Source organism: Limosilactobacillus reuteri subsp. porcinus, from assembly GCF_036621895.1.
GTDB lineage: Bacteria > Bacillota > Bacilli > Lactobacillales > Lactobacillaceae > Limosilactobacillus > Limosilactobacillus reuteri_J.
This window is the reverse complement of record NZ_LN887457.1, coordinates 1-43,596: the sequence shown is the minus strand read 5'-3', so window position 1 is coordinate 43,596 and position 43,596 is coordinate 1. Positions and strand designations below refer to the sequence as shown.

The following is a 43,596-nucleotide window of genomic DNA, read 5'->3' as shown; positions in this document are numbered from 1 at the left end:
GAGACGCCGGCTTTTATTATCGACTTATAGCCGATGTGCAAACCACCCGTTTGACGGGTGGTTATGATTAAAAAAATCTAAGAAAAAGCGAAAAATAAATAAATTATACTTAATAAAATTAACTTATTGTTGGTTGTTATCTTTAAAAATCATTGTTTAAAACGCTGACAGCTTGGATAAACACAAACTTTGATGAAGAATATTTATTTTGTTTTCTGGCGATGATAAAGTAGTATCAACGTTAAAATTTAATTAAAAAGGAGTCGGTGCAGATGCATAGCAGCAAGATAAAAAATATGATCATCATCATTGTTGCAGTTCTTGGAATTGTAGTGGGGTGGCAAATGGTCGAACCTCAGCAGGTATCTGCTGCCGAACCGACTTATACGTTTGCAACTAATAACACCTTTGAACCTTTTGAAATTCAAGATAGTAAAGGTGGGTACTCAGGAAAGAATCCTGGGATTGAAATTGAAATGCTTAAGAAAATTGCCAAGCATGAGCATTTTAAGTATGAACTGAAGCCAATGAGCTTTAATGGTGACTTACAAGCTCTTGAATCAGGACAAGTTGATGCAGTAATTGCCGGCATGAGTGTTACTGATGAACGAAAAGAAAAGTATGATTTTTCAACACCTTACTATACTAGTGGGGTTGTTATGGCTGTTGCAAAAGATAGCAATATTAAGTCGATGAGCCAATTAAAAGGCAAAACAGTTTCGGCAAAGTCAGGAACGAGTGCGGCATTATTTTTGAAGAACAACCAAAAGAAATATGGTTACAAAATTCGCTACTTTGATTCCTCAAATACGATGTGGAATGATGTGAAGACTGGGAACACAGCAGCTACTTTTGATGATGGCCCTGTTCTTGAATACGGAATTAAAGAAGGTGTTCCACTTAAGGTTGTGACAAAGAAGCAAATTGATACACAACCAGTTGCCGTTGGATACCAAAAGGGCAAGAACTTAGAATTACAGAAAAAGATGAATGATGGGATTAAGTGGCTAAAAGATACTGGCCAAATGGATCAAATCATTGATAAATATACTAAGAGTGACAAAACAACGAAGGACAGCGCGACTGATCGGACAATTTTGGGATTAATCCGCGCCAATTATCCAGCCTTGCTTCGTGGATTATGGATGACAATTGAATTAACCGTTGTCGGCATTATTTTTGCGATGATTTTTGGAGTAATTCTAGGTGTATTAGGTATTGCACAAAACAAATTTGCCAATGCTGTTTCTAGTACCCTGATTTATATCTTCCGTGGTATTCCAATGATTGTTTTGGCCTTCTTTATTTACATGGGGATTCCCAATGTTATTGGTCATAAAGTTCCATTATTCTTGGCAGGAATCTTAACCTTGACTTTTAACGAAGGGGCCTATATTGGAGCCATTGTTAAAGGTGGATTTGAATCCGTTAATATTGGACAGTGGGAAGCAGCGCGGAGCTTAGGGTTGCCATATAGCAAAGCCTTGATTAAGGTTATTGCTCCCCAAGGATTTAAGTTAATGATTCCTTCGTTAGTTAACCAGTTTATTATTACCTTGAAAGATACTTCAATTCTTTCCGCAATCGGTGTAATGGAACTTACACAAACGGGGACTGTTATCATTTCCCAGAACATGGAAGGATTTAAGATGTGGTTAATCATTGGGACGATGTATATCATCATCATTACCCTGTTGACTTGGTTATCAAACTACGTACAAAAGAGGATGGGTTAATATGGATAAAAACTATAAAGTACAAGTAAAGAATCTGCACAAAAGTTATGGAAGTAATGAGGTGCTGAAGGGTATTAGCTTGGACGTAAAACCCAATGAGGTGGTTTGTATGATTGGACCATCAGGATCGGGTAAAAGTACCTTCCTTCGTTGCATTAATAAGCTTGAGGAACCAAATAGCGGTCATATTTATATTGATGGCTACGATATTGCTGATCCACAAGTAAATATTAATAAGGTTCGGGAAAATATCGGAATGGTTTTTCAGCACTTTAATCTCTTTCCAAATATGAATGTTTTGGAGAATATCACTTTGGCGCCTGTTCAACTTGGCAAGATGACCAAGGAAGAGGCAGAAAAGGGCGCAATGCATTATCTTGATTTAGTTGGACTAGCTGATAAAGCAGGAGCGGATCCAACCAAGCTCTCTGGAGGTCAAAAGCAAAGGGTAGCGATTGCCCGTGCCCTTGCAATGAAACCAGATGTAATGCTCTTTGATGAACCAACGAGTGCTCTTGACCCTGAAATGGTAGGGGATGTTTTGGAAGTAATGAAACGGTTAGCGCAAGAGGGAATGACCATGATCGTGGTAACTCACGAAATGGGATTTGCTAAGCAAGTTGCTGATCGGGTGTTGTTCTTCCATAATGGTGATATTCGGGAACAAGGCACCCCAGAAGAGATTTTTGATAATCCACAATATCCAGATACGAAGAATTTCTTGGATAAAGTGCTAAATGTTTAATTATCGACTGACTTTTAGCAATTTAAATTTGACAAAGTTAGGATAATCATTATAATAATGAGTAACTTCTAATAATTGGTTGACAGAGAATCTAGCATTTGCTGAAAGCTGGATCCAATTAAATGGCATGAGCGTTTGAAATGGAGTGGTTTCCTTATCAACTGAGAGGTAGTTCGCAAATGTGAACTATAAAGATGGGTGGAACCGCGTTAAAAAACGTCCCTGGTAGATGATTACCAGGGACGTTTTTATTTGTTTAAGAAAACGTTTTTGTTATTAACTAAATTTTTAAGGAGGCATATTATGGACGAAAAACAACAACAGAAGTTAGAACGATCGCTTAAAAGTCGTCACGTGACGATGATTGCTATTGGTGGAGCTATTGGGACCGGTCTTTTTCTTGGATCAGGAACAGCCATTCACCAAGCAGGTCCTTCAATCATTCTTTCATACCTGATCGTCGGTATCTTTTGCTTCTTTATGATGCGGGCGTTAGGGGAACTTATTTTAGCTGATACTTCAAAACATTCATTTATTGATTCGGTTAAGGAATATCTTGGTGACCGAATGGAATTTGTTGCTGGATGGATGTACTGGGCATGTTGGCTAACATTAGCAATGGCAGACCTTACTGCTACTGGTATTTACTTGAAATATTGGTTCCCTAATTTACCACAATGGGTTGGTCCATTAATTATTGTTATTTTATTGATGTTAGTAAACATGGTAAACGTTGGGGTGTTTGGTGAACTAGAAAGTTGGTTCTCCATGATTAAGGTGATTGCAATTTTAGCCTTAATAGCAGTTGGCGCGGTTTTACTTGTGATGCATGGTCATGTCGAAGGGCGGCCAGTAACTCTTTCAAACCTAGTTAACCAGGGTGGCTTTTTCCCTACTGGTCCGATGGGCTTTTTAATGTCTTTCCAAATGGTAGTTTTTGCCTTTGTGGGAATTGAAATGGTCGGTTTGACAGCTGGAGAAACTAAGGATCCAGATAAAGATATTCCGAAGGCGATTAATACCTTACCAGTCCGTATTGGTTTATTCTATATCGGATCAATGATTGCGATGATGTCAATTTATCCATGGTTCCATATTAAGACTACTTCTAGCCCGTTTGTTCAAGTGTTTACGGCAATCGGTGTTCCAGGAGCAGCTGCGATTTTAAACTTTGTGGTTTTAACGGCTGCAATGTCTGCAACTAACAGTGCGATCTTTAGTACTAGTCGTTCCCTCTACTCATTAGCTCGAAGCGGGAACGCACCAAAACGTTTTGGTGAATTAAGCGCGAAGGCAGTTCCTAATCATGCATTAACTTTCTCTTCATTGATTCTTTTTATCACAGTTATCTTGAATTATATTATGCCAGCTGGAATATTTGATGTGATTGCTGGAATTTCAACAATTACCTTTATTTTTACGTGGATTATTATTTTGGTTGCACATATTAAGTTCCGGCGGCAGAATCCAAAGGGAGTTACGAATTTCAGAATGCCAGGATATCCGATTACTAGTTGGTTAACAATTATTTTCTTCTTGGCAGTTCTAGTGATTTTGCTCTTTATTGATTCAACACGAATTCCATTAATCCTTTCAATTATCATTTTTGCATTGCTTACTTATGGTTATGGATTTTTGAAGAAGAAAAATTAAAAACTTGGCAGAGGCTCGAAAATTTTGAGTCTCTTTTCTTTTGCATTTGATAATTATTAGTTTAAGAGAGTGATAAAAAGTAATAGAAAAGAAGGTTTTGTTTAATAGTTGGAGGAGATCTAAATCCCGGTGAGACGCAGTTTAATTGTCTTTTTGTTGGGGGAGGGATTATACTGAAAGTGTGGAAAGATAGAAGGCCGAATTTAACAAACATCTTCTCATAATAAAACTACTTTGAAGTACGTTAATTAGACTTTTTGCATGAAAATACCAACACCCCACTCTACATGAAACGCTTTAGTTTCCGTAAAAAGTATGTTAGCTAAAAGTAATTAGTGGCTATATCTACAACGAACCTATAATGATAAGCTTAAGTTCCCCTACCAAAAATTAAAAATAATAATACTCGGCCTTTCTTCCCACTTCTTCATGGTTGAGAAGCCCGGAATGTTATTTTGATAAACGTCCCGGGCTTCTGCCAGTTTAAACCCTAAATATTTTATGTTATTTCCTGGGAAATACTAAAGTTAGTGAAACTGTAAATTACTTCTCTAAATATTTGAACATTTGCTCAATTGATTTTAATTGAGTATAATAGAAAACCTTGGCAGGGGCGACGGAAAGACACATAGCAAAGACGATTTGCTACGTGTAACTTTCCGTTTCTTTTTGTTAACATATGACAGCGTTTTCATAAGTTCTAAAAATTTTTGTGAAATTTCCGGAAGTTGAAAAGTTAATAAAATGAGCGAATTGTAAAATTATAATTTAAAAAATGATAAAAATTCACAAATTGTCTACAAAATAGCGCTTTACAGGAAGCAAATTTAAAGATATTCTTAAATAGTTAACTCGCCACAATTGCAATTATAGTATCTTAATTTGGAACGGCTGTTAACGAATATTCTATTTAAGGAGGGTACACAGCCATGTCTATGTATCTTATTATCAACATTATTGGGTTGATTGTCTTTCTTGGAATTGGATGGCTTTTCTCCAAGAATCGAAAGGAAATCAACTGGAAGACTGTAGGAATCATGGTAGTATTGAACTTACTTTTAGCATGGTTCCTTGTAAGTTCAGCAGCTGGTCGTGCTGGGGTTAAAGCGGCCGCTGATGGTTTTGCTTGGATTGTTAACGTCTCTGCAAAAGGAACTGTGTTTGCATTAGGTGATTGGTACACACCAAAGAACCTTAACTTCATTTGTTCTGCATTGATGCCAATCCTTATGATTGTTCCATTGTTCGATATCTTAAACTACATTGGTGTATTACCATGGATTATTAAGTGGATCGGACGTGGACTTTCATTCATTACTGGTGAACCTAAGTTTGAATCATTCTTTGCTGTAGAAATGATGTTCTTAGGTAACACTGAAGTTTTGGCTGTTTCTGGTATGCAATTACGTGCCATGAACAAGGAACGTAATTTGACGATTGCCATGATGTCAATGTCTTGTGTTACTGCTTCAATTCTTGGTGCATATATTGAAATGATGCCAGGACAATATATTCTGACTGCTGTTCCAATTAACATTATTAACTCATTGATTGCTGTAAGTATGTTAAACCCTGTTAAGGTTCCAGCTGAAGATGACACCATCGAAAAGGTTGGTGCTGAAGTTGACTCTGATAAGCGTGAACCATTCTTCAGTTTCTTGGGAGACTCAATTCTAGGTGCTGGTAAGTTAATCCTTATCATCATTGCTAACGTTGTTGCCTTCGTTGCTTTGGCAGCCTTGATCGATGCTATCTTAGCATTGTTCTGGAAGGACCTTTCACTTGAAAGTATCTTAGGTGTTATCATGTTCCCATTCTCATGGTTACTTGGTTTACCTGTTCACCAAGCATGGATGCTTTCCCAAGATATGGGTATGAAATTGATTACTAACGAATTCGTTGTTATGGGTAAAGTTACTGGTGAAATCAACAGTTACGCACCTCACTTGCGGGCTGTCTTGACTGTCTTCTTAACTTCATTTGCCAACTTCGGTACTTTAGGTATGATTATTGGTGCCTTCAAAGGATTAGTTGACAAGGAAAACAACGATTACATTGCTTCAAACATTGGTTACTTAATGCTTTCTGGTATTTTGGTTTCATTATTATCAGCCGCATTTGTTGGTCTCTTTGTTTGGTAGAAATAAAAAAGCAGCTGGCAAGGCTGCTTTTTTCAACATTAAATCCGAAAACGCTTGCATGATAAAAAGGAGATAAAATTATGACTACAAAGATTATTATGGATACTGACCCAGGTATTGATGACGCAGCTGCTTTAACGATGGCTATTAATGCCCCATCATTAGATTTAAAATTAGTTACAACAGTTGCCGGTAACGTTACTGCTGATAAAACCACTGCTAACGCTTTGAAGATTATTCACTTCTTCGGTAAGGATATTCCAGTTGCCGCGGGTGCCAAGCAACCATTGATTAAGCCTTTTGAAGATGCTGCCCGAATTCATGGTGAATCAGGAATGCCTGGTTATGACTTTGGTGACGATTATGGTAAGCCACTTGATAAGACTGCTGTTGAAGCACTTCATGACGCAATCATGGCTGAAGATGAAGTCATCCTGGTTCCAACTGGTTCATACACTAACATTGCACTACTCTTTAGCGAATACCCAGAAGTAAAGAGCCACATTAAGCAAATCGTTGCGATGGGTGGTTCGTTCTCTGGCGGTAACATGACCAGTGCTGCCGAATTTAACGTCTTCACCGACCCAGACGCTGCTAAAATTATGTACAATGCAGGTGTTCCAATTGTAACTGTTGGATTGGATGTTACCTTAAAGGCGCTCTTGACTGCTGATACAATTGAAAAACTCGGTAGCCTTAATAAGACTGGTGAAATGTTGCATGGATTAATTACGCACTATAATGATGGTAATGATCAAGGTCGTCCAATGCACGATGTTAATACTATCTTCTACCTTCTTCATCCAGAAGCATTTACTACAAAGGATATGTGGGTTGATATTCAAACGGATGGTCCGGCCATCGGTGCTACTGTTGGTGACATTCGTGCTGCTTATCATGATGGTAAGACCAACGCAAAAGTTTGCTTAGACATTGATGCTGAATACTTCAATAAGTGGTTCTTAGAAGAAGTAAGCAAAATGAAATAAGATACTGGGAGCTGAGAGCTTGCTTTCGGCTCTTTTTATTACTTTCTCGTGTAAGCGCTTTACGATATAATAACAGTAGTTAAAGTAAGGAGGAAATGTAAAATGAAGAATATTATGATTGCTGGCGCTGGTGTATTGGGTAGTCAGATTGCATATCAAACGGCTTTATCCGGCTTTAATGTCAGCGTATATAATCACCATATTGATACCGCTGAACGACGGATTAAGGCACTGAAAAGTGATTATGAACGTGACTTGCATTTGACTGATAAGGAATTTCAACAGGGTTTTGATAATATTAAAGTAATTACTGATGATGTTGCGACCGCGGTTAAAGATGCTGATTTAATGATTGAAGCATTACCAGAATCGTTAGAATTAAAGGAGCAGTTTTACGAAGAGGTTTCAGGATTAGCCCCTGAAAAAACAATCTTTGCTAGCAACTCCTCTACATTTATCCCTAGCCAACTAGCTCCTTATACTGATCGGCCAGAAAAATTTCTTAATATGCACTTTGCTAACCAAATTTGGAAATTTAATGTGGTCGAAATTATGGGTACCTCCCAAACAAGTCCAGAGGTGATTGAAGAAGCTACAAAGTTTGCTCGGGAAATAAAGATGGTTCCTGTTATCCTTAATAAAGAACAACACGGCTATATTCTGAATTCGCTTTTGATTCCGTTACTTGCATCTGGTCTTAGCTTATGGGCTAAAGGAGTTGCTGATCCAGCGATGATTGATAAGGATTGGATGATTTCGACAGGTGCACCAATGGGACCATTTGGTATTTTAGATATGGTTGGTTTACGGACGGCAGCGCAAATTGAACGGAATGCCTATGCCCAGACTAAGGATGAAAGTCATAAAGAAATTGCCGATAAGATGGAACAAATGATTCAAGAAGGGCACGAAGGAAAAGAATCGGGACAAGGATTTTATAATTATCCCCATCCGGCCTTCATGGATCCAGATTTTCTGAAGCATTAAGATTAAGTATTGAAGACTTAGAAAAGGGAGCAAGATAAAAGTCGTTCGTGACTGATATCTTGCTCCCTTATTTTGCGCTCCAATTTTCACGTAATCCGGTTGCAACAATGGCAAAATTACGGTACAGTAGTAGAGAACGTGAAACAAAAAATGTTTCACGAAAGGAGACCTAATAAATGAATCCTGAACAATTTCAACAAGCATTAGCTGATCATGGTATCACCTTATTAGCAGAACAAATGCAACAATTTGCTGACTATTATCAATTATTAGTTGAAACTAATGAACATGTAAATTTGACACGAATTACTGAAAAGGATGAAGTGTATTTAAAGCATTTTTATGACTCAATTACAGGAGCGTTTGCTGAACCACGCTTAGAAAGCGAAGAACTGACATTATGTGATATCGGTGCTGGTGCCGGCTTTCCTTCCTTACCGTTGAAGATCGCTTTTCCGCAATTAAAGTTAACGATTGTCGATTCGTTAAATAAGCGGATTGCTTTTCTTGAAGACTTAGTTGCCAAGCTCGGTTTAACCGACGTTACATTGATCCATGATCGGGCAGAAACTTTTAGTGCCAAGAACAGTCCATATCGTGAGAAATTTGATATCGTTACCGCCCGCGCAGTTGCCCGCCTATCAGTTTTAAGCGAATTATGCTTGCCAGCTGTTAAAGTTGGTGGCGAATTTATTGCTTATAAGGCAAGTGCGGCTCCTGAAGAACTTCAACAGGGCGGGACAGCAATTAAACAACTTGGTGGAAAAGTGCAAAAAACGGTGACATTGACTTTACCGGGAACTGATGAAGAACGTAATATTATTATGATTGATAAGATAAAGGCGACCCCTAAGAAATACCCACGTCGTCCAGGCTTACCAAGCAAAAAACCAATTCAGTAAGATAAGGAGTTGAAAGTATGGCTTTTTCATTATTTGGTATTGGAAAAAATAATTCCGATAATACAAAAAATAAGGTCGTAGAAGTAAAAATTGATCAAATTATTCCTAATCGTTACCAGCCACGGAAGGTATTTGATCAAGACGGTATCCGTGAATTAGCACAAACAATTGACGAACATGGGTTGTTACAACCAATTGTTTTACGTGAATACGAACCAGCAAAATATGAGATTATTGCTGGGGAACGTCGATACCGGGCGATGAAGCTCTTGAAGTGGGAAAAAGCGCCAGCGATCATTGAAAAGATGAGTGATCAAGAGACGGCTTCACTTGCCCTCATTGAAAATCTGCAACGGTCGCAATTGAGTTCAGTCGAAGAAGCGCAGGCCTACCGACAATTAATGGATCTGAACCATCTTACCCAATCGCAATTAGCAAAGGGAATGGGGAAGAGTCAGTCCTTTGTTGCCAATAAATTACGGTTGCTTCGCCTGATAACCCCTGTTCAAACAGCTATTTTAGACCACCGGATTACGGAACGTCATGGTCGAGCATTATTAGATTTAGATGAAAAACAACAACGTGATATGTTAATGCGGATTGTTAATGAACGGTTAACAGTTCGGCAGACAGAAGATGAAGTTGCTCGCTTATTAGGGCGTCCGTTACCTTCAGGAATTGCAGAATTAAAAGCAGCCGCTAAGCGCAAAGAATTAGCTTCTATTGAGGATCATGCTGAAGAAACAGCAGACGTTGAAGAGGTACCAGTAGAAAAGCCTGCAGAAAAGAGGCGCTCTCCTAAACGAAAGACAGCTAAGAAGGCCCGAAGCAAAAAAACTCAGCAGGCTAATGATGCGCGTTTAGCTTTAAATACGATTAAAAAGTCAATTAAGTTGGCGACAAATGAAGGCTTTGAAATTAAAATGCATGAGAAGGAAAACGGCGATACTTATCAATTAACAATTGAGATTCCGAAGAAACAGTAGGGAGGCCAAAAAATGGGTTCTGTAATTGCCCTTGCAAATCAAAAAGGCGGTGTTGGTAAAACAACAACGAGTGTTAATTTGGGTGCATGCTTAGCTGAGACTGGCCAGCGCGTCTTATTAATTGATCTTGATCCTCAAGGAAATGCAACGAGTGGTTTGGGCGTTGAAAAACAGAATATTAAGCAAAGTATTTATGATGTTTTAATTAATGAAGTGCCATTAGAGGATGTTATTCAAAAGACAAGTCACGAGGGAGTTGACATTGCTCCAACGACGATTGCCTTATCTGGGGCTGAAGTAGAATTAACTAATTTAATGGCCCGAGAAACACGGCTTAAGGATTCTTTTGGGGAAATTCGTCAAGAATATGATTTTATTTTAATCGATTGTCCACCATCCCTGGGGCTCCTGACGATTAATGCATTTACTGCTTGTGACTCAATTCTGATTCCTGTCCAAAGTGAATACTATGCATTGGAAGGTTTAAGTCAGCTTTTAAATACCATCAAGCTTGTTCGTAAACACTTCAATCCGCAACTTAAGATTGAAGGGGTTCTTTTGACAATGTTTGACCGGCGCACAAATCTTGGACAACAGGTAAATTCTGAGGTCAAAAAGTTTTTTGGTGACCAGGTTTATGATACGATTATCCCTCGTAATGTCCGTTTATCAGAGGCACCAAGTCACGGCTTAGCAATTATTGATTATGATAAAAATTCAACGGGGGCACACGTCTACCAACAATTAGCAAAGGAAGTGTTGGCTAACCATGGCAAAGAATAAAAAAGGTGGGCTTGGTCGAGGTATTGAGGCCCTCTTTGCGGAAAATGAAGTAACTGAGCTTGCGGATGAAACGGTTCAAGATATCAAGTTATCGTTAATTCATCCTAATCCCTATCAACCGCGGCGAACGTTTGATAAAGAGGCGTTGGCAGAGTTAGCTTCATCGATTGAAAAATCAGGGGTGTTTCAACCAATTATTCTGCGGCAAATGGATCCAAAAATTAACCGTTATGAGCTAATCGCTGGGGAGCGACGGTTTAGAGCTTCTAAGATCGCCAAACAGAAAACTATCCCAGCAATTGTGCGTAAGATGAGCGATGACCAGATGATGGAAATCGCGGTTCTCGAAAATCTTCAACGTGAAGACCTTACACCACTTGAAGAAGCGCAAGCCTATCAGATGTTAATGGATAAATTATCATTAACGCAGGCACAGGTGGCAAGCAGATTAGGAAAGAGTCGGCCTTATATTGCCAATTACTTGCGATTACTAGGGTTACCAAAAATGATCAAAGAGTTTCTTAATACTGGCAAACTATCGATGGGTCAAGCACGGACAATTCTCGGTTTAAAAGATAAGACAAAACTTGTTCCGCTTGCCCAACGAGCTGTCGAACAAAATCTTACAGTGCGACAATTGGAAGAGATTGTAACGCAGACTAATGGAACGGCCAAAAAGAAAGAAGAACGGCGGACACAACGAAAACCAATCTATATTCGAGAAGCTGAATCACAGTTGCAGAGTAAATTTGGTACAAAAGTTGCTGTCGCGCAAAGTCGGAAAAAAGGCGCAGGAAAGATCGAAATACCTTATACGTCAAATGAAGACTTTACTCGAATTCTTGAATTATTAAATATAACCTTAGATTAAGGAGGAATAACTCATGACAGCATATGATAAAGGTGACATTGTAATGATGAAAAAGGCTCACCCGTGTGGAACTAACCGCTGGAAGATTACACGAGTGGGTGCAGATATTAAAATTGAATGCCAAGGATGTGGTCATATTGTCATGATGACCCGTCAAAAATTTGATAAGGGATTAAAAAAGGTTATCGAAAAAGCGGATCAAGATGATTAATATTTTTAATGATTGATGATCACAAATAACTAATTGTAGATTAAAATAATAAATGATTAATTGAAAAGGAAAGTGAACAATTTATGTCATTAACTGCAGGAATCGTTGGCTTGCCAAACGTTGGTAAGTCAACACTTTTTAACGCAATTACTAAAGCTGGTGCCGAAATGGCTAACTACCCATTCGCAACAATCGATCCCAATGTGGGGATGGTTGAAGTTCCAGATAGTCGCCTTGACCGGATCCAGGAATTAATTCCAGCGAAGAAGATCGTCCCAACTACCTTTGAATTTACCGATATTGCCGGAATTGTTAAGGGTGCTAGTAAAGGTGAAGGACTAGGAAACAAGTTCTTGGAAAATATTCGGCAAACTGATGCAATTGTTCATGTTGTGCGGGCATTTGATGATAATGATATTACTAGTGTTTCTGGTAAAGTGGATCCAATTGAAGATATCGATACTATCAACTTGGAATTAGTAATGGCTGACTTAGATGCTGTTAATAAGCGCTTGGCAAAAGTACAGCGGGCTGCTAAGGGTCGTGATAAGGATGCTTTAGCGGAATTAGAAGTACTCAATAAGATTAAGCCAGTTCTTGAAGATGGCAAGGGTGTTCGCTCAATTGACTTTAGCGATGATGAACAAAAGATTGTCAAAGGGCTTTTCTTGTTAACAAGTAAGCCAGTCTTATACGTTGCTAACATTGCTGAAGAAGATATGGCAGATCCAGATAGCAACAAATACATGGATGCAATTAAAGAACACGTAAAAGATGACGGAGAAGTTATTGGCGTTGCAGCAGCTGCTGAAGAACAAATTGCCGAAATGGATGAAGCAGATAAAGCGGATTTCCTTGAAATGGAAGGCGTTACTGAACCAGGGTTGAACCGGTTGATTCGGGCAGCCTACAAGCTCTTGGGTCTTGAAACATTCTTTACTGCCGGTGGTCCTGAAACGCGGGCCTGGACTTATAAGAAGGGCACAAAGGCTCCACAAGCAGCAGGAATTATTCACTCTGATTTCGAACGAGGATTTATCCGAGCAGAAGTAATGAGCTTTGAAGATCTTGATGAATTAGGTTCTGAATCAGCAGTAAAGGAAGCGGGGAAGCTCCGTCTTGAAGGAAAAGATTATGTAATGCAAGATGGTGATATTGTTGAATTCCGGTTCAACGTTTAAACTTCTGAAGCTAAGAGAGGAGTAGTTTTATAGTGAGTGAAGAACAACCACGGAATGCACAAGCTGGTCAACGTCAAAAACAATTAGAAAAAGAACGGCGGCAAGCGAATGGGAATGCCTTTAGCAACTATGATCTAACACGAAAAAATGAAGATTTTATGTATCAATTAAATAAACAGTTGGATCGTCTCGGTGTTCCTTCAGATAAGAAAGACTCGATGCTAAAGGAAACTATTGATAAATTGCTAGCAGGACAAAAGAAGGGGCAAACTGCGCGGGCATTATTTGGTACGCCAACTGAATATGCTAAAGAATTGAAGAACCCCAAGCCAACCCCTGCTGAAGCAAGTAAGCAATCAATTAAGTTGTTAGCAATTGATAATATGCTGATTTTCTTGAGTATCTTTACTTTTATGTTTGGCTTAATGTTCTGGTTATCACCAGCTGCAATGCAAACAAAGAATGCTGGAAGCAGTGGTATTACTGCAATCTTAATCGTGGCGATCACTGGAGGATTGATTTTTGGTTATGTGGCTACCCAAGTTCAACCGCAAATTGATAAGAACGGTAAGCGGGTAAGTAAGAAGCCATTATGGCAACGAATCCTTTTGATAGTTGCTGGATTAGCAGCTTGGTTGATTATTTACATGCTTGTAAGTATGTTGCCAAATGTAATCAACCCACGACTTAATCCATGGGTCTACATTGGCATTGGGGTTATTACTTTCATTGGGGATATGTACTTCAGGTCCAAATTTCATGTTACAGGTTCCCTTTATGGTAATCGTGCGCCAAGACGTTAACCAGCAAATAATTTTAGCAACGGAACTATTTGCCAGGTTATCTTATTAAAATAAATAAGGGTGAGAAAAAGGTGAAAATTTTTTCTCGCCCTTTTATTTTGCTCTTTTTTGAAATAAATTTCTGGAAATCTATGGACAAATGTTCAATAGATTGTTAAGATATAAACATAATCTTATGAAAACGCATTCAAAGTTGAGAGGAGATCATATTATTATGAAGTTAACGCAAGCACAATTAGCAAAATACATGGATCACACAATGCTTAAACCAGAAGCTACTCCAGAGATGATTGATAAGACAGTTGAAGAAGCTCGTAAATACAATACAGCTTCAGTTTGTATTAATCCTTACTGGGTTAAGCGAGTTCATGAAGGATTAGAAGGTACTGACATTAACACTTGTACAGTTATTGGCTTCCCTCTTGGGGCAACTTCAACAGAAAGCAAAGTTTTTGAAACTAAGCAAGCAATTGAAGATGGCGCCGATGAAATTGATATGGTTATTAATATCGGTGAATTAAAAGCGGGAAATGATGATGCGGTTGTTGCTGATATTAAGGCGGTTGCTGATGCTACTCACGAAAAGGGTAAACTTCTTAAAGTTATTATTGAAAATGCTCTTCTTACTGACGAAGAAAAAGCACGTGCAAGTAAGCTTACTGTAAAAGGCGATGCTGACTTTGTTAAGACTTCAACTGGTTTTTCAACTTCAGGAGCCAAGGTAGACGACGTAAAGATTATGCGTGAAGCTGTTGGACCAGACTTTAAGATTAAGGCTGCTGGTGGAATTCATAGCCTTCAAGAAGCTTACGATATGATTGAAGCTGGTGCTAACCGTTTAGGTGTTTCCGCTTCTGTTCAAATCTTAGAAGAAGCCGCAAAACAATAAGAATAAAGTTTAATTACTAATCTTAATTTACAGAAATAGGAGGAGTCAGAAAATGTCATATAAACGTGTTTTTGTTATTGTAATGGACTCAGTTGGTACAGGTGCCGCTCATGACGCCGCAAAGTTTGATGATGTTGGATCAGATACGCTTGGCCACGTTGGTGAGTATTACAAAGGTGCCTTGAAGTTACCAAACCTTGGTAAATTAGGGATTAGTAATTTACGTGATACTCCGATTGAAGGTGTTCTAGTTGCTGATCCAGCTATTGGTGATTACGGTAAGATGGAAGAAATTTCTGCCGGAAAAGATAGTATGGATGGTCACTGGGAAATGATGGGTTTACCAGTAATGAAGCCATTGTCAACGTTCCCTAATGGTTTTCCACAAGAAATTGTTGATAAGCTTGAAAAATTCTCAGGACGAAAGGTTATTGTTAACAAGCCATACTCAGGGACAGAAGTAATTCATGACTATGGTGAACGTCAAATGGAGACCGGAGAATTAATTCTCTACACGTCTGGTGATTCAGTAATGCAGATTGCTGCTCATGAAGATGTTATTCCTGTTGAGGAACTCTACAAGATTTGTGAATATGCCCGGACACTTGTTAATGGTCCAGAATATACTGTTGGTCGGATTATTGCCCGTCCATATGTTGGTCCCGATAAAGATCACTTTACCCGGACTGCTAATCGACATGACTTTAGTTTGAAGCCAATTGGTGAGACTGATATGGATCGTCTTCGTGCAGCAGGGTACGATGTAATTGGTGTTGGTAAGATTAATGATATCTTCTCTGGTGAAGGGATCGATAAAGGATACCATAACGAAAGTAACATGGACGGAATGGATCATGTTGATGAAGTAATGAAGCAAGACTTTACCGGTTTCTGCTTTACAAACTTGGTTGATTTTGATGCAATGTACGGTCACCGTCGTAATCCAAAGGGCTTTGGTCAAGCATTAATGGACTTTGATAAGCGTCTAGGCAAAGTTCTTGATGAAATGAAGCCAGATGATCTTTTAATGGTAACTGCTGATCACGGTAATGACCCTGGCTTTAAGGGAACTGATCATACTCGTGAAAATGTTCCATTGCTGGTTTACTCTCCTTCAATGAACAAGCCAAATCAATCCCTTGGGTTGCGGAAGACATTCTCAGACCTTGGTGCAACTATCTTAGAGAACTTTAACGTTGAACCAGTAAAAGGTACCAGCTTCTACAAGGAAATTAGTAACGATTAATTAAGGAAAGGGGCGAAACACGATGCGAATGGTTGATATCATTGACACCAAAAGAAATGGCGGAGTCCTAAGCGATGAGCAATTACAATTCTTTGTTGATGGCGTCGTTAATGGAACGATTCCTGACTATCAAATCAGTGCTCTCCTTATGGCAATCTGTTTCCAGGATATGACCAAAGAAGAACAGACGAGCCTAACAATGAAGATGATGGAGTCTGGTGAACGATTAGACTTGAGCCGAATCCCTGGAATTAAGGTTGATAAACATTCAACAGGTGGTGTTGGTGATAAAGTGAGTTTGCCACTTGCAGCAATGGTCGCCGCTACAGGAATTCCGGTTCCGATGATTTCAGGTCGTGGCCTTGGTCATACAGGAGGCACGCTTGACAAGTTAGAAGCAATTCCGGGATTTCGAGTAGAACTTTCTGAAGATGAATTCATTAATCAAGTTGCTAAAGAAAAATTAGCAATTGTAGGTGCGACTGGTGAGGTTGCGCCAGCAGATAAGAAAATTTATGGATTGCGGGACGTTACTGATACTGTTGACTCGATTCCTTTAATTGCTAGTTCAATTATGAGTAAGAAGATTGCTTCTGGAACAGATGCGCTTGTAATTGATGTTAAAACTGGTACTGGTGCCTTTATGAAGACGCTTGATCAATCAAGACTACTAGCTAAAGCGTTAGTTGAGATTGGTAAACAAGCAGGATTAAAGTGTATGGCAGTAATCTCAGATATGAATCAGCCGCTTGGGAATAAAATTGGTAATGCCCTTGAAATTGAAGAATCAATTGATGTCTTAAAAGGAAAGGGACCAAAAGATCTTACTGAATTAGTCTTGGCGCTTGGTAGTTATATGGTTGTAATGGGTGAAAAAGCACAAAATACTACTGAGGCACGAAAGATGTTAGAACAAACTATTCAGGAGGGATCAGCCCTGGAAAGGTTTGCGGCAATGATAGAAGCACAAGGTGGAGATCCTGCTGTTGTTGATAACTACCAATTAATGCCGCAAGCTAAATACAAGATTCCTTTCAAGGCTGATCGGGATGGCGTATTGACAAAGCTTTCAGCAGATGAAGTTGGAACTGCTAGCATGTTATTAGGTGGAGGTCGTCAAAAGGCAGATGACACCCTTGACTATAGTGTAGGAATCGAATTGCACCATAAACTGGGTGACCATGTTAAAGATGGCGAACCAATTTTAACTATCTATAGTAACCGCCAAGAAATTCCAGACGTAGAACAGTTATTAAGAGAAAGTATTAAAATTAGCGATGATGGCAAAGTACCGACGCTAATTCATGAAATTATTGAATAAAAAGACAGGAGGATATTTCAATGAGTACACATATTAATGCAAAAATGGGTGATTACGCAGACACTGTATTACTTCCAGGGGATCCGCTACGTGCAAAATATATTGCAGAAAACTTCCTGAAAAATGTTAAACAAGTAAATTCAGTCCGGAATGCCTTTGGTTATACTGGTGAATATAAGGGTCACCGTATTTCAGTACAAGGATCTGGGATGGGAATTCCTTCGATGTCAATTTATATTAATGAGTTAGTACGCGAATTTGGTGTTAAAACCATTATCCGGGTTGGTTCTTGTGGCGGAATTGCTCCAGATGTTCATGTTCGCGATGTTCTTCTTGCCCAAGGGTCTTCAACTGATTCAGCGGTAACGGTAAATACATTTGGACCAGGATTCCATTACGCACCATTAGCTGATTTCAAGTTGCTAGATACTGCCTATCATGTAGCTGGTAAATTAGGTATTGAAACAAAAGTTGGGGATATCTTTGCTGCCGATCGTTTCTACAATGATGAGCTTGATATGGAAAAGCTTCGTGACTATGGAATTTTAGGAACAGAAATGGAATCTGCCGGACTTTACTTGTTAGCGGCTAAGCTTCATTTCCGGGCACTTTCAGTTTTGACTGTTAGTGACTTAATCTTTGGTGACGAAAAAGCAACCGCTGAAGAACGTGAACGAACATTTAATGATATGATTAATATTTCGCTTGAAACGGCAATTGCTGGAAAGTAACTTCTTGCATAAGTTAGAGAGTGCATTTTATAATAAAATGTGGTTTAGATAATGAAAGTGAGTGGGAATTAACCTTCTCGACAAGGCGGTGGGCTAAGGATAGAACGGTGATTAGCACGGCACGGGTTGATTATCGTTCGAACTTAGCCTCGAGCCTTGTGGTTAATTTCCACGATATCGTAACAATATTAGTATAAAAAACGAGGCTGTTGAAAAAACAAAAGTTTTTTCTCAGCCTCTTTAATATGGGGAAAGGAGGGAAATTAGATGAATGATAAAAATAAGATTGAATTAGCGCTAAAAGTAGCAACCTTATATTATCGTGATGGATGGAACCAAAGCGATATTGCAACTGAACTAAATATTTCCCGGGCAACAGTGTCACGATTATTACAATTTGGTCGAGATCGAGGATTAGTAACCATTAAAATTCATAATCCGGTTGCTCCGCTTCACCAGTTGGAAGTAGACTTACTCGCTAAATATCCATCATTGCATAAAATTATTATTGTTCCAGGCACGGATGATCCACTTGAAGAAGTTGGCGCAGCGGGTGCTAAATATATCGAACAAGTCGTAGAAGATAAAGACATTATTGGCTTAGGCTGGGGAAAAACCGTCTATCAAGTAGGATTGCATTTGAAACCTAAAGACGTTACTGGTATTACTGTTGTTCAAATGAAAGGCAGTATGGCAAATACTAATACGCGAAATTATGCGTTTGAAACGGTTAATATCTTTGCCAATGCTTTTAATACCGTTCCACAGTATTTGCCGTTACCAGTTATCTTTGATCATGCAAAGACACGTGAATTAGTTGCTAATGATACCCACATCAAACATATTTTGAAATTAGGGGAGCAGTCTAATATCGCTGTTTTCACAGTGGGGACAGTACGTGACTCAGCATTGTTATTTAAATTAGGTTATTTCACCAAGCAGGAGCAATTAACGTTGCAACATGAGGCGGTAGGGGATGTTTTCTCTCATTTCATTGATAGCAAGGGCCAGATAGTAAATGAAGATATTAATCAACGAACAATTGGGATTGCGCTCCCAGAGTTGCGAAAGAAAAAACACAGTATTTTAGTAGCAGCAAATGTTGCTAAGGTACCAGCAGTGCATGGTGTTTTAACTGCTGGTTATGCAAATACATTGGTTATTGATCAGGAGAGTGCGAATAGCCTAGTTAATTTTTTAAATTAATTTAAATATTTAGATTGACCTCAGTGCGAAATCCTAGTAGAGTATACCTAATTAAAAATCAAAGGAGTTGCACTACAGATGTCAAATTGGGACACGAAATTTGCCAAGAAGGGCTTAACCTTCGATGATGTATTACTTATTCCAGCTGAAAGTCATGTATTACCAAATGAAGTTGACTTGAGTACACAGTTAGCTGATAATTTGAAGCTTCATATTCCGTTGATTAGTGCCGGAATGGATACTGTTACTGAAGGACCAATGGCGATTGCAATGGCCTTACAAGGTGGCTTAGGGGTTGTTCACAAAAACATGTCAATCCAAGCCCAAGCAGGAGAAGTAGCTAATGTAAAGAGCGTAGTCGTACCTGCAGGAGCAACTAAGGCTGCAGTTGATGATAATAATCGTTTATTAGTTGCTGCAGCAGTTGGGGTTACTAGTGATACTTTTGAACGTGCTGAAGCCCTTTTGAAGGCGGGTGCAGATGCTATCGTTATTGATACAGCTCATGGACATTCAGCAGGTGTTCTTCGTAAGATCGCAGAAATTCGCGAACACTTCCCAGACGCAACTTTAATTGCCGGTAATGTTGCTACTGGTGAAGCTACTCGCGCTTTGTTTGATGCTGGTGTTGATGTTGTAAAAGTTGGTATCGGTCCTGGTTCAATTTGTACTACTCGGGTGGTCGCTGGAGTTGGTGTTCCGCAAATTACTGCTATTTATGACGCTGCTAGTGTTGCTCGTGAATATAACAAGCCAATTATTGCTGATGGAGGTATTAAGTACTCTGGTGACGTTGTAAAAGCTCTTGCTGCTGGTGGTAATGCAGTAATGCTTGGTAGTATGCTTTCTGGTACTACGGAAGCACCTGGCGAAGTTTTTGAAGACAATGGCAAGAAGTACAAGGCTTATCGTGGAATGGGTTCTGTTGGTGCAATGGCTCAAGCACATGGTTCCTCCGACCGTTACTTCCAAGGTGGGGTAAATGAAGCTAATAAGCTTGTTCCGGAAGGTATTGAAGCTCGGGTAGAATACAAGGGCGATGTTTCTGATATTGTTTTCCAAATTGATGGTGGCCTTCGTTCAGGAATGGGTTATGTTGGTGCTGGTGATATTCCAACATTGATCGAAAAAGCCCAATTTGTCCAAATTACTAATGCAGGACTTATTGAGTCACATCCTCATGATGTCCAAATTACTCGTAGTGCACCTAACTATAAATAATTAATTTAATAAGGAACTGCTATGGCTTTATTCATGAAGATATAGTCACAGCAGTTTTTATTTCCCGAGAAATAATGGAGGGTAAACTTTTTGTTAAGGCTATCCTAGAATGATCGCTTTTTTCGCATAGTTAGTTATAATATTCAATAGGATATTATGCTGCAAAAAGGAGTACCTCTTATGAAAATTCTAGTTGTTGATGATGATAAAGAAATTGTTCAATTACTTGAAATTTACATCCGAAATGAAGGATATGAGCCAATTTCTGCTTACGACGGAAAAGAAGCGTTGACAAAGCTAAATACTAATCCTGATATCGGTCTGATTATTCTTGACTTAATGATGCCAGAAATCGATGGAATGGATGTAATTAAGCGGGTGCGGAAAGATTCTGATATTCCAATTTTAGTGCTTTCAGCTAAGACGGCAGATATGGATAAGATACAAGGTTTAATCACTGGTGCGGACGATTATGTTACTAAGCCATTTAATCCGCTTGAAGTAATGGCACGAGTTAAATCATTACTTCGTCGGAGCCAAGGAGAAGTGACAAATGATCAACCAGATATTCTTAATGTTGGTCCATTATTAATCAATAAAGATTCTCACGAGGTTAAGACGATTAAAGGGGATGTAATTCAATTAACAGCCCTTGAATTTGGTATCTTATACTTACTTGCCAGTCACCCTAATCGTGTTTTCTCAGCAGATGACATTTTTGAGCGGGTATGGCAACAAGAAAGTGTCGTATCAGCCAAAACAGTCATGGTTCACGTGAGTCATTTGCGGGATAAAATTGAAGAAGCAACTAACGGTGAAAAGGTTATTCAAACTGTTTGGGGTGTTGGTTATAAGGTGGAAGACCACTAAAGCCTAGCCTTAAGGATGTGGAGGAAAAATTGTGAAGTTAACGGGGCGTGAAAAGAGTTCGCTTATTTTAGAAGGGGTAGTAACGGTTATCTTATTGTTATTGCTGAATATGGCGATTATCGTAATTATTCAAGATGCCATTCAGTCAAATCCGGGAGTAACCAATGGAATCTTTATGATTAAGCAATCATTGAAGATTGGCCCTCTTCAAGCACAAATATGGAGCTATCAACGGATCTTAATTGCCTTTTTAGTAATTATTGATGTGTGGGTGGTATGGTGGCGATTGCGTCGCCGGTACCACCTTTATCAAATGGATCATATTATCGCGGAATTACACTATATTGCGCAGGGACATTTGGATCATCGGATTCCGTTTCGGCTAAAAGGGAATCAACAGCATGTTATTACTAGTGTAAATGCATTAGTTGATAGTGCGGTGCGTTCAATGGATGATGAACGGAAGATTGAAAAGTCAAAAGATGAACTGATTACTAATGTGAGCCATGATTTACGGACGCCATTGACTAGTATTATTGGCTACTTGGGATTGATTGAAGATAAGCAGTATCGTAGTGAGGAAGATATTCTAAAATACACCCATACTGCTTATGAGAAAGCTAAGCAAATGAAGACCTTGGTGGATGATTTGTTTGAATATACAAAAGTTCAGCAACATGGGGCACCAGTAAATATTATGAAAATCGATCTTAACCAGTTAATTGAACAGTTAACGGCAAGTTTTGAATTAGAAGCCCAGCACCGCGGAATCGAAATTACTTCCTCAGTTATTCCTAATCCTTTAATGATTGAGGCGGATCCGGAGAAGCTTGGTCGAGTTTTTAATAATTTAGTTTCAAATGCCTTTAAATATGGCAATGGTGCAAGTTACATTCGGATCGATGCCCGGCAAGAAAATGATATGGTGGTCGTCAAAGTTGCTAATGATGGTACACCAATTCCTGAAAAAGCACTTGACCACCTATTTGAGCGTTTCTACCGCGCAGAAGCTTCCCGTTCACGAGCTACTGGTGGAACGGGATTAGGTTTAGCGATTGTCAAAAGCATTGTTGATCTTCATCATGGGAGCGTCAAGGTTACTTCAAATGAAGACGAAACAGCATTTATTGTTACATTACCTTTAAAACAAGAAGTTAAAGAAACCAACCAAAAATGAGAAAAAAGTCTAAAATCATTTGATTTTAGACTTTTTTCTTTTTCAATTATATTCAACTAATTTTATATGTGGTAGACTAAAAGAGCATTGTGTCACTTGATATTATAAAAGATACAAATTATTGGAGGAAATTCTGTGGCTAAAGCACAAATAAATCCAGAAAGGACACGCTGGCTTGAGGTGCTTGGTGTCTCAATGCCATTATGTCTTAGTTATATTCCGATTGGATTGGCCTGTGGAATCTTACTACACGCAGCAGGTTTAAACTTTATAATGATTTTATTGGTGTCGGTATTAGTGTTCTCTGGTGGGGCACAATTTATTCTGGCATCGTTATTAGCAAGTAACGCTCCATTAGGGACTATCTTTATCTCACTTTTCTTCTTAGAGTTACGATATGTATTGTTAGGATCGAGTTTATCTAAATATATTAAGGATAAATCAGCACGTTTCATCCTCATCTTTTCTGCATCAATGAACGATGAAAATTATGCTGTTAACTATATGAAGTTTGCAACTGATAAGAAATGGGATCCCGATGACGCGTTGTTAGTGGAGTATTATTCACTTGCAGCATGGTCGACTTCAAACATGGTTGGTGGTTTGATCGGTGGTGCAATTTCGATTGACCTTGAAGTGGTTGATTTTGCATTAACGGCCTTATTCTTATATATGATCGTAATGCAGGTTCAAAACCACTTGACCCTAGTTATTGGCATCTTGGCAGCTGTTCTTGGTGCATACTTCCAGGCATTGACTAAAAGTACACTTGGGATTATTATTGCAACCTTAATTGCTTCCTTTGTTGGATTCTTGATTGAAAATACAGTTCGTCACCATAGTAAGCATCCAAACTCGAACTGGTTCTTGACAAAAATGTTTAGGCCGAAGATCACAAAGACTACGATCGAGGATAAACAAGCTCAACAAAAAGAAGTTAAGGAAGTTGAAAAACTGGAAACTAAGATTGAAGATGTTGTTGAACACCATGATGAGAAACATGAAGAGAAAAAACATGATGATAAACATCCTGATGAGGGCTAGACATGGAACAACTATTAAGTAATAAAATCGTTTACCATATTATAGTGATTATCTTGGCAGCTTTAGCGGCATTTATTCCCCGTTATCTACCAGGATTATTCTTCTCAACGCGAAAAATCCCAGAATGGTTTAATGAATGGATGAAATATGTCCCAGTTAGTTTATTTGCGACCCTGGTTGTAAAAGGGATCTTCTTAACTGGCTCTTATCATTTTACTCTATTCGGTTATCCAGAACGGATTATTGCAGCATTGATCGTGATTGTGATTGCGTACTTTACTCGATCAATGTCGATTTCAGTAATTGCTGGATTGGTTGCTGTTTGGCTTCTGAGTTTAGCGTTATAAGAGTAGTTTTGTTATAATTATAAACAGTGGATTGGTTTCTAACTTGCGAAGAAGCCAATCCCTTTTATTTTAGGAAGTGAGTACGTTGGATTTTAAGCAAACAATTGCATTTGTTAATCTTGCTAATACTTTGGATTATCAATATGCAGCAAAAAAATCAGGGATAACGGTTGATGAATTGGTTCACACAATTAAGGCGCTTGAAGAAGAGCTTAACATCAAGCTTATTAGACCTGAAGGCGGCGTAGTTGAATTAACTGAAATCGGGGCGTTTTACCGTTGATCACTGAGATTGCTCAAAAACATGCTAAATTATTATCGGTAGTTACGGATTATCGAAAAAAGGAAGCAGAAGAAGCGATCAAAGTTACTGTCGTCCCAGGCTTTGCCAATTATCAAGCAGCCCCGGTTGTTAAAAAATTAGCCCAGCAACATAAAATGAATCTTGTTGAAGATGTTGATCCAATGGCACAGCTACAACAAGGGGAAAGCGAGCTGGCATTTATTAGTTATGCCGGCAAACTTCCCGATGATTTTGAGGTGCTTTCAGTGGGAACTGATGACTTAGTAGCTTATATCCCAGCGCGGAACCCACTTTCTAAACAAAAGGAATTAACGCTTATTGATCTAAAAGCAGAAAAATTTTTAACACTAAACCATCAAAATCCATTTGCAGTCTTTGTTCAACAGGTTTGTGCTGCGGCTGGGTTTGAACTATATTCTGTTTTTGAAGGAGAAAAAGGAAGAACATTAATAAATATGGTTGCTTTAGGGATGGGGATAACCTTGTTGATGGAACAATCAATAAGTGAAAACTTAGATAGTAAAGTGGTTAAAGTGCCGATTGTTCCCAAAGTTACTCAAAACCTTGCATTTGTTCGTCGTAAAAATGTAGAACACACGGCAGAGCAAGAAGAGTTATGGCAAGCTCTAAAAGAATCCTTTGAAAAATAGAAAAAAGGTTTGACAATTTCGCAAACTACGCTTATTATCATAAGTAACAAAAATACCTTTAACTTAGTCCCGTGAGGCTAGGAAGGATTTAATTGAGCGTTTAAGTACACCTTCTTAGCTATTGCTGAGAAGGTTTTCTTTTAAGCAGTAGCACCAAGAATACGCCAGTAAAATCAATAGGTATTTTGAAACAACCGACCATTTAATTGTTTCCAGAGAGAGCAGAACGGTATGTTGTTTTTAGCCTACTTATATCCTAAAAGCAAACAGTGATGCCTCTCGAAATTTAAATGGGAAGTTATCACTGTTTTGTTGTAATTAGACTGGAAAAGGAGCGCTATTGATGATTAGTACAGAAAGAATTCAACCAAATTTAGTAACAGTTGCCGACATGGATGCAGCAGATGCAATTGATTTAATTCATGAAGCCCAAGCATATAAAGCTGGAAAGCAAGCGGTTCTCACTGCACCGGCATACGCGGTTAACCTCTTCTTTGAAAACTCAACCCGAACAAAGACTAGTTTCCAAATGGCACAAATGAAGTTGGGAATGAATGTACTAGAATTCGAAGCGGGCACGAGTTCAGTGAAAAAAGGGGAAAGCCTCTATGACACTGTTAAGACAATGGAATCAATCGGTGTAAATGTTGCGGTAATCCGTCATCCTGAAAATGAATATTACAACCAATTGATTAATCATTCAGACCTTAAGATCGGAATTGTAAATGGTGGTGATGGTAGCGGCCAACATCCATCGCAATGTTTACTTGATATGATGACAATTAATGAAGAATTTGGCGATTTCAAGGGGTTAAAAGTACTAATTATTGGTGATCTTAGTCACTCCCGAGTAGCGCACTCAAATGCAATGATGCTTAATCGTCTAGGAGCAGAGGTTTATTTTGCTGGCCCAGAAAAATGGTATGATCCTACACTGGAACAATATGGAACTTTTGGTGACTTTGACGAATTGCTTCCTCAAATGGATGTAGTTAATTTACTACGAGTTCAAAATGAACGGCTAACGACTGCTGACGGTCAAGCTTTTGACGCTAATCAATATCACCAAGCTTATGGTTTAACTTTAGAGCGAGCCGCAAAGATGAAGCAGGGGGCAATCATTATGCATCCGGCACCTGTTAACCGGGGTGTTGAAATCGATAGCTCTCTTGTAGAAGCGCCTAATTCACGCATTTTCCAACAAATGACAAACGGCGTATATACCCGGATGGCAATTCTTAGTCGAATTCTTCGTTACCAAGGATTGATGTAAAAAGGTGATTACGATGAGTAAGGCAGTTTTACTAACGAATGGCCGACGAATTTATAATGATGAATTGGTTAAGACTGAAGTTTTGATTGTAGATGGCAAGATTAAGGCAATTGGCGAGCATATCCAGGCACCAAGTGATGCAGAAAAAGTCGACCTGGATAATGGCTTGATTACACCAGGACTAATTGATGTTCATGTCCATCTTCGTGAACCAGGCTATACCAATAAAGAAACGATTGCTACAGGAAGTAAAGCCGCTGCACATGGTGGCTTTACGACAATTGCTGCAATGGCCAACCTTAATCCGACATGTGACACACCAGAAAAATTTAAAGAACAGGTTGATCGGAACGAGAAAGCTGGACTGGTAAAAATCCTCCAATATTCACCAGTTACAGTTGGTCGGGCTGGAAAACAAGCAGTTAATGTTGCTGAGCAGTATGCTGCAGGTGCCCGTCTTTTTAGCGATGATGGTGCGGGAATTCAAGATGCTGGAGTTGTATACCAAGCAATGCAACAACTAGCGAAAGTTAACGCTCCGTTATGTGATCATGCGCAAGATAATCAACTTGCACAAAATGGGGTAATTAATGATGGGGCAACTATTGCTAAAAAACTAGCACTACCAGGAATGCCAGCGATTAGTGAAACAGCGCAAATTGCTCGGAATTTGGTGATTGCTCAGGCAACTGGGGTCCATTATCATGTTTGCCATGTTTCAACTAAAGAAAGTATTGACCTGATTCGTCATGCCAAACAACAAGGAATTAACGTTACATGTGAAGTGACTCCCCATCATTTACTTTTAGCCGATGCTGATATTAAAGAGGATGATGCTGAATTTAAGATGAATCCACCTCTTCGGCAGCGTCTTGACCAACAGGCTTGCTTAATTGGGCTATTGGATGGCACGATTGATTGTATTGCTACTGATCATGCGCCACATACCGATGCGGAGAAGCAGCAAGGATTTCTTAAATCACCAAATGGTATTGTTGGCTCAGAAACAGCTTTTGCCTTACTCTATACCCACTTTGTTAAAACGGGTATCTTTACGCTTGCCCAATTGATTGACTGGATGGCCGTTAAACCGCAAGCGATTTTTAACCTTGATAACGCTGGACTATTAAAGGTAGGGGACCCAGCAGATATTGCTGTATTTGATATCGATCATCAAGATGTAATTCAACCAGACCAGTTTTTCTCTAAGGGTCACAATACTCCATTTGTTGGTGAACAAGTATACGGAATGACTAAGCGAACTTATGTCGATGGAAAACTCGTATATCTGGAGGGAGAAGGATAATGCAAGAAACACAACGATTAGCAGTTGAATTGCCGGGATTATCACTAAAAAATCCGATTATTGCGGCAAGTGGGACTTGTGGATATGGGCAAGAAGCAGCTAAAAAGTATAATCTTAATCATTTAGGCTCCCTTGTGTTAAAGTCTACTACCCTCCATCCCCGTCAAGGTAATCCGCGTCCGCGAGTTTGTGAAACCAGTGCCGGTTGGCTTAATGCTAATGGTCTTCAGAATGTGGGCATTACCGCAGCAACTAATGAAAAAATTCCGTGGTTACGAAAAAATTATCCGCAACTACCGATTATTGCAAGTGCTGCTGGTTTTTCTGAAGACGAATACGTTAAAGTTGTTAGTGAATTTGCTAATACGGCTGGGGTGAAAGCAATTGAATTAAACGTATCATGTCCGAATGTAAAACACGGCGGGATGGCAATGGGAACTGATCCAGAAGTGCTTCAACGATTAGTAAAACAAGTAGTTAAAGCTGCCCTAGGAATTCCCATCTATGTAAAGCTAACACCAAATGTAACTAATATTGTTCCCCTCGCGCAAGCAGCTGAGCAAGGGGGTGCTAATGGCCTGACGATGATTAATACGTTAACGGGATTAAGCATCGACTTAAAAACTCGGCGCCCGGCTTTAGCTAATGTAACGGGCGGCTTATCAGGTCCTGCCATTAAACCTTTAGCATTAAGAATGATTCACCAGGTCCGTCAGGTTTCTTCTTTACCGATCATCGGCGTGGGTGGAATTGAATCAGCTGAAGATGTTCTTGAATTTATGATGGCGGGTGCTAATGCTGTTCAAATCGGGGCAGCTAGTTTTCATGATTCATTGGCTTGCCCGAAAATTGCAGCTGATTTACCAATCGTAATGGATAGATACGGGATTAAGAAACTTACGGATTTATGGGAGGTAAGATTTTGAAACGCTTCGTACCGATGGTGGCTATCGATGTTGCAACTAAGCAGGAAGCAATTGACCTATTTGATAAATTAATGGTAAAACCGCAGCCGATCGTAAAAATTGGAATGGAATTATATTATGGCCTGGGACAAGTAATTGTTAAAGAGGCAAAAAAGCGGGGATTTAAGGTATTCCTTGATTTGAAATTATACGATATTCCGAATACTGTTCATCGCGCAATGGCAGCTATTGGCCGATTGGGAATTGATTTTACGACAATTCATGCAGCTGGAGGCAGTGAAATGTTGATTGCCGGATTAGCCGGTCTAGAAGAAGGAGCTAAGGAAGCAGGCGTTGAACCAGCAAAGTTATTAGCAATTACCCAACTTACTTCGATTGATGAAAAAATTCTCCATGAACAACAGCATGTTGATTTGTCGTTGATTGAGTCAGTCCAAAGTTACGCGCGCTTAGCAGAAAAAGTAGGATTGGCCGGCGTGGTTTGCTCAGCCCATGAAATCAAGGCGATTCGTGAAGTGACTGGGGATGATTTCCTATGTGTAACGCCAGGAATCCGCCCGACTCATGCAATAAAAGATGATCAAAAGCGAGTGGTTACACCAGCACAAGCAAGAATAGATGGGAGCAATGCGATCGTAGTTGGACGGCCAATCACTCAGAGCTTTGACCCAGTTGCTGCTTATCAAGAAGTCCAAAAAGCATTCTTAAATGAGGAGGAAGAAAAATGACATATTCACAACGCGTTGCAAAAGCATTATTAGATATTCATGCTGTTACCCTTAGCCCAGACCAACCATTTACCTGGGCAAGTGGTCTAAAATCTCCAATCTATACCGATAATCGATTGACGATTTCTTATCCAGAAGTTCGGCAAGCAATTTTTAATGGGATGGTTGAACAAATTAAACTTCATTTTAGTGAGGCCGATGTTATTGCCGGGACAGCAACCGCTGGAATTCCTCATGCGGCATGGGTTGCTCAGAATATGGAATTACCGATGATTTATGTTCGGACTAAGCCGAAAGATCATGGTCAAGGCAAGCAAATTGAAGGGGTGCTTAAAGAAGGACAAAAAGTCGTCGTGATTGATGACCTTATTTCAACTGGTGGTAGTGTATTAAACGCTGTGCGGGCGGTTAACAATGCAGGCGGAAAAGTAATTGGCGTTGTTTCTGTCTTTACTTATGACTTGCCAGCTGCTGAACAAAACTTTATGGCAAATGGACTAAAATACTATTCAGTAACGGATTATATGACTTTGATTAAGGTCGCAAAGGAAAATGACCAAATTAGTGCGGACCACCTCAAGTCTCTTCAAGAATGGCGGAAAGACCCGTTAAGCTGGAGTAAAGAGCAAGCATCATAATAATTAATTATCAAAAAAGCCTAAGATTGATTCAGAAAAAAGTTAATCTGAATTAATCTTAGGCTTTATCTTATTGTTTATCTTCCCAAATCTTTTGAAGCATTGGGTAGCGTAAGTCACCAACTTGTACTACTTGATAATCTGCATTTGCTAGTGTTGTAGCATCACCAACGCCAATTGCAATTGCATTTATATGGTGAATATTTTCAATATCATGAGCTGTCGTTCCAACTCCAATGCAATTAGCTCCGATAAGATTTAATTGATTAACAGCAGTTAGATATGGGCTTTCTTTATCATTAGTCTTAACGATACTATCGACATAATTATCAAGGCCAATTTGTTTAAGGACATTTTGTACATCTCCATTAGCATCTAACACGGCAATTCTAACGTAATGATCATAGAGATTTAGTAAAAGACGCTTAATCCCTGGAAGTTGATCCTTTTCACTTAGGCTATCCGCTTCTTCGTTAAGGAATTTTTGCCATTCTGCAATCATTGAAGCCTTTTCGCTTGGGGCAGGATTAGCATTAAAATGTGCTAAGACTAGGGAGAGCCCTTGCGAAGGAGTAAGGTTATCGAATTGGGAAGCTAATTTTCCAGGTAATCCCATCCCAAATTCATACATTGCAAAACGTTGCCATGCAGTAAAGGATAACTTATTTGTATTAACAAAGATATTATTAAACGAAAAAATCGCACCATCCATGATTAAACATCCCTTCATAGATAATTATGTCTATATTTTAACGTAATCGAAAATGAAAGGGAATACATTAATTAAGCATTTACTTTAGCGAGGTCAGCGGCATAATCGATTCCCTTTACATCTAAATACTCAATAATTTGATTGATTGTAATAAATGGTACATGAACTCGGTTAGCAAGGACTGACAGACTATCACGACGAGCCATCGTGCCGTCACGCTTTAACACTTCGATAATAACAGCAACTGGTGCCTTTCCTGCTAAATAGGCAAGATCAATAGCTGCTTCGGTGTGACCAATTCGGTCTCTTAATCCATGAGGTTGAGCGTAAAGAGGTTGAATGTGGCCGGGATGATTAAAGTCAGATGCTTGGGCAGTTGGCTTGGCAATTTGCCGAATCGTTGCTGCGCGGTCAAAAGCAGAAACACCAGTAGTAACACCGGTTGCTTCTAAGGTACCATCAGTAGTAACCATAAATGGTGTTTGGTGTGGGTCAGTGCTATGTTCTACCATGGGCTTAAACGCTAAATGTTTAGCAATATCTTCGCTTACTGGTACACACATCAAACCATTTGCCTCGTTCAACATTTCATAGATAGTATCAGCGTTGACATTTTCACCCAAAGCTACTAAATCACCTTCGTTTTCACGATCTTCATTATCGGATAAGATGATATAACCACCATTTACTAATTGGTTTAATGCTTCTTCAACAGTTGAAAATTGACTTTGCATAATTTATATACTCCTTTGAAATTCTGAAAGTGATAGAACAGTTACATTCGAATGTGTTATTATAATAACGAACATTTTAATTTAAATCAACCTATTTTTAAACTAAAACACGAATAATATTAAAAGGTTTCAAAGAGTAAGTTTGTGAAAGAGCTGGAGAAAATAAAGATTTCTCACCAGCTCTACGCTCTATCTTTAGAGTAACAAAAAAGTCCAGAACGAGATATTTTTCGTCCTGAACTAATCTTAGGTTGTTCTATTTTGTCATGTAATCACGAGTCATTGGTAAGTTTTTACCTGAAGGACCCTTAGTTATCAAGTATTGAATAACATCAATATTTCCAGATTCAAATGATGCAGCACATGCTTGAAGATATAAATCCCACATCCGTGTAAAACGTTCACCCATCATATCAAGGATTTGAGCACGATGTTCATTAAAGTTCATGTCCCAAATTTCGAGGGTGCGTTGATAGTGACGGCGAAGCATTTCGATATCAGCGATTTGCATATGATTTTCTTCAATGTGACCGATCATTTCTTCGAGACCAGGTACATAACCGCCAGGGAAGATATACTTGTTAATCCACCCATTATATGCACCGCCTTGTTGACGAGTGATACCATGAATCAAGGCAACACCATCATCAGCAAGGCAACCTTGGATATCTTTAAAGTAAAAACCTAGATTTTCTTTTCCAACGTGTTCAAACATACCAACGGATGTAATGTAATCCCACTTTTGGTCACCAAGTTCACGGTAATCAACAAGTTTAACTTCGGCAACGTCTTGCAAACCTTCTTTTTCAATCCGTTCCTTAACAAAGCGATATTGTTCTTCGCTTAAAGTAACTCCAGTAACTTTTAAGCCATATTCTTTTGCAGCAGTTAACATTAATGTTCCCCAACCACATCCAATATCAAGCAATGTTTTGCCAGGCTTTGGATCAAGCTTCTTTAAGATGTGATGAACCTTATCAACTTGTGCTTTTGTAAGATCATCATGGTTGCCATCAGTAAAATAAGCACATGAGTAAGTTAGCGTATCATCAAGCCATAACTTGTAGAAGTCGTTCCCAACATCATAATGACTTTGGACATCATTTTTGCTCTCTTTTTCTGAGTGGCCTTGTTTAGGCAAAAATTTGCGGAACTTAGAACTCCGCATAAAACTATCGGCACTTTCATATGCTGATTCGATCAATTCTTGAATGCTACCCTGGATCTCGATTTTCTTATCCATGTAGGCTTCCCCAAGTGCAATTGAGGCGTTCTTGGTAATATCACGCATTGGAATTTTCTCATTAAAGGTGATAGTTACCTCAGGAGTTCCGTCACCATAGATAACACTTGATCCATCCCAAAATACGATCTTTACGGGAATGTTAAATGAGTGCTTTAGTAGTGACTTGTAGAACGTCTTTTCTAACATGAAACGCATCCTTCTTTCTGCAATAATAATACTCATTATAACACCCTTAAAATAAAAGTGTTTTAAGACAATTAATAAAAACATTTCATAAGAAAGCGATAAACTAATTGCTGAAAAAATGAAAGCTTGCTACTATGCTAATTGGTAGGAAAAATAGGGAGATGATTGAATGACGAATGCCTGGAAGCATTTTATTGAGAATGTAAAACTACGGCGTTTCACTGTCTTATTATTAATCATTGTCGTACTCTGGCTAATGAGATCAATGATGAATTTAATTTTATTTACATTTATTCTTACTTATCTTGTTGTTAGTTGGGTAAGACTCGTCCAGCGATGGTTACCACGAATGTCGACAAGTTTAATTGTAATCGTTACCTATGTATTGTTAATTGTTCTCTTATACTTAGGGGTGACCCGCTATTTACCAGTTTTATCTCGGCAAGTTGTTAAAATGGTCAATTCAGTAGTTCATTTCTATAGTACTCATCAAGCGACGATGATATATCGTTATGTCAGCCATTACATAAGTACCGCCACTATTATGAGTCAGGTTCGGCATGGGATAACAATCGCGGTTAGCACTTTGACAAGTATTGGTGCAATTACCGTTTCATTTGTAATGTCTTTAATCTTGAGCTTTTTCTATACGCTTGAATTAAAACAAATGAATGAATTTTCTCATAGCTTTTTAGATAGTGATTTTGGCTGGTTTTTCCAGGATATTGATTATTTTGGTAAAAAATTTGTCAATACTTTTGGGGTAGTATTAGAGGCCCAATTTTTTATTGCTATTTGCAATACGGTGATTACCACGATTGGCCTATTATTTATGCGGATGCCACAGATTTTTGCTCTATCGTTAATTGTGTTTATCTTTAGTTTGGTTCCGGTTGCTGGAGTAATTATTTCAACAATCCCATTGGCGATGGTTGGTTACTCAGTCGGTGGAATTCGCGATGTGGTTTACATTATCATCATGATTATCATCATCCATACTTTGGAGGCCTACGTCTTAAATCCTAAGTTTATGTCTAGCCGGACAGATCTACCAATCTTTTATACTTTTATCGTATTACTGATTGGTGAACATCTTTTTGGTACATGGGGATTGATTGTGGGGGTACCAATCTTTACCTTCTTACTTGATGTATTAGGCGTAAAGCCCATTCGCGGTGCAAAAAGAATAAAAAAAGAAGTGTGAGTGAGAATTAGCCTTGTGGCGACGCGAAGCTATTTCCATAATGTCTTGCTACTATTCATGGAAACAGTTAAGGCTGGGAGGAAAAGTTTTCTCCCAGTTTTTGTTATCCGAACAATTTATGTTAATTCACTGGATAAAGTTAATTAAAATCGAACTTATTTTGCAAAATTGCTGAAAAAGTCTTGAGTTAGTGTATAATGAAATTAAGATAGGTCTAAAGAAAGGAAGCTGATATTCATGACAGACATCGAGATTGCAGACCAAGCGACACTGGAACCAATTACAGAAATTGCCGAGAAACTCGGACTTTCAGAAGACAAAATCGAACAATATGGTAAGTATAAAGCCAAAATTGATTTAAATGTAAAGCCTTTACCTGATAAAAAACATAAACTAATTTTAGTTACGTCCATCAACCCTACTCCTGCTGGTGAAGGGAAGTCGACTGTCCTCATTGGCTTAGGGGATGCATTAAATCAGTTAAATTATCAGACAACGATTGCAATGCGTGAACCATCGATGGGGCCTGTTTTTGGAATCAAAGGTGGTGCAACTGGTGGTGGATATAGTCAGGTTGTTCCAATGGAAGATATTAACCTGAACTTTACCGGTGACTTGCATGCTCTTACAAGTGCTAATAATACTTTGGCCGCTTTAATTGATAACTATATTATGCGTGATAATGCAATGAACCTTGATCCGCGGCGAATTATCTGGAAACGGGTAGAAGACGTTAACGATCGTGCTCTCCGAAATGTAGTTACCGGTCTTGGCGGTCCAATGGCTGGTGTTCCACGTGAAACAGGCTTTGACATCACAGCTGCTTCCGAGTTGATGGCAATTTTATGTCTATCAACTAGTCTTCATGACTTGAAAGAACGGATTAGTCGAATTGTAGTAGGATATACATACGATAAAGAACCGGTCACAGTTGGCCAGCTTAATTTTCAGGATGCAATTACAATTATCTTGAAAGATGCATTAAAGCCTAACCTTGTCCAAACTTTAGACCATACGCCAACAATCGTACATGGGGGACCATTTGCCAACATTGCCCATGGGTGTAATAGCGTTTTGGCGACGCAAACTGCCCTTAACCTTTCTGACTATACTGTGACGGAAGCTGGCTTTGGGGCTGACCTTGGTGGGGAAAAATTCCTTGATATTAAACAACGTGTTCTTGGTAAGCATCCAGATGCAATTGTCATCGTAGCGACTGTCCGAGCGCTAGAATACAATGGCGGTGCCAAACTTGCAGACTTAAATGATGAAAATCTTGATGCGCTGAAAAAAGGAATGGCAAACCTTAATCGTCACATTAAGAATATGCAATTATATGGGTTACCAATCGTAGTTGCAATCAACCATTTTGTCAGTGATACCGATAAAGAAATTCAAATGATTAAGGATGACTGTGCTAAGCAAAATGTTGAAGCAATTTTGACTGATGCTTGGGCTAAGGGCGGTAAAGGTACCCATGATTTAGCTAATAAAGTAGTCGAACTTGCTGATAGTCCAAGTGAATTTACTCATATCTATGACGTTCAAGTTGATGACCTTCAAACTAAGTTAGAGAAGATTGCTAAGCAGATTTATGGTGCTAAAGAAGTATCATTTAGCCGTAAAGCACAAAATCAATTGAAGCGATTTGCTAAGTATGGATGGAATGACTTGCCAGTATGTATTGCTAAGACCCAGTACTCATTTACAGATGACCAAAAACAACTCGGTGCCCCAACTGACTTTACTTTCCATATTCGGGAATTGGTACCAAAGATCGGTGCCGGCTTTGTCGTGGCATTAGCTGGTAATATGATGACAATGCCAGGCCTCCCTAAAGAACCAGCGGCTGTAAACATGACGATTGACGATAATGGTAAAATTACCGGATTATTCTAAATAACCAACACAAAACATCGATTGTGCAATAACGTACATCGATGTTTTTTCACAAACTTTTCAAGGCTAGCGGGTTGAAGTTATTGATATACTGCTATGTGAACTTAATCGTTTTCTTGTGAAATTATAAAATAAGGACTACAGTAGAGGTATATCGTTTTATAAGTTTAATTAGGTAGAGGTGAATGACTAATGGAAGAGAAACTACATGGCGCAGATATTGTTATTGATAGTTTGAGAAAACACGGGGTTAATCTCGTCTTTGGTATTCCCGGAGCGAAGATTGATCGTTTGTTTGAAGGACTAGATGGTCAAGACAGTGAAGATGCACCTAAATTAATTGTTACCCGGCATGAGCAAAATGCGGCGTTTATGGCCCAAGCTTATGGTCGCTTAACCGGAAAAACAGGGGTCGCGATCACTACATCTGGCCCAGGAGTTGGTAATTTAGCAACTGGGATCATGACAGCCAACGCAGAAGGAGATCCAATGTTAGCGATTGGGGGACAAGTACAACGGAAAGACCTTCACCGCGCAACCCACCAAAGCACGCCTTCAACTGAAATTATGGCACCGATTACGCAATATAGCGCTGAAATTCAAGACCCTAATAATATTTCAGAAATTATGGCCAATGCATTTGAAGCGAGTCAGGATGCACGTAAGGGAGCAGCTTTCGTTAGTCTTCCACAAGACGTTGATGATGCTGAGGTAACTGAAAAGCCATTGCCAATTTATGAAACACCTAAGATGGGTCCTGCTGATCCAAATGACTTACAAAAACTAGTCGAACTAATTAAAAATAGTAAAATGCCGGTTATCTTAGTCGGTCAACGGGGCGCGGATGAAGAAATTACGACTGCTCTCCGCAAATTATTAAGTGATTATTCATTGCCTGTTGTTGAAACATATCAAGCGGCTGGAGTAGTATCACGTGACTTAGAACAACAGTCATACTTTGGACGGATTGGCCTTTTCCGTAATCAAGTAGGAGATCAGCTTCTTCAACAAAGCGACCTTGTTATTGCTGTTGGTTATGATCCGATTGAATATGAACCACGAAACTGGAACAAGGAGGGGAATCTGCGAATTGTAAACCTTGATACCTTGCCAGCGCAAATTGATAACCACTATACGCCAATCATGCAACTAGTTGGTAATATTGCTATAAGCTTAACGGAGCTTGATAAGTTACTAAAAGGGTATGAATATCCTGTTGCAGCCACTGAGCAACTCGCTAAGTATAAGCAAGAACTTGACCAAGATAAAAAGATTCAAGTACCAACAAGCAATGATGCCAGCCATCCGTTAGCAGTTGTGCATGCAATTCAAGAAAATGTTACTGATGATATGCACGTTGCGCTCGATGTGGGTTCCCACTATATCTGGATGGCACGACATTTCCGCTGCTACCAGCCACGACACTTGTTAATCAGTAACGGGATGCAAACACTAGGCGTTGGCTTGCCATGGGCGATGGTTGCAGCGATGCTTTATCCCGAATATAAATCAGTGGCAGTTTGCGGGGATGGAGGCTTCCTCTTCTCTGGGGCGGAATTAGCGACAGCCGTTCAACACCATCTTAATGTTGTAACGATTGTATGGAATGATGGCGGTCATTACGACATGGTTAAGTTCCAGGAAGAGATGAAGTATTCGCAAGCAGCTGGTGTTAAATTTGGAAATGTTGATATCGTTAAGTATGCTGAGAGTTTTGGTGCAACTGGACTGCGAGTAAATAAGCCGGCTGACCTTACTAAGGTACTCAGTCAAGCGTTTAATATTGACGGCCCAGTTGTGGTAGATGTGCCAGTTGATTACAGTAATAATAAAGAATTAGCTGCTAACTTGATTGATTCACAACTTGGCTAAGAGGAGAACAAAGATTATGACAACATTATATGAACACGGAACGTTAGCTGCTTTGATGGCAGGAAATTTTGATGGCACAATTACTGTCGGTAATTTGCTAAAACATGGTTCGATGGGAATCGGTACTTTTACTGGCTTAGACGGTGAGGTTGTTATCCTGAATAACGAAGTGTACCAAGCGGTTTCGAATGGTCAGGTCAACCACATTACAGATATGGATGCTACAATGCCATTCGCCTCAGTCCATTTTCCTGCTGAGCAACAGGATATAACATTAAGAAATGTAAACTTTGCTAAACTTAATAATGATTTTGTTAAAGAACATAAGCTTGCTAATGTTTTTGCATTCTTACAATTAAGCGGTGAGTTTGAGCACGTTAAAATTCGAATTGCTCCGAAACAAGAAAAACCATACCCGACTTTACTCGATGTTGCGCAACATCAACCTGAGTTTACGGCTGAAAATATTTCCGGAACCATTATCGGTTATTATGCCCCAGAAATTTTTGGCACGATTACAGCAGCGGGCTGGCATCTTCATTTTATTAGCGATGATCGGCAATTTGCTGGTCACCTTCTGGCGTTTGATGCCCCAGAATTAACAGGTAGCTTTGAAATTTTTGATAATCTGGAACAACATCTGCCGATTCATAATCAAGAATTTCGGGAGAGTACAGTTGATATGGCAACTTTACGTGACGGAATTGCTAAATCAGAAGGAAATGCAGACTAAAGAACAAATGAAGCAGCGGTATAAATAACGCCGAAAAAGGGCTCCAGTGCTCGGTAACGAACTCTGGAACCCTTTTTGTGATTTCTAAAATATCATCTTAAGTTGTCGTTTTTAATGAGTTGATTAATTAGTAGTCGCTTGGAAAAATAATATTTGCAGATTTACGGAGACGGTATAGAGTCATATTAACAATTTTAGCTAGTTCAATCCATCGTTGATAATTATCCTGCTGCTGTGGCGATTCGGGGTTAGTAAAGAGTTGTGCAAAATCGTTTAACTCGTCAAACATGGTGTTATCTAAGTAGTGGTTATTGATAACTTGAATACTCCCCTGATTATTAAGATAAGTCACTTTCTTAGTATCGAAAATACTGTCAATTATTAGCGTGTCGCGAAGCCTATATTTATTGCCAAATGCTTCTGCGGTGCTAAGCTTACGGGAATATACAACAGTAAGTTAATATTTCCCAGTATCTTGTGCTGCATGAATCATCTGGTCAAAAATAGTATGGGTTCCAATAATTCCTAATCGTAACATAAGCTAGATTTCCTGGTTAGCCATTTTGTAGATTTGTACCATGTCATCATAATAAAGAACTTTCTGATCCCTTGTGCCCACCGGTAGCATTAGGACATGATTGTGACATTTCCATTTCTGCTTGGCAGGTATTTCAATAGTGCTTTTTACACTAAATACCTAAACCCTGTTTTAAAAAATCGTTCAGTTGAAGTTTTGGTGATTCAAGAATCTAACCCGACCGGCAAAAAATTCATTACCTTACTCCACCAGCTAACAGATGTAGCGGACCAGCCTGATAAGTAATTTTAAATCCGCAATCTCCTTTCACAAGCTTGGTTGACACTAATTGCTGAAATTAAGTTTCAAGAACAACACCAGCAATTGACGGTTATCCCACGTGAACGCAGCAAAAATATTTTAGCGTATTTGCACAAACACTATGCGGAAAAGGTAACAATTAATGATAGTGCAACTGCGGTCAATATTAGTCCCAAAGAATGTATTCGGTCATTTAAGAAAAACATTCACCAAACGCCAATTGAATACTTATTAAATTACCGGGTTGAGCAGGCAAAGAAAATATTGCGGCATTCGGAGCTTTCGATCACGGATATTGCTTTGCGGGCGGGATTTAGTACGAGTTATTTTAGTAAAATATTTAAGGAACGGGTAGGGATGACACTACGGGAATACCGGCAGCGTCAAGGGTAGCTTACTTTAAGTTTAAAATTTTACTTATCAATGTTTCCATGTCTGCTGGGTTAATGACTTTTTCTTGGCGCGGCGTTTGGTCTACTAACGCTTGGACACCAGCGCTAAGCTGATCTCCCAGAAGATCATGTAACTGTTGAAGAGCAGGAAGCCCGATTTGACTAACTTTTTGGTTGGTTAGTGCGTGGTAGACGGTTTCAGGGAATTTATATGGACTGGCAGTTGACACGATAACTGTGGGAGTTGTGTCATGGCTTTGTTGCTGATATTGATGTGTTACATGTGATGCCACTGCAGTATGCGGGTCAATAACATATCCATCATTTAAATATACTCGTTTAATTTCGGCTTCAACTTCATCTGGGGTCGCAAAACCAGCCACAAATTGCTCCTGAAGCTTATTTAATACGGTGGAATCTACCTGGTAGTGACCGTCAGTAGCTAATTGCTTCATTAATTTAGCAACTGTTACGCAGCTTTCATCATAAAGATCAAAGAGGAGCCGCTCAAGATTACTTGATACTAAAATATCCATTGCTGGTGAGTTAGTTAGGTAAAAGTTGCGTCGCCGCTCATATTTTCCGCTCTTGAAAAAGTCGGTCAATACATTGTTTTTATTAGAAGCACACAAGAGCTTGTTAATTGGTAAGCCTAATTTTTTAGCGTAGTAACCAGCGAGGATATCGCCAAAATTACCAGTCGGCACGGTGAAATTAACTTTCTCCCCTAGTTGGATCCCGCCTGTATGAACAAGCTGTCCGTATGCAGCAAAATAGTACACAATTTGGGGGATAAGCCGCCCGATATTCATTGAATTAGCTGAGGAAAAGCAGTTATTATTTTGCGCAAGGCGGTCATTAAATGCTTGATCGTTGAAAATATGTTTAACGCTTGTTTGGGCATCATCAAAATTACCCTTAATTGCGATTGCGTGGAGGTTTGATCCAGGCTGCCCCAGCATTTGGCGTAATTGAACCGGACTAACCCCGCCAGCAGGGTAGAAGACGATTACCTGTGTGTCTTTTTGATTGCTAAACCCTCGCATTGAGGCTGTTCCAGTATCACCAGAAGTTGCGGTGAGGATAACGATTTGTTTTTCTAGTTGGGTGTTTTGTGCAGCACGTGACACTAATTGGGGTAACATTTGTAAGGCGATATCCTTAAATGCCAGTGTCGGCCCGTGAAAAAGCTCAAGATAATAATTGCTGGCGTGTTTGGGCGTTAATGGGGCAATTAAACGGTTATCCCACTGACTACCATAAGCGGTATTTGCATTTTTCAGTAGTTGGCCGCTCGTAAATTCATCAAAAAACCAGTTAAGAATAGTTGCAGCAAGTTGTTGGTACGGCAACGAAATTAAGGTTGCAAGGTTATAAGTTGGTTGAGGAAAATGAAGCGGTACATAAAGACCGCCGTCTGGAGAAAGTCCTTGTAAGATAGCAGTTGGTGATTTTAAAATCGTTGATAAGTCTCCCTGAGTGCTACGGTAGTCCATGATAATTCCTCCAATTTCAAAGGTGATTTTATTTTAATTGTATGTTTCTTATATGCTATGGTACAATGCTGAAAATGAAAAAACAATGAGAAACTGAGGCGGGAAAATGAAAAACATTAAACTGGGACTGCTCGGTCTGGGTACGGTCGGGTCAGGAGTCTTACAGATGGTTCAACAAAATGCGGATAAAATTCTCGATGTTACTGGGTGCAAGTTAACAGTTAAAACAGCTTTAGTTCGAAACCTTGGTAACTATAATAAGTATGCTGATGAAACTTCTTTAACAACTGATTTTGATGAAATCTTGAATGATGATGAAATAAAAATTGTCGTTGAACTTATGGGTGGTATTCATCCGGCTAAAGAATATATTACAACCTTATTAAAAAATCATAAGAACGTGGTCACAGCGAACAAGGATTTGATTGCGTCTTATGGCCCAGAATTGATGACTGTCGCGCATGAAAATCACTGTGACTTAATGTTTGAAGCGAGTGTGGCTGGTGGGATTCCTATTTTGCGGACGATTGCTAATAGCTTTACGGCAGATAAGGTTACTGAAGTAAAGGGAATTGTAAATGGAACAACGAATTACATCTTAACGCAAATGAGCCAGCGGGGATGGTCATACCACCAAGCACTTACCCAAGCACAACAGCTGGGATTTGCAGAGAGTGATCCAACCAATGACGTGACGGGTAAGGATGCGGCTTACAAGATGATTATATTAAGTCAATTTGCATTTGGAACTCAACTAGATATTAAGGACATTGCGGTAGAAGGGATTGACCGATTGAATGACGCTGATGTTCAACAAGCAGCGTCATTTGGATACGTAATTAAATTACTAGGGATTACCAAGCTGGTTAATAATGGAGTATTTGTCGAAGTTGGCCCAGTGTTAATCCCCCGTGATCATCCTTTAGCAACAATCAATAATGAATTTAATGCAGTAATGGTTACAGCCCAAGCGGTCGGTGATACGCTCTTCTATGGCCGCGGTGCAGGGGGCTTGCCAACTGCTAACAGTGTGTTAAGTGATATTACAACGGTAACGAAAAACATTATCCTGGGAACTAATGGGAATCTCTTTAATAATTACCAACAACCTTATATTCCGGCAAAACTTGCTGATATAAAATATCCATATTATTTATCGTTAACCTTGCCGGATGTTCCTGGGCAAATGTTGAAGCTAACCCAGATGATGACGGATATTAATGCTAGTTTTCGTGAAATAACCCAAACAAAAGATGGCAAAATTGCGCACATTGCAATCATTACTCACCGGATGAGCAAAGAACAATTACAGACATTACTAACTAAAGTAGCTAATGATCAGTCAATTAACTTGTCGGCGGCTTATAAAGTGATGGGATAGGAGGAAGTATAATGATTATTCAAGCACCTGCTTCCAGTGCTAATCTTGGCCCGGGATTTGACTCGATTGGGATTGCAGTCTCTTTGTATTTAAAATTAGAAGTCCTTGGTCCAAGCGATAACTGGCAAGTTGATCACCAGCTTGGGAAGCTCCCTCATGATGAGACGAATATGATTGTAACAACGGCATTAAGTGTTGCACCGGATTTGCCGCCACAGCACCTGCAGGTAGTCAGTGAAATTCCGATAGCACATGGATTAGGAAGTAGTTCAAGCGCAATTGTTGCTGGAATCGAATTAGCAAATCAGCTTAAGAACCTGAACCTTAGCAAGGAAGAAAAAGTTGAGATTGCCAGCCAGATTGAAGGCCATCCTGATAATGTCGCACCGACTATTCTAGGGGGATTAGTAGTGGGGACACATATTAATGGGCATTTTTCTGCGATTGAAGCGCCCTTATTCCCCTATGCTTTTGCTGCATATATCCCGCCTTATAATCTAAAAACAGCTGATGCGCGAGCTGCCTTGCCATATCAACTAGAATATTCCCAAGCTGTTCATGCGAGCGCGGTTGCTAATACCTTTGTTGCTAGTTTGTTTGCTAAAAACTATGATGTAGCTTTTAAATTAATGGAGGCAGATCGCTTTCATGAACCATATCGCAAAGAGCTAGTTCCAGAATTAGATCAAATTCGTGAATTAGGAAAAAAACATGGAGCACTAGCAACATATTTAAGCGGCGCCGGACCAACAGTAATGACAGTTATCGATAATGACGATTACGGATTATTTGAACAGGCAGTACATGCTGCGGGGCTAAAGGGAAAAGTAGTCCGTTTACACCCAGATGTTGAAGGAGTTAAACTAATATAATTTAGGAAAGAGGCTGGAAATGGATTCGGCCTTTTTTCTTTTTTAGTGCGCCCGGCATGGGTATTAGCTAGGTGGTGAAAGTCCGCTATGGGCCGTAGTAGTCGGAACCATGAGCTGAGGACAAGGGTGTCCACCGTGAGGTGGAATCTGAAGGAAGTCTAAGGCA

At 39.4% G+C, this 43,596-nt stretch carries 42 protein-coding genes; 37 read left to right on the top strand and 5 right to left on the bottom strand.

What is annotated here, in order from left to right; translation table 11 throughout:
- Positions 1-272: 272 nt before the first annotated feature.
- From AACL61_RS07835 to pyrE, 30 genes are all read left to right on the top strand, one after another.
- Complete coding sequence (locus tag AACL61_RS07835; protein WP_339111204.1) at positions 273-1,736, top strand: ABC transporter substrate-binding protein/permease; 1,464 nt, start codon at positions 273-275, stop codon at positions 1,734-1,736.
- A gap of 1 nt (position 1,737) precedes the next feature.
- Positions 1,738-2,481 carry an amino acid ABC transporter ATP-binding protein gene (locus AACL61_RS07830; protein ID WP_339111203.1) on the top strand — a complete coding sequence of 248 codons (744 nt, stop codon included), beginning with the start codon at positions 1,738-1,740 and terminating at the stop codon, positions 2,479-2,481.
- A 303-nt stretch (positions 2,482-2,784) separates the two neighbouring features.
- Positions 2,785-4,134, top strand: coding sequence for an amino acid permease (locus tag AACL61_RS07825; RefSeq protein WP_102816142.1), 1,350 nt, complete (start codon positions 2,785-2,787; stop codon positions 4,132-4,134).
- Between the two features lie 935 nt (positions 4,135-5,069).
- On the top strand, positions 5,070-6,275 hold the full coding sequence (locus AACL61_RS07820) for a NupC/NupG family nucleoside CNT transporter (protein WP_102816145.1): 1,206 nt from the start codon (positions 5,070-5,072) through the stop codon (positions 6,273-6,275).
- A gap of 80 nt (positions 6,276-6,355) precedes the next feature.
- Entirely contained in the window at positions 6,356-7,264 is a 909-nt protein-coding gene (rihC, locus tag AACL61_RS07815; RefSeq protein ID WP_102816141.1) for a ribonucleoside hydrolase RihC, read from the top strand.
- 102 nt (positions 7,265-7,366) lie between these two features.
- Positions 7,367-8,251 (top strand): 3-hydroxyacyl-CoA dehydrogenase, encoded by an 885-nt coding sequence (locus AACL61_RS07810; RefSeq protein WP_102816140.1) that lies wholly within the window; start codon positions 7,367-7,369, stop codon positions 8,249-8,251.
- 176 nt (positions 8,252-8,427) lie between these two features.
- Positions 8,428-9,153: a 16S rRNA (guanine(527)-N(7))-methyltransferase RsmG gene (gene rsmG, locus AACL61_RS07805; protein WP_102816139.1), complete on the top strand. Its 726-nt coding sequence runs from the start codon at positions 8,428-8,430 to the stop codon at positions 9,151-9,153.
- A 17-nt stretch (positions 9,154-9,170) separates the two neighbouring features.
- Positions 9,171-10,139, top strand: coding sequence for a nucleoid occlusion protein (locus AACL61_RS07800; protein WP_339111202.1), 969 nt, complete (start codon positions 9,171-9,173; stop codon positions 10,137-10,139).
- 12 nt (positions 10,140-10,151) lie between these two features.
- Positions 10,152-10,922 carry a ParA family protein gene (locus AACL61_RS07795; RefSeq protein ID WP_085679917.1) on the top strand — a complete coding sequence of 257 codons (771 nt, stop codon included), beginning with the start codon at positions 10,152-10,154 and terminating at the stop codon, positions 10,920-10,922.
- Complete coding sequence (locus AACL61_RS07790) at positions 10,909-11,793, top strand: ParB/RepB/Spo0J family partition protein (protein WP_102816137.1); 885 nt, start codon at positions 10,909-10,911, stop codon at positions 11,791-11,793. Before AACL61_RS07795 ends, AACL61_RS07790 begins: the two co-directional genes overlap by 14 nt.
- 13 nt (positions 11,794-11,806) lie before the next feature.
- Positions 11,807-12,004, top strand: coding sequence for a DUF951 domain-containing protein (locus tag AACL61_RS07785; protein ID WP_003670334.1), 198 nt, complete (start codon positions 11,807-11,809; stop codon positions 12,002-12,004).
- 83 nt (positions 12,005-12,087) lie between these two features.
- Positions 12,088-13,185, top strand: a complete 1,098-nt coding sequence (gene ychF / locus AACL61_RS07780) for a redox-regulated ATPase YchF (RefSeq protein ID WP_003670336.1) — start codon at positions 12,088-12,090, stop codon at positions 13,183-13,185.
- A 32-nt stretch (positions 13,186-13,217) separates the two neighbouring features.
- A complete protein-coding gene (locus AACL61_RS07775) occupies positions 13,218-13,988 on the top strand; it encodes a DUF1129 domain-containing protein (protein WP_003669675.1) in 771 nt (256 codons plus the stop codon).
- A gap of 214 nt (positions 13,989-14,202) precedes the next feature.
- Complete coding sequence (gene deoC / locus AACL61_RS07770; RefSeq protein WP_003665386.1) at positions 14,203-14,877, top strand: deoxyribose-phosphate aldolase; 675 nt, start codon at positions 14,203-14,205, stop codon at positions 14,875-14,877.
- A gap of 52 nt (positions 14,878-14,929) precedes the next feature.
- Positions 14,930-16,123 (top strand): phosphopentomutase, encoded by a 1,194-nt coding sequence (locus AACL61_RS07765; RefSeq protein ID WP_003670340.1) that lies wholly within the window; start codon positions 14,930-14,932, stop codon positions 16,121-16,123.
- A 22-nt stretch (positions 16,124-16,145) separates the two neighbouring features.
- Positions 16,146-17,444 (top strand): pyrimidine-nucleoside phosphorylase, encoded by a 1,299-nt coding sequence (locus AACL61_RS07760; RefSeq protein WP_102816136.1) that lies wholly within the window; start codon positions 16,146-16,148, stop codon positions 17,442-17,444.
- A gap of 20 nt (positions 17,445-17,464) precedes the next feature.
- Complete coding sequence (deoD, locus tag AACL61_RS07755; RefSeq protein ID WP_102816135.1) at positions 17,465-18,175, top strand: purine-nucleoside phosphorylase; 711 nt, start codon at positions 17,465-17,467, stop codon at positions 18,173-18,175.
- A gap of 267 nt (positions 18,176-18,442) precedes the next feature.
- Positions 18,443-19,381 carry a DNA-binding transcriptional repressor DeoR gene (locus AACL61_RS07750; RefSeq protein WP_102816134.1) on the top strand — a complete coding sequence of 313 codons (939 nt, stop codon included), beginning with the start codon at positions 18,443-18,445 and terminating at the stop codon, positions 19,379-19,381.
- A gap of 78 nt (positions 19,382-19,459) precedes the next feature.
- Positions 19,460-20,602 (top strand): IMP dehydrogenase, encoded by a 1,143-nt coding sequence (gene guaB, locus AACL61_RS07745; RefSeq protein ID WP_003669685.1) that lies wholly within the window; start codon positions 19,460-19,462, stop codon positions 20,600-20,602.
- Between the two features lie 180 nt (positions 20,603-20,782).
- Positions 20,783-21,472 (top strand): response regulator transcription factor CroR, encoded by a 690-nt coding sequence (gene croR / locus AACL61_RS07740; protein ID WP_003665397.1) that lies wholly within the window; start codon positions 20,783-20,785, stop codon positions 21,470-21,472.
- Positions 21,473-21,503: 31 nt separating this feature from the next.
- Entirely contained in the window at positions 21,504-22,649 is a 1,146-nt protein-coding gene (locus tag AACL61_RS07735; RefSeq protein ID WP_003670350.1) for a sensor histidine kinase, read from the top strand.
- Between the two features lie 135 nt (positions 22,650-22,784).
- Positions 22,785-23,693 (top strand): AzlC family ABC transporter permease, encoded by a 909-nt coding sequence (locus tag AACL61_RS07730; protein ID WP_102816133.1) that lies wholly within the window; start codon positions 22,785-22,787, stop codon positions 23,691-23,693.
- A gap of 2 nt (positions 23,694-23,695) precedes the next feature.
- Positions 23,696-24,040 (top strand): AzlD domain-containing protein, encoded by a 345-nt coding sequence (locus tag AACL61_RS07725; RefSeq protein ID WP_102816132.1) that lies wholly within the window; start codon positions 23,696-23,698, stop codon positions 24,038-24,040.
- Positions 24,041-24,125: 85 nt separating this feature from the next.
- Positions 24,126-24,323, top strand: a complete 198-nt coding sequence (locus tag AACL61_RS07720; protein ID WP_225362753.1) for a LysR family transcriptional regulator — start codon at positions 24,126-24,128, stop codon at positions 24,321-24,323.
- On the top strand, positions 24,320-24,994 hold the full coding sequence (locus AACL61_RS07715) for a substrate-binding domain-containing protein (RefSeq protein ID WP_231125357.1): 675 nt from the start codon (positions 24,320-24,322) through the stop codon (positions 24,992-24,994). Before AACL61_RS07720 ends, AACL61_RS07715 begins: the two co-directional genes overlap by 4 nt.
- A 343-nt stretch (positions 24,995-25,337) precedes the next feature.
- Positions 25,338-26,267, top strand: a complete 930-nt coding sequence (locus tag AACL61_RS07710) for an aspartate carbamoyltransferase catalytic subunit (protein ID WP_078009409.1) — start codon at positions 25,338-25,340, stop codon at positions 26,265-26,267.
- Between the two features lie 13 nt (positions 26,268-26,280).
- Entirely contained in the window at positions 26,281-27,573 is a 1,293-nt protein-coding gene (locus AACL61_RS07705) for a dihydroorotase (protein WP_003670360.1), read from the top strand.
- Positions 27,573-28,499, top strand: a complete 927-nt coding sequence (locus AACL61_RS07700) for a dihydroorotate dehydrogenase (protein ID WP_152720342.1) — start codon at positions 27,573-27,575, stop codon at positions 28,497-28,499. Before AACL61_RS07705 ends, AACL61_RS07700 begins: the two co-directional genes overlap by 1 nt.
- Positions 28,481-29,227 (top strand): orotidine-5'-phosphate decarboxylase, encoded by a 747-nt coding sequence (gene pyrF / locus AACL61_RS07695; protein ID WP_019253190.1) that lies wholly within the window; start codon positions 28,481-28,483, stop codon positions 29,225-29,227. The genes AACL61_RS07700 and pyrF overlap by 19 nt, the downstream gene beginning before the upstream one ends.
- On the top strand, positions 29,224-29,865 hold the full coding sequence (gene pyrE / locus AACL61_RS07690; protein ID WP_003670364.1) for an orotate phosphoribosyltransferase: 642 nt from the start codon (positions 29,224-29,226) through the stop codon (positions 29,863-29,865). The genes pyrF and pyrE overlap by 4 nt, the downstream gene beginning before the upstream one ends.
- A gap of 70 nt (positions 29,866-29,935) precedes the next feature.
- On the opposite strand, the gene AACL61_RS07685 is transcribed toward pyrE, so the two are convergent.
- From AACL61_RS07685 to AACL61_RS07675, 3 genes are all read right to left on the bottom strand, one after another.
- Entirely contained in the window at positions 29,936-30,595 is a 660-nt protein-coding gene (locus tag AACL61_RS07685) for an HAD hydrolase-like protein (protein ID WP_102816129.1), read from the bottom strand.
- Between the two features lie 53 nt (positions 30,596-30,648).
- Positions 30,649-31,311, bottom strand: coding sequence for a 3,4-dihydroxy-2-butanone-4-phosphate synthase (gene ribB, locus AACL61_RS07680; RefSeq protein WP_339111201.1), 663 nt, complete (start codon positions 31,309-31,311; stop codon positions 30,649-30,651).
- Between the two features lie 256 nt (positions 31,312-31,567).
- Entirely contained in the window at positions 31,568-32,743 is a 1,176-nt protein-coding gene (locus AACL61_RS07675) for an SAM-dependent methyltransferase (RefSeq protein WP_102816128.1), read from the bottom strand.
- A 169-nt stretch (positions 32,744-32,912) separates the two neighbouring features.
- Here AACL61_RS07675 and AACL61_RS07670 point away from each other — a divergent pair, with 169 nt between their 5' ends.
- The 4 genes from AACL61_RS07670 to budA all read left to right on the top strand — a co-directional run bounded on the left by AACL61_RS07670 (position 32,913) and on the right by budA (position 38,451).
- The gene (locus tag AACL61_RS07670) at positions 32,913-33,947 is read left to right on the top strand and encodes an AI-2E family transporter (protein ID WP_003670372.1); all 1,035 of its coding nucleotides are present in this window, start codon (positions 32,913-32,915) and stop codon (positions 33,945-33,947) included.
- A gap of 237 nt (positions 33,948-34,184) precedes the next feature.
- On the top strand, positions 34,185-35,846 hold the full coding sequence (locus AACL61_RS07665; RefSeq protein WP_102816127.1) for a formate--tetrahydrofolate ligase: 1,662 nt from the start codon (positions 34,185-34,187) through the stop codon (positions 35,844-35,846).
- Positions 35,847-36,038: 192 nt separating this feature from the next.
- On the top strand, positions 36,039-37,718 hold the full coding sequence (alsS, locus tag AACL61_RS07660) for an acetolactate synthase AlsS (protein ID WP_086141974.1): 1,680 nt from the start codon (positions 36,039-36,041) through the stop codon (positions 37,716-37,718).
- 16 nt (positions 37,719-37,734) lie between these two features.
- Positions 37,735-38,451, top strand: coding sequence for an acetolactate decarboxylase (gene budA / locus AACL61_RS07655; protein WP_086141975.1), 717 nt, complete (start codon positions 37,735-37,737; stop codon positions 38,449-38,451).
- Positions 38,452-38,578: 127 nt separating this feature from the next.
- On the opposite strand, the gene AACL61_RS07650 is transcribed toward budA, so the two are convergent.
- Entirely contained in the window at positions 38,579-38,803 is a 225-nt protein-coding gene (locus AACL61_RS07650; protein WP_085679950.1) for a hypothetical protein, read from the bottom strand.
- A gap of 504 nt (positions 38,804-39,307) precedes the next feature.
- On the opposite strand from AACL61_RS07650, the gene AACL61_RS07645 reads away from it, so the two are divergent.
- The gene (locus AACL61_RS07645; RefSeq protein WP_086141976.1) at positions 39,308-39,682 is read left to right on the top strand and encodes a helix-turn-helix domain-containing protein; all 375 of its coding nucleotides are present in this window, start codon (positions 39,308-39,310) and stop codon (positions 39,680-39,682) included.
- 1 nt (position 39,683) lies between these two features.
- On the opposite strand, the gene thrC is transcribed toward AACL61_RS07645, so the two are convergent.
- Positions 39,684-41,177, bottom strand: coding sequence for a threonine synthase (gene thrC, locus AACL61_RS07640; protein WP_086141977.1), 1,494 nt, complete (start codon positions 41,175-41,177; stop codon positions 39,684-39,686).
- Between the two features lie 106 nt (positions 41,178-41,283).
- Here thrC and AACL61_RS07635 point away from each other — a divergent pair, with 106 nt between their 5' ends.
- Together AACL61_RS07635 and thrB are read left to right on the top strand one after the other, a co-directional pair.
- Positions 41,284-42,558, top strand: a complete 1,275-nt coding sequence (locus AACL61_RS07635) for a homoserine dehydrogenase (protein WP_086141978.1) — start codon at positions 41,284-41,286, stop codon at positions 42,556-42,558.
- Positions 42,559-42,569: 11 nt separating this feature from the next.
- The gene (thrB, locus tag AACL61_RS07630; RefSeq protein ID WP_086141979.1) at positions 42,570-43,430 is read left to right on the top strand and encodes a homoserine kinase; all 861 of its coding nucleotides are present in this window, start codon (positions 42,570-42,572) and stop codon (positions 43,428-43,430) included.
- The last annotated feature ends 166 nt before the right edge of the window (positions 43,431-43,596 follow it).

Excerpts from the sequence above, each read along its gene's own strand:
- AACL61_RS07835 (WP_339111204.1), top strand. The coding sequence starts at position 273 with ATGCATAGCAGCAAGATAAAAAATATGATCATCATCATTGTTGCAGTT.
- AACL61_RS07830 (WP_339111203.1), top strand. The coding sequence starts at position 1,738 with ATGGATAAAAACTATAAAGTACAAGTAAAGAATCTGCACAAAAGTTAT.
- AACL61_RS07825 (WP_102816142.1), top strand. The coding sequence starts at position 2,785 with ATGGACGAAAAACAACAACAGAAGTTAGAACGATCGCTTAAAAGTCGT.
- AACL61_RS07820 (WP_102816145.1), top strand. The coding sequence starts at position 5,070 with ATGTATCTTATTATCAACATTATTGGGTTGATTGTCTTTCTTGGAATT.
- rihC (WP_102816141.1), top strand. The coding sequence starts at position 6,356 with ATGACTACAAAGATTATTATGGATACTGACCCAGGTATTGATGACGCA.
- AACL61_RS07810 (WP_102816140.1), top strand. The coding sequence starts at position 7,367 with ATGAAGAATATTATGATTGCTGGCGCTGGTGTATTGGGTAGTCAGATT.
- rsmG (WP_102816139.1), top strand. The coding sequence starts at position 8,428 with ATGAATCCTGAACAATTTCAACAAGCATTAGCTGATCATGGTATCACC.
- AACL61_RS07800 (WP_339111202.1), top strand. The coding sequence starts at position 9,171 with ATGGCTTTTTCATTATTTGGTATTGGAAAAAATAATTCCGATAATACA.
- AACL61_RS07795 (WP_085679917.1), top strand. The coding sequence starts at position 10,152 with ATGGGTTCTGTAATTGCCCTTGCAAATCAAAAAGGCGGTGTTGGTAAA.
- AACL61_RS07790 (WP_102816137.1), top strand. The coding sequence starts at position 10,909 with ATGGCAAAGAATAAAAAAGGTGGGCTTGGTCGAGGTATTGAGGCCCTC.
- AACL61_RS07785 (WP_003670334.1), top strand. The coding sequence starts at position 11,807 with ATGACAGCATATGATAAAGGTGACATTGTAATGATGAAAAAGGCTCAC.
- ychF (WP_003670336.1), top strand. The coding sequence starts at position 12,088 with ATGTCATTAACTGCAGGAATCGTTGGCTTGCCAAACGTTGGTAAGTCA.
- deoC (WP_003665386.1), top strand. The coding sequence starts at position 14,203 with ATGAAGTTAACGCAAGCACAATTAGCAAAATACATGGATCACACAATG.
- AACL61_RS07765 (WP_003670340.1), top strand. The coding sequence starts at position 14,930 with ATGTCATATAAACGTGTTTTTGTTATTGTAATGGACTCAGTTGGTACA.
- AACL61_RS07760 (WP_102816136.1), top strand. The coding sequence starts at position 16,146 with ATGCGAATGGTTGATATCATTGACACCAAAAGAAATGGCGGAGTCCTA.
- deoD (WP_102816135.1), top strand. The coding sequence starts at position 17,465 with ATGAGTACACATATTAATGCAAAAATGGGTGATTACGCAGACACTGTA.
- AACL61_RS07750 (WP_102816134.1), top strand. The coding sequence starts at position 18,443 with ATGAATGATAAAAATAAGATTGAATTAGCGCTAAAAGTAGCAACCTTA.
- guaB (WP_003669685.1), top strand. The coding sequence starts at position 19,460 with ATGTCAAATTGGGACACGAAATTTGCCAAGAAGGGCTTAACCTTCGAT.
- croR (WP_003665397.1), top strand. The coding sequence starts at position 20,783 with ATGAAAATTCTAGTTGTTGATGATGATAAAGAAATTGTTCAATTACTT.
- AACL61_RS07725 (WP_102816132.1), top strand. The coding sequence starts at position 23,696 with ATGGAACAACTATTAAGTAATAAAATCGTTTACCATATTATAGTGATT.
- AACL61_RS07710 (WP_078009409.1), top strand. The coding sequence starts at position 25,338 with ATGATTAGTACAGAAAGAATTCAACCAAATTTAGTAACAGTTGCCGAC.
- AACL61_RS07705 (WP_003670360.1), top strand. The coding sequence starts at position 26,281 with ATGAGTAAGGCAGTTTTACTAACGAATGGCCGACGAATTTATAATGAT.
- AACL61_RS07700 (WP_152720342.1), top strand. The coding sequence starts at position 27,573 with ATGCAAGAAACACAACGATTAGCAGTTGAATTGCCGGGATTATCACTA.
- pyrF (WP_019253190.1), top strand. The coding sequence starts at position 28,481 with ATGGGAGGTAAGATTTTGAAACGCTTCGTACCGATGGTGGCTATCGAT.
- pyrE (WP_003670364.1), top strand. The coding sequence starts at position 29,224 with ATGACATATTCACAACGCGTTGCAAAAGCATTATTAGATATTCATGCT.
- AACL61_RS07685 (WP_102816129.1), bottom strand. The coding sequence starts at position 30,595 with ATGAAGGGATGTTTAATCATGGATGGTGCGATTTTTTCGTTTAATAAT.
- ribB (WP_339111201.1), bottom strand. The coding sequence starts at position 31,311 with ATGCAAAGTCAATTTTCAACTGTTGAAGAAGCATTAAACCAATTAGTA.
- AACL61_RS07675 (WP_102816128.1), bottom strand. The coding sequence starts at position 32,743 with ATGTTAGAAAAGACGTTCTACAAGTCACTACTAAAGCACTCATTTAAC.
- AACL61_RS07670 (WP_003670372.1), top strand. The coding sequence starts at position 32,913 with ATGACGAATGCCTGGAAGCATTTTATTGAGAATGTAAAACTACGGCGT.
- AACL61_RS07665 (WP_102816127.1), top strand. The coding sequence starts at position 34,185 with ATGACAGACATCGAGATTGCAGACCAAGCGACACTGGAACCAATTACA.
- alsS (WP_086141974.1), top strand. The coding sequence starts at position 36,039 with ATGGAAGAGAAACTACATGGCGCAGATATTGTTATTGATAGTTTGAGA.
- budA (WP_086141975.1), top strand. The coding sequence starts at position 37,735 with ATGACAACATTATATGAACACGGAACGTTAGCTGCTTTGATGGCAGGA.
- thrC (WP_086141977.1), bottom strand. The coding sequence starts at position 41,177 with ATGGACTACCGTAGCACTCAGGGAGACTTATCAACGATTTTAAAATCA.
- AACL61_RS07635 (WP_086141978.1), top strand. The coding sequence starts at position 41,284 with ATGAAAAACATTAAACTGGGACTGCTCGGTCTGGGTACGGTCGGGTCA.
- thrB (WP_086141979.1), top strand. The coding sequence starts at position 42,570 with ATGATTATTCAAGCACCTGCTTCCAGTGCTAATCTTGGCCCGGGATTT.